The sequence below is a fragment of the Streptomyces asiaticus genome (assembly GCF_018138715.1).
GTDB lineage: Bacteria > Actinomycetota > Actinomycetes > Streptomycetales > Streptomycetaceae > Streptomyces > Streptomyces asiaticus.
Window position 1 is genome coordinate 7,197,346 of sequence record NZ_JAGSHX010000006.1, and the last position, 56,839, is coordinate 7,254,184.

The 56,839-nt window shown below is 72.3% G+C and carries 50 protein-coding genes and 3 pseudogenes (2 of these 53 running past the window's edge); 18 read left to right on the plus strand and 35 right to left on the minus strand.

Annotation, left to right across the window (positions count from 1 at the left end; all coding sequences use genetic code 11):
* The 9 genes from KHP12_RS38560 to ispH form a co-directional block, all read right to left on the minus strand.
* Positions 1–11 carry the 5' end (the start) of an FAD/NAD(P)-binding protein gene (locus KHP12_RS38560; RefSeq protein WP_086884212.1) on the minus strand. It extends 1,999 nt beyond the left edge of the window, so the window shows 11 of its 2,010 coding nt (coding positions 1–11); it begins with the start codon at positions 9–11; its stop codon lies beyond the left edge, outside the window.
* Positions 12–46: 35 nt separating this feature from the next.
* Positions 47–853, minus strand: coding sequence for a transmembrane-type terpene cyclase (locus KHP12_RS38565; protein ID WP_086884211.1), 807 nt, complete (start codon positions 851–853; stop codon positions 47–49).
* Positions 854–927: 74 nt separating this feature from the next.
* On the minus strand, positions 928–2,547 hold the full coding sequence (locus tag KHP12_RS38570; RefSeq protein ID WP_086884210.1) for a class I adenylate-forming enzyme family protein: 1,620 nt from the start codon (positions 2,545–2,547) through the stop codon (positions 928–930).
* Between the two features lie 311 nt (positions 2,548–2,858).
* Complete coding sequence (locus tag KHP12_RS38575; RefSeq protein ID WP_210609116.1) at positions 2,859–3,827, minus strand: UbiA family prenyltransferase; 969 nt, start codon at positions 3,825–3,827, stop codon at positions 2,859–2,861.
* Positions 3,824–5,032 carry a 4-hydroxybenzoate 3-monooxygenase gene (locus KHP12_RS38580; protein WP_086883772.1) on the minus strand — a complete coding sequence of 403 codons (1,209 nt, stop codon included), beginning with the start codon at positions 5,030–5,032 and terminating at the stop codon, positions 3,824–3,826. Before KHP12_RS38580 ends, KHP12_RS38575 begins: the two co-directional genes overlap by 4 nt.
* 10 nt (positions 5,033–5,042) lie before the next feature.
* Positions 5,043–6,194 carry a flavodoxin-dependent (E)-4-hydroxy-3-methylbut-2-enyl-diphosphate synthase gene (gene ispG / locus KHP12_RS38585; RefSeq protein WP_086883771.1) on the minus strand — a complete coding sequence of 384 codons (1,152 nt, stop codon included), beginning with the start codon at positions 6,192–6,194 and terminating at the stop codon, positions 5,043–5,045.
* On the minus strand, positions 6,191–8,089 hold the full coding sequence (dxs, locus tag KHP12_RS38590) for a 1-deoxy-D-xylulose-5-phosphate synthase (protein WP_086883770.1): 1,899 nt from the start codon (positions 8,087–8,089) through the stop codon (positions 6,191–6,193). Before dxs ends, ispG begins: the two co-directional genes overlap by 4 nt.
* 64 nt (positions 8,090–8,153) lie before the next feature.
* The gene (locus KHP12_RS38595; protein WP_308016984.1) at positions 8,154–9,227 is read right to left on the minus strand and encodes a polyprenyl synthetase family protein; all 1,074 of its coding nucleotides are present in this window, start codon (positions 9,225–9,227) and stop codon (positions 8,154–8,156) included.
* Complete coding sequence (gene ispH, locus KHP12_RS38600) at positions 9,224–10,285, minus strand: 4-hydroxy-3-methylbut-2-enyl diphosphate reductase (RefSeq protein WP_086881546.1); 1,062 nt, start codon at positions 10,283–10,285, stop codon at positions 9,224–9,226. Before ispH ends, KHP12_RS38595 begins: the two co-directional genes overlap by 4 nt.
* A 779-nt stretch (positions 10,286–11,064) precedes the next feature.
* Between ispH and pabB the strand changes: the two genes are divergently transcribed.
* Positions 11,065–13,197 (plus strand): aminodeoxychorismate synthase component I, encoded by a 2,133-nt coding sequence (pabB, locus tag KHP12_RS38605; protein ID WP_211834209.1) that lies wholly within the window; start codon positions 11,065–11,067, stop codon positions 13,195–13,197.
* A gap of 113 nt (positions 13,198–13,310) precedes the next feature.
* Positions 13,311–13,946 carry a TetR/AcrR family transcriptional regulator gene (locus tag KHP12_RS38610; protein ID WP_086881544.1) on the plus strand — a complete coding sequence of 212 codons (636 nt, stop codon included), beginning with the start codon at positions 13,311–13,313 and terminating at the stop codon, positions 13,944–13,946.
* Here the strand turns inward: KHP12_RS38610 and KHP12_RS38615 are convergent.
* Together KHP12_RS38615 and KHP12_RS38620 are read right to left on the minus strand one after the other, a co-directional pair.
* Complete coding sequence (locus tag KHP12_RS38615) at positions 13,937–14,398, minus strand: MaoC family dehydratase (protein WP_037950035.1); 462 nt, start codon at positions 14,396–14,398, stop codon at positions 13,937–13,939. The genes KHP12_RS38610 and KHP12_RS38615 overlap by 10 nt on opposite strands.
* A gap of 232 nt (positions 14,399–14,630) precedes the next feature.
* Entirely contained in the window at positions 14,631–15,242 is a 612-nt protein-coding gene (locus KHP12_RS38620; protein WP_086881543.1) for a hypothetical protein, read from the minus strand.
* 201 nt (positions 15,243–15,443) lie between these two features.
* Between KHP12_RS38620 and KHP12_RS38625 the strand changes: the two genes are divergently transcribed.
* The gene (locus tag KHP12_RS38625) at positions 15,444–18,278 is read left to right on the plus strand and encodes a penicillin acylase family protein (RefSeq protein WP_211834210.1); all 2,835 of its coding nucleotides are present in this window, start codon (positions 15,444–15,446) and stop codon (positions 18,276–18,278) included.
* Positions 18,279–18,327: 49 nt separating this feature from the next.
* Here the strand turns inward: KHP12_RS38625 and KHP12_RS38630 are convergent, their stop codons facing one another.
* Positions 18,328–19,650 (minus strand): serine-threonine protein kinase, encoded by a 1,323-nt coding sequence (locus KHP12_RS38630; RefSeq protein ID WP_086881541.1) that lies wholly within the window; start codon positions 19,648–19,650, stop codon positions 18,328–18,330.
* Between the two features lie 299 nt (positions 19,651–19,949).
* Here KHP12_RS38630 and KHP12_RS38635 point away from each other — a divergent pair, with 299 nt between their 5' ends.
* The 4 genes from KHP12_RS38635 to KHP12_RS38650 all read left to right on the plus strand — a co-directional run bounded on the left by KHP12_RS38635 (position 19,950) and on the right by KHP12_RS38650 (position 24,347).
* Positions 19,950–20,990: a LysR family transcriptional regulator gene (locus tag KHP12_RS38635; RefSeq protein ID WP_086881540.1), complete on the plus strand. Its 1,041-nt coding sequence runs from the start codon at positions 19,950–19,952 to the stop codon at positions 20,988–20,990.
* A 159-nt stretch (positions 20,991–21,149) separates the two neighbouring features.
* Positions 21,150–21,932, plus strand: a complete 783-nt coding sequence (locus KHP12_RS38640) for an SDR family oxidoreductase (RefSeq protein ID WP_210609115.1) — start codon at positions 21,150–21,152, stop codon at positions 21,930–21,932.
* 147 nt (positions 21,933–22,079) lie between these two features.
* Positions 22,080–23,723 carry a class I adenylate-forming enzyme family protein gene (locus KHP12_RS38645; RefSeq protein WP_086882136.1) on the plus strand — a complete coding sequence of 548 codons (1,644 nt, stop codon included), beginning with the start codon at positions 22,080–22,082 and terminating at the stop codon, positions 23,721–23,723.
* Positions 23,724–23,753: 30 nt separating this feature from the next.
* On the plus strand, positions 23,754–24,347 hold the full coding sequence (locus KHP12_RS38650) for a TetR/AcrR family transcriptional regulator (protein ID WP_037950214.1): 594 nt from the start codon (positions 23,754–23,756) through the stop codon (positions 24,345–24,347).
* A gap of 135 nt (positions 24,348–24,482) precedes the next feature.
* Here KHP12_RS38650 and KHP12_RS38655 read toward each other — a convergent pair whose 3' ends face one another.
* The 3 genes from KHP12_RS38655 to KHP12_RS38665 all read right to left on the minus strand — a co-directional run bounded on the left by KHP12_RS38655 (position 24,483) and on the right by KHP12_RS38665 (position 27,299).
* A complete protein-coding gene (locus KHP12_RS38655; RefSeq protein ID WP_164434126.1) occupies positions 24,483–25,697 on the minus strand; it encodes an acyl-CoA dehydrogenase family protein in 1,215 nt (404 codons plus the stop codon).
* Between the two features lie 7 nt (positions 25,698–25,704).
* Positions 25,705–26,727 (minus strand): phosphotransferase family protein, encoded by a 1,023-nt coding sequence (locus KHP12_RS38660; RefSeq protein WP_086883732.1) that lies wholly within the window; start codon positions 26,725–26,727, stop codon positions 25,705–25,707.
* Between the two features lie 173 nt (positions 26,728–26,900).
* The gene (locus KHP12_RS38665) at positions 26,901–27,299 is read right to left on the minus strand and encodes a winged helix-turn-helix transcriptional regulator (RefSeq protein WP_211834211.1); all 399 of its coding nucleotides are present in this window, start codon (positions 27,297–27,299) and stop codon (positions 26,901–26,903) included.
* 107 nt (positions 27,300–27,406) lie between these two features.
* Between KHP12_RS38665 and KHP12_RS38670 the strand changes: the two genes are divergently transcribed.
* Both KHP12_RS38670 and KHP12_RS38675 read left to right on the plus strand, forming a co-directional pair.
* On the plus strand, positions 27,407–28,060 hold the full coding sequence (locus KHP12_RS38670) for an NADPH-dependent F420 reductase (RefSeq protein ID WP_211834212.1): 654 nt from the start codon (positions 27,407–27,409) through the stop codon (positions 28,058–28,060).
* Positions 28,061–28,315: 255 nt separating this feature from the next.
* Positions 28,316–29,242 carry an NADP-dependent oxidoreductase gene (locus KHP12_RS38675; RefSeq protein ID WP_211834213.1) on the plus strand — a complete coding sequence of 309 codons (927 nt, stop codon included), beginning with the start codon at positions 28,316–28,318 and terminating at the stop codon, positions 29,240–29,242.
* Positions 29,243–29,848: 606 nt separating this feature from the next.
* Here the strand turns inward: KHP12_RS38675 and KHP12_RS38680 are convergent.
* The 4 genes from KHP12_RS38680 to KHP12_RS38695 all read right to left on the minus strand — a co-directional run bounded on the left by KHP12_RS38680 (position 29,849) and on the right by KHP12_RS38695 (position 32,030).
* Positions 29,849–30,187, minus strand: coding sequence for a DUF202 domain-containing protein (locus KHP12_RS38680; RefSeq protein ID WP_086885816.1), 339 nt, complete (start codon positions 30,185–30,187; stop codon positions 29,849–29,851).
* 18 nt (positions 30,188–30,205) lie between these two features.
* Complete coding sequence (locus KHP12_RS38685) at positions 30,206–30,589, minus strand: YidH family protein (RefSeq protein ID WP_244203393.1); 384 nt, start codon at positions 30,587–30,589, stop codon at positions 30,206–30,208.
* Positions 30,590–30,660: 71 nt separating this feature from the next.
* On the minus strand, positions 30,661–31,197 hold the full coding sequence (locus tag KHP12_RS38690; RefSeq protein WP_086885814.1) for an NUDIX domain-containing protein: 537 nt from the start codon (positions 31,195–31,197) through the stop codon (positions 30,661–30,663).
* A 29-nt stretch (positions 31,198–31,226) separates the two neighbouring features.
* Complete coding sequence (locus KHP12_RS38695) at positions 31,227–32,030, minus strand: hypothetical protein (RefSeq protein WP_210609111.1); 804 nt, start codon at positions 32,028–32,030, stop codon at positions 31,227–31,229.
* Between the two features lie 341 nt (positions 32,031–32,371).
* On the opposite strand from KHP12_RS38695, the gene KHP12_RS38700 reads away from it, so the two are divergent.
* The 4 genes from KHP12_RS38700 to KHP12_RS38715 all read left to right on the plus strand — a co-directional run bounded on the left by KHP12_RS38700 (position 32,372) and on the right by KHP12_RS38715 (position 36,607).
* Complete coding sequence (locus KHP12_RS38700) at positions 32,372–34,027, plus strand: FAD-binding dehydrogenase (protein ID WP_211834214.1); 1,656 nt, start codon at positions 32,372–32,374, stop codon at positions 34,025–34,027.
* Between the two features lie 127 nt (positions 34,028–34,154).
* Positions 34,155–34,889: a molybdopterin-dependent oxidoreductase gene (locus KHP12_RS38705; RefSeq protein ID WP_211834215.1), complete on the plus strand. Its 735-nt coding sequence runs from the start codon at positions 34,155–34,157 to the stop codon at positions 34,887–34,889.
* Positions 34,873–35,556 (plus strand): cytochrome b/b6 domain-containing protein, encoded by a 684-nt coding sequence (locus KHP12_RS38710; protein WP_078559101.1) that lies wholly within the window; start codon positions 34,873–34,875, stop codon positions 35,554–35,556. Before KHP12_RS38705 ends, KHP12_RS38710 begins: the two co-directional genes overlap by 17 nt.
* Before the next feature lie 124 nt (positions 35,557–35,680).
* Positions 35,681–36,607 (plus strand): glycoside hydrolase family 6 protein, encoded by a 927-nt coding sequence (locus tag KHP12_RS38715; RefSeq protein WP_241787602.1) that lies wholly within the window; start codon positions 35,681–35,683, stop codon positions 36,605–36,607.
* 176 nt (positions 36,608–36,783) lie between these two features.
* On the opposite strand, the gene KHP12_RS38720 is transcribed toward KHP12_RS38715, so the two are convergent.
* Positions 36,784–38,691, minus strand: a complete 1,908-nt coding sequence (locus KHP12_RS38720) for a glycosyltransferase family 2 protein (protein ID WP_086885377.1) — start codon at positions 38,689–38,691, stop codon at positions 36,784–36,786.
* A gap of 277 nt (positions 38,692–38,968) precedes the next feature.
* Between KHP12_RS38720 and KHP12_RS38725 the strand changes: the two genes are divergently transcribed.
* Positions 38,969–40,159: a glycosyltransferase gene (locus tag KHP12_RS38725; protein ID WP_211834216.1), complete on the plus strand. Its 1,191-nt coding sequence runs from the start codon at positions 38,969–38,971 to the stop codon at positions 40,157–40,159.
* Positions 40,160–40,335: 176 nt separating this feature from the next.
* Here KHP12_RS38725 and KHP12_RS38730 read toward each other — a convergent pair.
* Positions 40,336–41,097 (minus strand): annotated as a pseudogene (locus KHP12_RS38730) (AraC family transcriptional regulator); the annotation flags it as partial.
* Here KHP12_RS38730 and KHP12_RS38735 point away from each other — a divergent pair.
* Positions 41,066–41,545, plus strand: coding sequence for a Rossmann-fold NAD(P)-binding domain-containing protein (locus KHP12_RS38735; RefSeq protein ID WP_245010060.1), 480 nt, complete (start codon positions 41,066–41,068; stop codon positions 41,543–41,545). The pseudogene KHP12_RS38730 and the gene KHP12_RS38735 sit on opposite strands and share 32 nt — an antisense overlap.
* 82 nt (positions 41,546–41,627) lie before the next feature.
* On the opposite strand, the gene KHP12_RS53010 is transcribed toward KHP12_RS38735, so the two are convergent.
* The 8 genes from KHP12_RS53010 to ribA all read right to left on the minus strand — a co-directional run bounded on the left by KHP12_RS53010 (position 41,628) and on the right by ribA (position 49,166).
* The gene (locus tag KHP12_RS53010) at positions 41,628–41,864 is read right to left on the minus strand and encodes an ATP-binding protein (RefSeq protein ID WP_086884692.1); all 237 of its coding nucleotides are present in this window, start codon (positions 41,862–41,864) and stop codon (positions 41,628–41,630) included.
* A gap of 428 nt (positions 41,865–42,292) precedes the next feature.
* Positions 42,293–42,649, minus strand: a complete 357-nt coding sequence (locus KHP12_RS38745) for a hypothetical protein (protein WP_086884691.1) — start codon at positions 42,647–42,649, stop codon at positions 42,293–42,295.
* Between the two features lie 34 nt (positions 42,650–42,683).
* Positions 42,684–43,769 (minus strand): hypothetical protein, encoded by a 1,086-nt coding sequence (locus KHP12_RS38750; protein WP_086884690.1) that lies wholly within the window; start codon positions 43,767–43,769, stop codon positions 42,684–42,686.
* A gap of 21 nt (positions 43,770–43,790) precedes the next feature.
* The gene (locus KHP12_RS38755) at positions 43,791–44,705 is read right to left on the minus strand and encodes an NAD(P)H-binding protein (RefSeq protein WP_086884689.1); all 915 of its coding nucleotides are present in this window, start codon (positions 44,703–44,705) and stop codon (positions 43,791–43,793) included.
* A 2-nt stretch (positions 44,706–44,707) separates the two neighbouring features.
* A complete protein-coding gene (locus KHP12_RS38760) occupies positions 44,708–46,840 on the minus strand; it encodes a xanthine dehydrogenase family protein molybdopterin-binding subunit (protein ID WP_086884688.1) in 2,133 nt (710 codons plus the stop codon).
* The gene (locus KHP12_RS38765; protein WP_086884687.1) at positions 46,837–47,826 is read right to left on the minus strand and encodes an FAD binding domain-containing protein; all 990 of its coding nucleotides are present in this window, start codon (positions 47,824–47,826) and stop codon (positions 46,837–46,839) included. Before KHP12_RS38765 ends, KHP12_RS38760 begins: the two co-directional genes overlap by 4 nt.
* Positions 47,823–48,329 (minus strand): (2Fe-2S)-binding protein, encoded by a 507-nt coding sequence (locus tag KHP12_RS38770; protein ID WP_086884686.1) that lies wholly within the window; start codon positions 48,327–48,329, stop codon positions 47,823–47,825. The genes KHP12_RS38765 and KHP12_RS38770 overlap by 4 nt, the downstream gene beginning before the upstream one ends.
* Before the next feature lie 180 nt (positions 48,330–48,509).
* Complete coding sequence (gene ribA / locus KHP12_RS38775; protein WP_037950114.1) at positions 48,510–49,166, minus strand: GTP cyclohydrolase II; 657 nt, start codon at positions 49,164–49,166, stop codon at positions 48,510–48,512.
* A gap of 97 nt (positions 49,167–49,263) precedes the next feature.
* On the opposite strand from ribA, the gene KHP12_RS38780 reads away from it, so the two are divergent.
* On the plus strand, positions 49,264–50,016 hold the full coding sequence (locus tag KHP12_RS38780; protein ID WP_210609109.1) for a creatininase family protein: 753 nt from the start codon (positions 49,264–49,266) through the stop codon (positions 50,014–50,016).
* Positions 50,013–50,648: pseudogene (locus tag KHP12_RS51590) on the plus strand (RibD family protein); the annotation flags it as partial. The gene KHP12_RS38780 and the pseudogene KHP12_RS51590, both read left to right, overlap by 4 nt.
* A gap of 279 nt (positions 50,649–50,927) precedes the next feature.
* Here the strand turns inward: KHP12_RS51590 and KHP12_RS51595 are convergent.
* The 5 genes and pseudogenes from KHP12_RS51595 to KHP12_RS38805 form a co-directional block, all read right to left on the minus strand.
* Positions 50,928–51,764, minus strand: a pseudogene (locus KHP12_RS51595) (lysylphosphatidylglycerol synthase transmembrane domain-containing protein); the annotation flags it as partial.
* Complete coding sequence (locus tag KHP12_RS38790) at positions 51,761–52,597, minus strand: class I SAM-dependent methyltransferase (protein ID WP_037950125.1); 837 nt, start codon at positions 52,595–52,597, stop codon at positions 51,761–51,763. The pseudogene KHP12_RS51595 and the gene KHP12_RS38790, both read right to left, overlap by 4 nt.
* Complete coding sequence (locus KHP12_RS38795) at positions 52,594–53,700, minus strand: glycosyltransferase family 4 protein (protein ID WP_086882776.1); 1,107 nt, start codon at positions 53,698–53,700, stop codon at positions 52,594–52,596. The genes KHP12_RS38790 and KHP12_RS38795 overlap by 4 nt, the downstream gene beginning before the upstream one ends.
* Positions 53,697–54,095, minus strand: a complete 399-nt coding sequence (locus KHP12_RS38800) for a 6-pyruvoyl trahydropterin synthase family protein (RefSeq protein WP_086882777.1) — start codon at positions 54,093–54,095, stop codon at positions 53,697–53,699. The genes KHP12_RS38795 and KHP12_RS38800 overlap by 4 nt, the downstream gene beginning before the upstream one ends.
* A gap of 78 nt (positions 54,096–54,173) precedes the next feature.
* The gene (locus tag KHP12_RS38805; RefSeq protein ID WP_086882778.1) at positions 54,174–55,172 is read right to left on the minus strand and encodes a zinc-dependent alcohol dehydrogenase; all 999 of its coding nucleotides are present in this window, start codon (positions 55,170–55,172) and stop codon (positions 54,174–54,176) included.
* A gap of 118 nt (positions 55,173–55,290) precedes the next feature.
* Between KHP12_RS38805 and KHP12_RS38810 the strand changes: the two genes are divergently transcribed.
* The gene (locus KHP12_RS38810; RefSeq protein WP_372455259.1) at positions 55,291–56,049 is read left to right on the plus strand and encodes a CDP-alcohol phosphatidyltransferase family protein; all 759 of its coding nucleotides are present in this window, start codon (positions 55,291–55,293) and stop codon (positions 56,047–56,049) included.
* 124 nt (positions 56,050–56,173) lie between these two features.
* On the opposite strand, the gene KHP12_RS38815 is transcribed toward KHP12_RS38810, so the two are convergent.
* A protein-coding gene (locus KHP12_RS38815) for an SDR family oxidoreductase (RefSeq protein ID WP_086882779.1) crosses the window boundary here: on the minus strand, positions 56,174–56,839 show its 3' portion. Its footprint extends 48 nt past the window's final position; 666 of the gene's 714 nt are visible here — the last part of the coding sequence; its start codon lies off the right edge, out of view; the stop codon is at positions 56,174–56,176.

Here is a 56,839-nt window from a genome sequence, read left to right on the forward strand (position 1 = left end):
TGCGTGGTCATGGTCATTCTCCGTGGACGAAGGGCCGGGACGCGGCTCAGCCCGAGGCCGCGCCGCGGACGGCCGCCTCCCGCTCCTCGTGGTGCGGTGCGCCGGCCGGGGCGGGGCCGCCGGGGTCGTCGGGGACCTCGGCCGGGCCCCGGTTCCAGGCCCACGGCGAGCGGCCCTCCTCGCGGACCTTGCGGTACAGCAGCACGCAGTAGGCCGCGTCGATGGTCCAGACGGTCAGGAAGAGGAAGATGAACAGGTGGTGGCCCGGGTACATCACCAGCACCGTCCAGCCCGCGAAGAACGATCCGATGCCCTTGGCGAGCGCCACGTACATCGACTGCCCGAGCGAGGAGCCGCGCCGGCCCAGCATGAAGATGAAGGACAGGCTCAGGAACACGTTCAGCCCGGTGCCGGTGTAGATGCCGGTGGCGTCCTTGAGCTCATAGGTGGTCATGATGTGGAAGACCGCGGACCAGGCGATGACGCCGAAGACCATCCACCGGAAGGCCCGCCGGCTCATGCCGGGATAGTCCTTCCATCCGTAGGCCAGCGTCTGCCGGAGGATGAAGCAGTCGACCAGGAACCAGCTGAGGTTGATCGGGCGTTGCACATCGGCCTGGTCCAGGATCAGGGAGAGGGTGAACTCCCAGGCGAGGTTGACCTCGACCACGAAGACGGGAATCCCCACCCGCTTGTCCAGTTTGGCGCGGTAGATGGCGAGTCCGTACGCCACCAGCCAGCCCGATGCGCACGGGCCCATCAGGATCCAGAACAGCCAACTCGGCCGGTCCGCCTCCGGCAGCGTCACCGGGGCGACGTTCGGGAGGTCGATGAGAGCGGGCGGGAACCACACGGCTAATTACCCCTCGTTCATGGTGGATGCGGTCGTCTCGATGCGTGGTGTGGTGGTGCGATGCGCGGCGCGGGTCAGGTCCACTGGCCGGTGCCGTAGGTGTCGCTGGAGCCCAGCAGCTGTTCGCGCAGTTCCCCCCGGCGCACCTTCCAGGTGGCGGTGCGCGGCATCTCGTCCCAGGGCACGAGCCGGGGCTTGTCCATCTCGGGCAGGCCACGGCAGGCCCGGTCCCACTCCTGGGGGTCCAGGGCGTCGTCGCGCATGCACAGCACCGGGATCGGCGGCTGCCCGGGGACCCCGAGCACGATCACCTCGGAGGCCCGGTCCAGCCGGTCGAGCAGGGTGGACTCCAGCTCGATGCTGCTCATCCCGGGGATCATGTCGACCTCGCGGTCGATCAGCCGGATGCGGCCGTAGCCCGCGTACTCGCCCAGGTCGCCGGTGTTCCACCAGCGGCCCTGGTCCTTGGCGCGGTGCCGGTCGTCCTCGCCCAGATAGGTCAGACAGCGTGACTTGGTCCTGACCATCAGCAGCCCCGGCTTCCCCCGGGGCCGTTTGCGGCCGGTCTCCGGGTCCACGACCTTCACCCGGACCAGGGGCGGGAACCCGACGTTGGTGGCGTCGTGCGCCCGGGGTTTGCCCGGACGGACCATGGAGCGGGTGGCCACCCCGGCGGCGATGCCCGCGATCTCCGACTGCCCCACGCCCCAGGCCCACAGCGGCAGCCGGACCCGGGAGGCGCCGAGGAACTTGCGGACCGTCCTGGGGTGCACCGCGTCGAAGGTGCTGATGAACCGCCGTACGCCCGCGAAGAGTTCGGGCCGGGTGTCGGCCAGCTCCTCCCAGTACTGGAAGACGTTCGGACAGGCCTCCAGCGAGGTGGGCGGGTGCGCGGCCAGCATCCGCGCCACGTTCTCCAGACCCGGATCGGAAAGGATCACCATCTTCCGCGGCCCGCGGAACAGCGTCCCGTTGGTCCAGGACAGATTGCGGTTGTGGGCGAAGGAGATCCCGCTGGCCACCACGTCCTGTGGCCGGGAGGTCATCAGCGGCAGCCGGTAGGACTCGATGCGGAACGGCACGGCCGCGAGCGTGGTGGCGGGCGAGTGCACCACCAGCTTCGGCACGCCCGTGGTGCCCGAGGTGTGGGTGACCAGCATGGGCTCATGGGGGCCGCGGAACCGCACCGGCGGGCGGGCGCCGCCGCGCACATCGTCGATGCGCAGTGTTCCGCCGGGCAGCCCCGGGCGGTCCTCGCCGACGGCCACCAGCGTCATCCCCGGGTCGTCGAGCGCGACCCCGGCGGCGGTCATCCGCTCCAGCACCGTGGTGCCCATCACCAGGACCTTCGGGGAGATCCTGGTGAGCAGGGTGCGGATATGGGCCTCCGACCGGATGGGCGCGATCATCACCGGCAGCGCCCCGAGCCGGGCGGCGGCCGCGGCGAGCAGGATGAAGTCGTAGTGGTTCTCCTTGACGATGGCGAGCCGGTCGCCGTGGCGCAGCCCCGCCCCGTACAGCCAGCCCGCGGCGTCCTCCACCGTCGCCGCCAGGGCGGGTACGTCGAAGCGGGTGCCGGAGTCCGGGGCGATGTCGAAGGGCCGGTCCAGATGCATGACCGTCGGCCTGCCCTGTTCGGCGGCCCAGTGGAACAACCGGCCTACGTTGACGGGCCGTTGAGAACGCGCCGCCATGCTCATCTCCTTGGATAGGGGTGCGTACGGCTGGGACGGGGGGTACGGCTAGGGGGTGTCCGGCGGGTCGTGGCGCCTGCGGCGGGCCACGCGGCGGAGCCGCATATCGTTGCTTCCCCCTCCCCGCCCCTTCCCTCAACTGGGGCTCCGCCCCAGACCCCGCTCCTCAAGCGCCGGAGGGGCTGATTTCAGCCCGTCCGGGGTCCAGGGGCGAAGCCCCCCACGCGGCGGAGCCGCATATCGTCAGGTGTCGGGAAGGGGCGGGTAGGGGAGCAGCACGCCGCAGGCGTACGCGTACCGCCGGACACCCCCTAGGACAGGACATACAGCGCGGGCGCCAGCAGGCCCAGGAAGCCCAGGTCGTAGGCGTAGAGCCCGAGCTTGCGGGCGCTCAGCCAGCGCCCCCGCAGCGGGCCCTCGCGCAGCTGGGCCGCATGGAGGGCGGTGGCGGGCAGGAGGGTCAGCAGGGTCCACCACGGCCACCGGGTGGCCAGGCCCAGGACGCAGATCAGCGTGGCCGAGGCCAGGAAGAAGACGGCCATGGCGGTCTTGTAGACCCGCGGCCCGGTGGACGCGGCCAGCGTGCGGCGGCCCACCGAGCGGTCCCCGTCGGCGTCGTTGACGTTGGAGTAGCTGCTCACCATCACCAGCCAGAGCCCCAGCAACAGGCCCACCAGCACCGCGGGGGACGACCAGTGCCGCTCCACCGCCAGATACGGGGCCAGCAGCCCGGCCGTGGTGGCCAGGCACAGCAGCGTCTCCGCACCGCCCCGGTGGTAGCTCAGCCGCAGCCCGGCCGAGTACTGCACGCTGAGGAAGAACCCGACCCCGTAGAGGAGGTACGCCACGGCCGGGGCCCGCCAGTCCAGCGCCCAGAACGCCCCGATCCCCGCGAGCACCGCGACCGAGGCCGCGCAGGCGATGAACCGCACCGTCTCGCGCTCGGTGACCGCCCCGCTGAGCAGCGGCTTGCCGCGGATGTCGCGCTTGGTGTCGCCGGCCTTGTAGTTGCGGGCATCGCTGCCGTTGCGGAAGCCCACCAGGTCGTCGGTGGCGCAGGTGCAGGTGACGATGCCCATGGAGCCGAGCAGGAACAGCAGCATCGCGGCGGTGGTCCCCGGGCGGTCGCGCGCCTGCGGGCTCAGGATGAGCCACGCCATGCCCCAGCCGAAGTAGTTCTGGTACACGAAGATCTTCGACAGCCGGAACAGACCGCGCGCCACGTCCCCGCCGCGGCGGGGACGCGCCGTCGTCCGGCTCTCGCTCGTCAGCGACGTCACGGCCGACCTCCCCGGGCCGGGGTTCGCTCCCGCGCCAGGCCCACATAGTTCTCGGCGAAGTTCCGCGCGGCGGCGGGGGAGCGCACCACGGCCTCGAGCCGGGCGTGCTGGAGGCGTTCGTCGAACACCCGGCCCTCCGTCGGCCGGTGCAGCAGCCGCGACATCCAGTCGGAGAACTCCTGCGCCTGCCAGACCCCGGGCAGACAGGCGGCCGAATAGCCGTCCAGCGGGCCGCGGTCGCCGGTTTCGTAGAACTCCCGGAAGGCCGCGGCGAGCACCTTGATGTCCGCCACGGCGAGGTTGAGCCCCTTGGCCGCGGTCGGCGGCACGATATGCGCGGCGTCCCCGGCCAGGAACAGCCGCCCATGGCTCATCGGCTCGGTGACGAAGCCACGCAGCGCCACACAGCTCTTCTCCAGGACCGGCCCCTCGGCCAGCTCCGGGGCGCCGTCGATGTCCAGCCGGGTGTGCAGCTCCTTCCAGATCCGCTCATCGGGCCAGTTCTCCACCGACTCACCGGCCTCCACCTGGAGATAGAGCCGACTCACCGCGGGCGAGCGCATGCTGTGCAGCGCGAAGCCGCGGCCGTGCACCGCGTAGATCAGCTCCTCGGCGGCGGGCGGGGCCTGGGCCAGCACCCCGAGCCAGGCGTACGGATACGAGCGCTCGTAGGTCGTCAGCGCGCCGGGCGGCACGGACCGGCGGGAGACCCCGTGGAATCCGTCGCAGCCCGCGACGAAGTCACAGGCGATCTCCACCGGTTCGCCCGCCACCGTGCAGCGCACGGCCGGTGTGTCCGTCTCCAGGCCGCGCAGCTCGACGTCGGGGACGTCGAACCACAGCCGCGCCCCGGCCGCCGTCCGGGCCCGGGTCAGGTCCTTCACCAGCTCCTGCTGGCCGTACATATGGACGGTCCGGCCGGTCAGCTCGGTGAAGGGCATCCGGTGGGCGCGCGCACCGAACCGGAAGACGAAGCCCTCGTGGACCAGCCCCTCACGGTCCAGCCGGTCCGCCAGACCGGCCTCGCGCAGGAAGTCCACGGTGCCGCCCTCCAGCAGCCCGGCCCGCACCCGCTTCTCCACGTAAGTCCGGCTCCGCCGCTCCAGCACGATCGAGTCCACCCCGGCGAGCTGGAGCAGATGGGAGAGCAGCAGACCGCCGGGGCCCGCCCCGACGATCGCGACCCGCGTTGTCAGGCGCTTCACGGATGCCCCCTCATCCCACACTGACGGTGGGGGACTCGGGGGCGTCCTGCGGGCCGGCCTCCTCGGCCAGGCGCATGGCCTCCTCGATCAGGGTCTCCACGATCTTGCTCTCGGGGACGGTCTTGATGACCTTCCCCTTGACGAAGATCTGGCCCTTGCCATTGCCCGACGCGACACCGAGATCGGCCTCCCGCGCCTCACCGGGACCGTTGACCACACACCCCATCACCGCGACCCGCAGCGGCACTTCCATGCCCTCGAGACCGGCGGTGACCTGGTCGGCCAGCTTGTACACATCCACCTGGGCCCGGCCGCAGGAGGGGCAGGAGACGATCTCCAGCTTGCGCGGCCGCAGATTGAGCGACTGGAGGATCTGGGTGCCGACCTTCACCTCCTCCATCGGGGGCGCCGACAGCGACACCCGGATGGTGTCGCCGATGCCCTGCCGCAGCAGCGCGCCGAAGGCCACCGCGGACTTGACGGTGCCCTGGAAGGCGGGGCCCGCCTCGGTCACCCCGAGGTGCAGCGGATAGTCGCAGGACTCGGCGAGCAGCTCATAGGCGCGCACCATGACCACCGGGTCGTTGTGCTTCACCGAGATCTTCAGATCGTGGAAGCCGTGCTCGGCGAAGAGCCCCGCCTCCCACAGCGCCGACTCCACCAGCGCCTCGGGGGTGGCCTTGCCGTGCTTGGCCATCAGCCGCGCGTCCAGCGAGCCGGCGTTCACCCCGATGCGGATCGGGGTGCCGTGGTCCTTCGCGGCCCGGGCGATCTCCTTGACCTTGTCGTCGAACTTTTTGATGTTCCCCGGGTTCACCCGCACCGCCGCGCATCCCGCCTCGATGGCGGCGAACACGTACTTGGGCTGGAAGTGGATGTCGGCGATCACCGGGATCTTGGACTTGCGGGCGATCTGCGGCAGCGCGTCGGCGTCGTCCTGGCTGGGGCAGGCCACCCGGACGATGTCACAGCCGGTCGCGGTCAGCTCGGCGATCTGCTGGAGGGTGGCGTTGACATCGGCGGTGACGGTGGTCGTCATGGACTGCACGGAGACGGGGAAGTCGCTGCCGACCCCCACCGCGCCGACGCGGAGCTGACGGGTGACACGGCGCTTGCCGAGCACCGGTGGCGGCGCGGCGGGCAGGCCGAGATCGACGGTCATCGGGAATCCTCCTCAAGGCGCCGGACACCCGGCGCACGGTCGGCCGCGATCCGCAGGTGGATCGAGCGGGCCAGGTCTTCGGGGCTCAGGCCGCATTCGGCGAGGATGTCGGCGCGTTTGCCGTGGTCCAGGAAGCGCTGCGGAATCCCGAAACCGGACACCGGGGCCGGGACACCGGCGTCGCGCAACTCCTGGGCGAGCAGCGAGCCGTAGCCGCCCACGCGCAGGTTGTCCTCGACGGTCACCACGAGCCGGTACTGCTCCGCCAGCTTGATCAGGGACGGGTTGACCGGTTTGAGCCAGGCCGGGTCCACCACGGTGACGCCCAGGCCCTCCCCGGTGAGCCGGCGCGCCGCCTCGCACGCCGTCGCGGCCATGGCGCCCACGGACACCAGCAGCACGTCGTCGCCGGGGGAGCGGTGCAGCACATCGATGCCGTCGTGCTGGTCGACGGCCGGGATGTCCGGCCCCACCGGGCCCTTGGGGAACCGGATGGCGCTGGGTCCTTCGGTGATCGCCACCGCCTCGCGCAGCGCGGCGCGCAGACGGGCTCCGTCACGGGGCGCCGCGATCCGCAGACCGGGCACGATCCCGAGCACCGACAGATCCCACATGCCGTTGTGGGAGGCCCCGTCGTCACCGGTGACCCCGGCCCGGTCCAGGACGAACACCACCGGGCAGGAGTGCATCGCCACATCCATCAGCAGCTGGTCGAAGCCGCGGCCCAGGAACGTGGAGTACACGGCCACCACCGGCACCATCCCCGCCATGGCGAGCCCCGCGGCCGAGGTGACCGCGTGCTGCTCGGCGATGCCGACGTCGAAGACCCGGTCCGGGAACTCCTCCGCGTACGCCGCGAGCCCGGTGGGCCGGAGCATCGCCGCCGTCACCGCCACCACCTCGGGGCGCGCACGGCCGATCTCGACCAGCTCCGCGCCGAAGACCGACGTCCAGGACGGGCCCGGGGAGCCCAGCGGTTCGCCGGTGGCCGGGTCGCTGACACCCACCGCGTGGTGGTGGTCGCGGTCGTCGGCCTCCGCGCGCCGGTAGCCGTGGCCCTTACGGGTCAGACAGTGCACCACGACCGGCCCGCCGAACCCGGCGGCCTGCCGCAGGGCGGCCTCCACCGCCGCGATGTCATGCCCGTCGACCGGCCCGAGGTACTTCAGGCCCAGGTCGGCGAAGAGCCCCTGCGGGGCCAGCATGTCCTTCAGCCCCGTCTTGACCGCGTGCAGCGCCTCGTAGAGCTTCGGGGTGTGCCGCAGCCGCTGCTTGGACCACTCCAGGAACCGCTCGTAGTCGGGGGAGGTGCGCAGGCCCGCCAGATGGGTGGCGAGGCCGCCCGTGGTCGGCGCGTAGGAACGGCCGTTGTCGTTCACCACGATGACGACGGGACGGTCGGGGGCGCCCGAGATGTTGTTCAGCGCCTCCCAGGCCATGCCGCCGGTCAGCGCCCCGTCCCCGATGACAGCCACCACCGCGCGGTCGGTCTCGCCCCGCAGCCGGAACCCCTTGGCGAGGCCGTCGGCGTAGGACAGCACGGTGGAGGCGTGGCTGTTCTCGATGGTGTCGTGCTCGGACTCCGCCCGGCTGGGGTAGCCGGACAGGCCGCCCTTCTGCCGGAGCCGGTCGAACCCCTCCCGGCGGCCGGTCAGGATCTTGTGCACATACGCCTGGTGTCCGGTGTCCCACAGGATGCGGTCCCGGGGGGAGTCGAAGACGCGGTGCAGGGCGATGGTGAGTTCGACGGTGCCCAGGTTGGGACCCAGGTGCCCGCCGGTGCGCAGCACCTTGTCGATGAGGAAATGCCTGATCTCCGTTGCGAGGCCGGTGAGTTGGCCGGCGTCCAGGTGCTTGATGTCGGCGGGACCGTGGATGGTCTCCAGCAGTGTCATCCGGGTTCACTCCCTCCGCGTCGGTGGAGCCGGGTGCGGTCGCTGTGGGTGCCCATCGGTGGCCTCAGGCGCTCCGGTAGGCGACCTCGTGGGCCATGGCGGCCAGTTCCTCCCGCCACTCCGGCTCCAGCGGGGCCTCGGCGATGGCGCGGCAGGCCCGCTCGACGAGCCCGTCGATGTGCTTCTCGACGTCGTCGCGCACACCCGTCTCGATCAGCAGCCGCCGCAGGTGGTCGGTGCCCCGCAGCTGGGCGGGCACCAGCTCCCGGATGTGCGCGTTGCGCTGGATGGCCAGGGCCATCAGCAGCGTCATCTTGTGCTGCTCGAAGTCCAGACCGCTCGGCTTGCCGGTCACCTCGGAGTCCCCGAAGGCGTCCAGCAGGTCGTCCCGCAGCTGGAACGCCTCGCCGAGCGCGGCCCCGTACTCCTCGAAGGCCGGCGCCGCGTCGGCGCGGCCGGCCACGGCGGCGCCCAGGACCAGCGGGCGGTGGATGGTGTAGCGGCCGGACTTGGCGATGGCGATCCACCGCGAGGTCTCCGGGTCCGGCTCGAACTCCACGGACGCCGCCACGTCCATGTACTGGCCGATGATCAGCTCCGAGCGCAGCAGATGCCACTCGGCCGCCACCGCGGGCTCCACCTCGGCCATGATCTCGTCGGAGTAGACCAGGGCCAGATCGCCCGCGAGGATCGCCACGTTCTCCCCGAACCGCTCCGCCGTGCCCTGCCAGCCGCGCTCGCGGTGCAGCGCGGCCTGGCTGGTGTGCACGGTCGGCGAGCCGCGGCGCACCGCGGACTCGTCCATCACATCGTCGTGGATCAGCGCACAGGCGTGGAGCAGCTCCAGCGCGGCGGCGACGGGTATGACCCGGCCGTCCTCCGGATCCCCGCCGGCGGCCAGATAGCCGCTCAGGCAGAACGCCGGGCGCATCCGCTTGCCGCCCGCGTCGACCAGGTGGGCTATCGCATCGACGGGGACGCTGGAGCGGGGGTCGAGACTGTGCCAGCGCTCGTACTCCCCGGACAGGAAGGTGTGCAGCCGCTCCTCGACCCGGGGCAGCAGGCTCATCAGCGTCCGGCGGGCGGTGGTTGCCGGGGCCGGGGCGGGGCGGGGGGTCGCCATCGTGTGGACCGTCACTTCGTCCTCCTGGAGGTTCCGGCCGGTGCGTCCGATGGGACCTTCGACCAGGCGTCGTCGAGCCGTTCCCGGTCGTCGGACCGGATGCCGTCGGTGAGTGATAGGGGCATGGAGAAGACCACGTCCTCGACGGCCGTGGACTCGATGTCGACCTGGTCATGGCCGAACTCGGCCAGCCGGTCGAGGAGTTGGTGGACGAGGGCGTCCGGGACGCTGGCGCCGGAGCTGACGCCGACGGTGGTCACGCCCTCCAGCCAGCGGCTGTCCAGCCGGGAGACGTCCGGGACCAGCTGGGCCGGGGTTCCGGCGTCGCGGGCGACATCGACCATCCGCTGGGAGTTGCTGGAGTTCTCCGAGCCGACCACCAGCACCAGATCGGCCTGCCGGGCGAGTGACTTGATGCCGTTCTGCCGGTTCTGGCTGGCGTAGCAGATGGTGTCGGTCCCGGGGCCGGCGATGTCGTCGAACCGCTCGGTGAGGGCGCGGACGATGCCGGCGGTCTCGTCCACCGACAGGGTGGTCTGGGTCAGATAGGCCACCGGAGTGTCCCGCGGCAGGTCCAGCCGTTCGACGTCCTCGACGGTCTCCACGACCAGGGTTTCCCGCGGGGCCTCCCCGCGAGTCCCTTCCGTTTCCTCGTGTTCCGCATGTCCCACGAGCAGCAGGACCCGGCCGTCCCCGACCACCCGGCGCGCCTGCTGGTGCACCTTGGCCACCAGAGGGCAGGTGGCGTCGATGACCTGGAGATCTCTGGTGGACGCCGCGGTGCGGACGGCGGGCGCGACACCGTGTGCGGAAAAGAGGCACACGGCCCCTTCGGGAACGTCGTATTCCGATTCCACAAAGCGTGCGCCCTTGCGCTCCAGGAGGCCGACGACGTAGTGGTTGTGGACGATCTGTTTTCGAACATAAATAGGCGGGCCGTATACCTCAAGCGCCCGCTCGACCATCGCAATGGCGCGGCGGACGCCCGCGCAGAAACCGCGGGGTTCGGCGAGGATGACGCGTTTGCGGGGCGCTCTCGTATCGGGCTGGGAGGTCTTCGTGCTTAAGCGCATGACGTATTGCTCCAACGCCGGCTTGCGGCTCGGATGAGAATGGGCGCGTCGCGGTGCGGCCAGGCCGCCGTAAGGCGGGCATGGCTGTGTCCTGGCGTTTGCGGATGGCTGTCGAAGCATCGGCGGCCCAGCGGTCAGCAATTGCTCACATAGCCATGAAAGCGTGCCTGACCTGGATAAACGCCAAGATGGCCACTACCGGGAGGCAGGGTGTTAAGGACGGTCTCCGGAAGCCGGCGCTCGGAGACGATGCGATGGAAGAGACATTCACTTACCCCCGTAAGTCTCATGTGAGTTCTACGCCATCCGTTGCCGTGCCCCCATCGGATAAGCGCAGGTCGAAAACACTATAGAAGGCGAGTCTGAGTGCAAGCCTTACGCATGTGACCTTCGTCACATTCCGAAATGCCGGCGGAACTGTCGCTTACGGTTACACCCTATTGCTAAGCTCCCTGCCGCGTTGAATCGACCGTGTCGTCGGCTGCGCAACGGGGGCTCTGGGCCGGAAATTCCGGTAGTAACCGCGGGTAATCCCTTCCGAGTGATGGAGAAATTCACTCGAAGGAGTGACGGACGTATATCCATCATTTCTCTATCCGCTGGTCGCGGTTTTGCGACCGGGAGCGGATGCGTCCGTTTCCTCGGTTCCGGTCCCCCCGCGGCCGGCCCCCGGCTGAACCCCGAGCAGGCCGCCGAAACGGTCCACGCGTTCACCTCACCGCTCCGCGCGGGGTGAACCGTGCCGGTCATCCTTAAGCTCCGATAGGTTCGAGGTTTCGATGCGCACGCTGCTGGTAGACAACTACGACTCGTTCACCTACAACCTGTTCCACTACCTGGCCGAGGTGGGCGGCCAGGAGCCCGAGGTGATCCGGCACGACGACCCCGGCTGGAAGCCCGAGATGCTGCGGGACTTCGACAATGTCGTCATCTCCCCCGGACCCGGCAGCCCCGAGCGCGCGGCCGACTTCGGCGTCTGCCGCGACATCGTGCTCGAAGGCGCCCTGCCGCTGCTCGGCGTCTGCCTGGGCCACCAGGGGGTGGGCCTGCTGAGCGGTGCCCGGGTGGTGCGGGCCGTCGAGCCCCGGCACGGCCGGCTGTCCCGGGTGACCCACGACGGCACCGGCCTCTTCGCCGGACTGCCCAGCCCGTTCGACGTCGTCCGCTACCACTCGCTCACCGTCACCGACCTGCCCGAGGAGCTGCGGGCCACCGCCTGGACCGAGGACGGTGTGCTGATGGGGATCGCCCACCGCGAACGGCCCCTGTGGGGCGTGCAGTTCCACCCCGAGTCCATCTGCACCGAGCACGGCCGGCTGCTGCTGGGCAACTTCGCCGGCCTCACCCGCTCCTGGCAGACCCGCCGGGGAGTGGAACCGGCGGCGCGGCGGCGCGGCACACGCTCCTCCCTCCGCGGCGGCGCGGAACCCACCGCCGCGCCGCGCGCCACCCCGCGGTCGCTGCGGGTGCTGGTGGAGACCCTGCCCACCCGCTGGTCCGACGAGGTGGTCTTCGACCGGCTCTTCCGCGCCGACGGACACGCCTTCTGGCTGGACAGCAGCGCCACCGGGGGCGAGCGCGGACGGTTCTCGATGATGGGGGACGCCTCCGGGCCGCTGGCCCGGGTGGCCACCGCCGACACCTGGGCGGGCACCGTCACCGTCACCGCGGGCGGCTCGTGCGAGGTGCTGCACGAGGAGTTCCTGCCCTGGATCGAGCGCGACCTGCGCGCCACCCGGGTCCAACTGCCCGCGCTGCCCTTCGACTTCGCCCTCGGCTGGACCGGATACCTCGGCTACGAGCTCAAGGCCGAATGCGGCGGTGAGCGCACCCACCGCTCCTCGGAGCCCGACGCCGCGATGGTCTTCGCGGACCGCGCCGTGGTGTTCGACCACGAGACCTCGACCACCTATCTCCTCGCCCTGGCGGAGGAGGGCGAGGAGCGGGGTGGCGAGGAGCAGGCCCGGGCCTGGCTGCGCGGGACCGCCGGCCGGCTGGCGGAGCTGGCCGGGCGGGAGCCCCGCCCCACCCCGCTCACCACCGGCCCGGACGAGATACGGCTGCGCCACGACCGCGAGCACTACCTGGAGATGATCGCCACCTGCCAGGAGCTGATCACCGCGGGGGAGACCTATGAGGTGTGCCTGACCAACATGGCCGAGGCCGAAGGACCGGTGGACCCGTGGGCCGCGTACCAGTATCTGCGCCGGGTCAGCCCCGCGCCGTTCGCCGCCCTGCTCCGCTTCGGCCCGCTGTCCGTGCTGAGCACCTCGCCCGAGCGCTTTCTGCGGGTCTTCCGGGACGGCACCGTGGAGTCCCAGCCGATCAAGGGCACCCGGCCGCGCGGCGGCTCCCCGGCCGAGGACGAGCTGCTGCGGGTCGACCTCGCCACCAGCGAGAAGGACCGCTCCGAGAACCTGATGATCGTCGATCTGGTGCGCAACGACCTCGGCCGCACGGCGGAGATCGGCTCGGTGCGGGTGCCCAAGATCTTCGACGTGGAGACCTATGCGACGGTCCATCAGCTGGTCAGCACCGTACGCGCCACCTTGCGGCCGTCGAGCTCCGCGGTCGAGAGCGTACGCGCCGCCTTCCCCGGCGGATCGATGACCGGCGCGCCCAAGATCCGCACCATGCAGATCATCGACGATCTGGAGGCGGGGCCGCGCGGGGTCTACTCGGGCGCCATCGGCTACTTCTCACTGTCCGGGGCGTGCGATCTGAGCATCGTGATCCGCACCCTGGTGGTGACCCCGGACCGGATCCGGTACGGGGTGGGCGGGGCGATCGTGGCGCTGTCCGACCCGGACGAGGAGTTCGAGGAGACGGCCGTGAAGGCGACCCCGCTGCTGCGGCTGCTGGGTGCGGAGTTCCCCGGCCGGGTGGGCACCGAGACGGCGGCGGCTCGCTGAGCGCCCAGCACGGCCCCGGACATCGCCGCGGCCCCGGACACCGCCGCGGTCCCGGACGCCGCGGCCCCGGACACCCCTAAGCGCTTGCTCACTCTCCGTGTAGGGTGTGCGCCATGGACGCGGAGCCGAAGAACACCGGTGGCAAGGCCGAGCCCTGGGGCGACATCACCCCCGACGCCGCCCGGCGGCTGGTGAGCGCCGCCGTGCACGCCTTCGCGGAGCGTGGCTACCACGCCACCACCACCCGGGACATCGCCAGCCGCGCCGGAATGAGCCCGGCCGCGCTCTACATCCACTACAAGACCAAGGAAGAGCTGCTCTACCAGATCAGCAAGGTCGGCCATGAGCGGGCCCTGACGATCCTGGAGCGGGCGCGGGACAGCGAAGGCACCCCCGCCGAGCGGCTGGCCGACGCCGTCCGCTCGTTCGTCCGCTGGCACGCCGAGCACCACACGACCGCGCGCGTGGTGCAGTACGAGCTCGGCGCGCTGGCGGAGGAGCACCACGCCGAGGTCATCGCGGTCCGCAAGGCCACGGACGGGGCGGTGCGCTCGATCATCGAGGACGGGGTGAAGGCGGGCGTCTTCGACGTCCCGGACGTCCGCGGCACCTCGGTCGCGGTGCTGTCCCTGTGCATCGACGTCGCCCGCTGGTTCAACGCTCGCGGGCGCAGCACCCCCGACGAGGTCGGCGACCTCTACGCGGGTCTGGTGCTGCGCATGGTGGGGGCCCGCGTCGGTCAGCCGTAGAAGCGGACGACGGACTCCGCCACGCACGCCGGCTTGTCGCCGCCCTCCCGCTCCAGGGTCACCGTCAGCGTCATCTGGAGACCGTCCTTGACCTCGGCCGCCTCCACGATCCGGCCGGTGGCGCGCAGCCGGGAGCCGACCGGGACGGGGGAGGGGAAGCGGACCTTGTTGACCCCGTAGTTGATGCCCATGCGCACGCCCTCGACCCGCAGCAGCTGCGGGGTGAACAACGGCAGCAGGGACAGCGTCAGATAGCCGTGCGCGATCGTGGTGCCGAACGGACCGGCGGCCGCCTTCTCCGGGTCCACATGGATCCACTGGTGGTCGCCGGTCGCGTCGGCGAACAGATCGATGCGCTTCTGGTCGACCTCCAGCCAGTCGCTGGGGCCGAGTTCCTCGCCGACCGCGGACCGCAGTTCATCGGGCGAGGTGAAGATCCTGGGCTCTGCCATGCGTGCCTCCTGGGCAACCACTCACTAAGCGACTGCTCAGCATGGTGGGCTGACCAGGGGCCTGTCAACGCGGCCCGCGTCGAGGCGGCCATCGGCGTGTGTCAGCGGTCGACGGCGGGTGTCAGTGGCCATCGGTGATCGACGGCTGTCTTCAGGGGATTCCGGCGCGCTCGCCGGTCGTCCGGTGCTCAAAGGTTCCGACGAGCGCGCTCCCGGCCGGGGCGGCCGGGTGTCATACGGTGGCGTACCGGCTCATCCGGACCACCCGCCGGGCCGCCGCCAGGGCCTCGGTGGTCAGCAGCGGCAGCGGCACCACGATGCCGCAGTCCGCGCAGACCGGCCCGGCCGAGGGGTAGCGGTCCAGGTCCTCGCGCCAGACCAGGCCCGGTCGGATGCATACCGGGCAGGCCGCCCCCGGTCCCGATTCCATCGCCGCGATCAGCCGTCGCAGCACATCCGCGAGGCGGTCGTCGGGATGGGTCGAGGGGCTCTCGCAGGGAATGATGTCGCATCCGCCCCAGGTGCGCAGATGCCAGTCGTCGACAGCGCTCGGCTGCCGGATGCCGAGAAGTTTCTCCTGCCTGCGCCGGGCGGCGAAGTCCGCCTCGTACGCGAGCCACAGTGTGCGGGCCTCCTCGAGCTCCTCAAGGGCGGTGAGCAGTCGTAGGGGGTCCGGCCTGCGATCCTCCGGGGTGATCCCGGAGCGGGTGCACAGATGGTGCCAGGTCGCCCGGTGCCCGTACGGCGCGAACCGTTCCAGGCATTTGCGCAGCGATGTGCGCCGAGCGGTGATGTGTCTGCGTGGATTGCGAACCTCTCGTGCGAGTGCTCTGAAACCGGCCACTTCCTACCACCTCCGCGTGTTGCGGACCCGACTCGTTGTCGAATGGACGTAACGCAGCGCGATCCGGATCCATCGAATTCCCTGGATCTTCGCGGGCAGTCCTCATCCGTCCACACGCGGAAAGAAGTTGACGCCCGCTCATCTTCCAGGCCGCTAATACCGCCGGTAACCTCCGTCCGACGGCAATCGGGAGGAGCGCACATGCGACGACGAACCCCCAGGCCCACCAGAACCCGCAAGCTCACCAGTACCGTGCTCGCCGCGGCCGCCGCGCTCGGCCTCGGCATCGCCCTCGCGGCCCCGGTGCCCACGCCGGCCCGGGCGGAACCCGCCGCCGCGGCCGCCACCGACTACTGCCGGGGCCAGTGCTCCGACATCCTCCCGCCGGGCGCCACCGGCAACGCCACCCTGGCCGACATCCTCGCCAACCGGGTGCTGGGCACCCATCCCGAGCACAGCACCGACCAGCTCGGCCCGTACGGCAATCTGGCGAGCGGCTACCCCACGCTCACCGACGACAAGCTGAACAGCTTCTTCAACGACTCCTCCTTCGGAGTCCCCGCCGACCAGGTCGCCTCGGTGACCAAGCCGCGCGACGACGTCACGATCACCCGCGACAAGAAGACCGGCGTCCCGCACATCCAGGGCACCACCCGCGAGGGCACCGAGTACGGCGCCGGATACGCCGCCGCCCAGGACCGGCTGTGGCTGATGGACCTCTTCCGCCACGTGGGCCGCGGCGAGCTGACCCCCTTCGCCGGCGGCGCACCCGCCAACCAGGGCCTGGAGCAGGACTTCTTCCGCCAGGCGCCGTACACCGAAGAGGACTACCAGGCGCAGATCGACTACATCCTCACCCACGGCGGGGAGCGCGGCCGCCAGGCGCTGGCCGACGCCCAGGCGTATGTCGACGGCATCAACGCCTACGCCAAGAAGTCCAAGGACGGCCGGTACTTCCCCGGTGAGTACGTGCTCACCGGCCATATCGACGCGATCACCAACGCCGGTGAGATCCAGCCGTTCAAGCTCACCGACCTGATCGCCCTCGCCTCCGTCGTCGGCGCGCTCTTCGGCAACGGCGGGGGCGGCGAGGTGGAGGGCGCGCTCTCGCTGCTCGCCGCCCAGCAGAAGTACGGCCTCGCCGAGGGCACCAAGGTGTGGGAGTCCTTCCGGGAGCGCAACGACCCGGAGGCGGTGCTGACCGTGCGCGACGGCAGCTTCCCGTACGCCGGCAAGCCCGCTACGCCCAAGGGCACCGCCCTGCCCGACACCGGCTCGGTCACCCCCGAACAGCTCGTCTACGACCGCGAGGGCGGCGCCGCCACCAAGGCCCGCACCCGGGTCAAGGCCCCCAAGTCGTCCCTGGAGCCGCTGCGCGGCATCTACGACGACGGGGTGCTGCCCCGCGATCTGTTCAGCCGCAAGAAGGGCATGTCCAACGCGCTCGTGGTCTCCGGCAAGTACACCTCGAGCGGCCACCCGGTGGCCGTCTTCGGCCCCCAGACCGGCTACTTCGCCCCACAGCTGCTGATGCTCCAGGAAATCCAGGGCCCGGGGATCAGCGCCCGCGGCGCCTCCTTCGCGGGGGTCGGGATGTACGTCCAGCTCGGCCGGGGCCAGGACTACGCCTGGAGCGCCACCACCTCGGCCCAGGACATCACCGACACCTACGCGGTCGAGCTGTGCTCCCCGGACGGCTCCGCGCCGCACCTGGACTCCACGTACTACCGCTACCGCGGCGCCTGTGTGCCGATGGACAAGCTGGAGCGGCGCAACGCCTGGAAGCCCACCCTCGCCGACTCCACCGCCGCCGGCTCGTACCGGATGCAGGTCTACCGCACCAAGTACGGGCTGGTCACCCACCGGGCGACGGTCGGCGGCAAACCGGTGGCCTACACCCTGCTGCGCGCCACCTACCGCCACGAGGCCGACTCCATCATCGGCTTCCAGATGCTCAACGACCCCGGCTATGTGACCGACGCCAAGTCCTTCCAGAGCGCGGCGCAGCACATCAACTACACCTTCAACTGGTTCTACGCCGACTCCCGGCAGACCGGGTACTACAACAGCGGGCTCAATCCGGTGCGCGCCGCGGACGTCGACTCCTCGCTGCCGGTGAAGGCCGACCCCGCCTATGAGTGGCGGGACTTCGACCCGAAGGACAACACCGCGGCGGCCACCCCGCCCGCCGAACACCCCCAGTCCATCGACCAGGACTACTACATCAGCTGGAACAACAAACTGGCCAAGGACTACAGCGCGGCCGGCTTCGGCAACGGCTCGGTGCACCGCGGCAACCTCCTCGACGACCGGGTGCGCGCCCTGGTCCGCAAGGGCGGTGTCACCCGCTCCGCGCTCACCCGGGCCATGGCCGAGGCCGCCGTCACCGATCTGCGCGGCGAGGACGTGTTGCCGGAGCTGCTGAAGGTGGTGCGCTCCAAGCCCATCGACGACCCCCAGCTGGCCACGGCCGTCCAGCAGCTGGACTCCTGGCAGTCGGCGGGCTCACAGCGCCATGAGACCAGCGCCGGCTCGCACACCTACGGGCACGCCGACGCGGTACGGATCATGGACGCCTGGTGGCCGCTGCTGGTCGAGGCCGAGTTCAGATCCGGCCTGGGCGACGGGCTCTACGACGCGCTGCGCGCCAATCTGTCCGTCGACGAATCGCCCTCCGCCGGGCACGGGCCCACCGGCTCGCACGCCGGGTCGTCCTTCCAGTCCGGCTGGTGGTCCTATGTCGACAAGGACCTGCGCACGGTCCTCGGCGAGGACGTCAAGGGCCCGCTGGCCCGCCCGTACTGCGGCGGCGGACAGCTCGGCGCCTGCCGTGACGCCCTGCTGACCAGCCTGAAGACGGCCGTGGGCAAGACCGCCGCGCAGGTCTACCCGGGGGACGACAACTGCTCCGCGGGCGACCAGTGGTGTGCCGACGCCATCATCCAGCGGCCCGTCGGCGGGCTCACCCACGACAAGATCAGCTGGCAGAACCGGCCCACCTTCCAGCAGGTCGTGGAGTTCCCGGCGCACCGCTGAGCCATGAGGGGCGGGGCCCCGCACCCGGCGGGGCCCCGCCCCCGGTCCGCTACCCCGCTCCGATCCGGCCCGCGCGCAGCACCACCCGGGCCAGCTCCTCATGGCAGATGTCGCTGTGCGCCCCGGCCGGCGGCACACCGCGCCGGACGACCTCGGAGACATCGACGCTCACACAGCCCCCGGCCGGGAACGGGCCGTCCAGCGCCTCGGCCAGCTCCAGCCGCGGGCAGCCGTCCACCGCATGGACGCCGTCGTACCCGATCGCCCCCCAGCGGAGGTCGCCCGGCAGCAGCGAGGCATCGTCCCAGGACACCCGCGACGCCACCGGATACAGCAGCCCCAGCGCGGTGTCATGGCGCGAATGGCAGGACACCAGCGGCCCGCTGACCCGGCGCGGGGCGTCGTGCAGCACCCCGCCGCAGTCGGCCGCGTGCGGCAGCCGCCCGGCGAAGGCGTAGTGCGAGAACGCCCCCTGGAGCAGGGTCACCGACGCCACCGTGGCGCCCTCCTCCAGCCCGGTCAGCGCGAACGACACCAGCCGGGCGCCGAAGCTGTGGCCGACCAGATGGATCCGCGGCGCGGTCCGCAGGGCCGCGAGGGCGCCGAGCACCGGGCCGAGGCCCTCGCGCCCGACCGTGCCGGCCCGCCGCTTCATCACGTAGTACGTCCCCTGGCGCAGCAGCTCGTGCGCCCCGTCCCAGAGGCCGCCGAGCCCGCCGAGCCCGCTGTCGAAGACGGCGCGGTCCTCCGCGTCGGTCTTCCCGCGCGCCTCGGTGAGCGCGGCGGCGAGCCGCTCACAGACCTCCGTCACGTCCTGCCCGAACATCGCCGGTACGCCGTCCTCGTCCGGCTCCGCGTCCGTGTCCGCCGCGTCCCCCGCGCCGCCGGACATCCCGCGCACCCGCACCAGACCGCGCACCAGCACCGCGAACTCGTCCAGCGCCGCCAGCCGTTCCGGCCGCTCGGCCAGCAGCTCCGCGAGGCGCGCCACGATCTGCTGCCGCCCCGGGAAGACCGCGTCCAGCGCCCGGTGGGTCTCCGCGTCGAGCCCCGGCGGCTCCCCGGGCGCCTGGTCCCGGGGTAACCCCCCGAGCGACTCGTCGGCGAACCGCATCGACGGCCACACCACTCCCACATAGCCCGGCCGCGCCGGGCCCGCCTCGCCGAGCAGCCCCGGGAAGGGCGCGAAGAAGCGGTCGTACAGCCGTGTGGCCATGGTCCGGGTGTTGTTCCAGCCGTGCGAGAACACCACCAGATCGGTGAGCTCCTGCTGCGCGGCCTGTTCCAGCAGCCGGTCCCGCTGCCGGGTGTCGACGTCCCCGTCCGCGTCGAATCTCAGCTCCCAGTACGGCCTTACGCTCATCCCCGTCATCGTTCTTTCCCCTCGGATGGTCCGATGTGCGTGCATCGTCCCAACTGCCCCGACCGCTGGCCATACGACACGCGTACGGTCGCCGTCGGACAATCGGCCAGCCGTTCGACTTACCCGGAATGGGACGGGCGGAACCTGGAATGCCGGGCTCCGTCACCATCCTGCGATAGCGAATTCCCGAATATCCATCGGAAGAATATCGCAGCTGTTCTCCGGATCAGTTCATGACAAGACGCTGCACTATGCTGCGAACGGAAACGTCATTGGGGTGCCGAATACTCTTCGAGCGGAAGGCCGGAATGCCCTTAAAAGATCGATGGCAGTACCCGACGGCGCTGCTGGACACCACGATGGACCAGCTCAGGACGTTGCTCGCGGTCCATGAGGCGGGCACCGCGCTGGGTGCCGCCCGGCTGCTGGGGCGGGAGCAGTCCAGTGTGCAGAAACAACTGGACACCCTGAACCGGAACTTCGGCGCACTGTGCGGTGAGCCCTTGGTGGTCAAACGGGGACGCAGTCAGAATGTGCTCTTCACCGCGACCGGGGAGTCCCTCGCCGGACTCGCGCGCGGCACCCTGGAGGACTGGCGGGAGGGGCTGCACGACAGCCGCCGCCGGCTCGGCAGCCGGCTCGTGGTCGGCTCCACCCGTTACACCCTCGGCTTTCTGCTGAATGCCGTGGAGCTGGTCACCGAGGAATTCGACGGCCGGGGCGTCGAGCTCAAGGTCGAGCATGTGCGCACCCGGGATCTGCTCCAGCGGCTCGACGCCAAGGAGCTCGACCTGGTCTGCGGCAGCGTGCTCACCACGGCGGGCCACGACGACCGGCTCGACGGCTTCGAGGTGATGGAGTGGCGGCGCAGCGGTCTGTCCCTGGTCACCAACCTCGACGCCGAGGAGCTGCCCGGGCCCTCGGTCCCGGTGAGCGAGCTGCCCCGGCTGCCGCTGGCGGTCTCGGCCGACGGCCTCATACCCGGCTTCCTGCGCGGCTGGTTCGGCGCCCGCTACCGCCAGGAGCTGCACATCGCGGCCGAGATCGACACCGTGCAGTACGGCCTTGAGCTGCTCTCCTCGGGGGTGCTGCGCGGCTGTGTGCTGGTCACCGAGGGCATCGGCGACGCGGTGGCCGACGGACGGATCCGGGCCGGGGCCGGGCTGCGCACCCTGGAGCTGACCGACGGCATGGGGCCGGAGCTGGAAGTGCTGGTCGGGGTGTTCGTACGGGCCGGGGAGCGCACCGCGCAGGACGCCGGTCATCCGCTCAACGTGCTGTGGAGCGCGCTCGCCGGGGAGAACGCGCGGTGGCGCAGCGTCATGCGCAAGGAGCGCCCCGGCCGGTAACCCGCGCCGCCGCCGGCGGGTAACCCCCCGGCCGTCCACGGGGTGGCGGATATGCCTCTTCCGTTTACACATACCGACTGGTTAGTCTGCGGGGCGGAAGCCGGGCCGGGCAGGAGCCGAGCCGGGCGGAAGCCGATCCGAGCCGAGGAGCTGCGAATCGTGGGTACCGTGCGTGGGGCGCGTGTAGTGGTCACCGGAGCGGGCGGCGGCATCGGCGCCGCCCTCGCCCGGCGCTTCGCCGCCGAGGGCGCCCGGGTCGTGGTCAACGACCTCGACGCCGCCAAGGCCGCCTCCGTCGCCGGGGAGATCGGCGGGATCCCCGTCCCCGGTGACGCCTCCGGTGTCGTACCCGCGGCGCGCGAGGCGCTGGGCGGCTCCATCGACATCTTCTGCGCCAACGCGGGCGTCGGCCACGACGGCGGCCCCGAGGCCGACGACGCGCTGTGGCAGCACTCCTGGGACGTCAATGTGATGGCCCATGTGCGGGCCGCCCGGGAGCTGCTGCCCGAGTGGCTGGAGCGCGGCAGCGGCCGCTTCGTGGCCACCGTCTCCGCCGCCGGGCTCCTCACCATGATCGGCTCGGCGCCGTACGCCGTCTCCAAGCACGCCGCGCTCGCCTTCGCCGAATATCTCTCGGCCACCTACCGCCACCGCGGCATCGGCGTCCACGCCGTCTGCCCGCAGGGGGTGCGCACCGACATGCTCACCGCCTCCGGGACCGCCGGGGAGCTGGTGCTGGCGCCCACCGCGATCGAGCCCGAGCAGGTGGCCGACGCCGTCCTCGCGGGCATCGACGAGGAGCGCTTCCTGATCCTTCCGCACCCCGAGGTGGCCCGCCACTACGCCTCCCGCGCAGGCGACACCGACCGCTGGCTGGGCGGCATCAACAAGCTTCAGCGCAAGCTCGAAGAGCTCGAGGCGGCGTCCGGGACGTCGGGCTGACCCCGGGTCCGGCGCTCCCCTGTCTTCCGTGCCGTCCCGCCTCTTTCGCACCTTCCCGCGCCACCGCCATTCGTACCTCGCCGCCCCACCACCTTTCGTACCTCCCCGCCCCACCACCCTCACCCCCGTCGAGACAGGGCCGCACCCATGACCACGTACCAGGACCAGCCATGGCTCGCTCAGCTCAATGAGAAGCAGCGCCGGCCGATCGTCCCGCGGCCGAGTCCGCTGCACGCGTTCCGGGACGCCGTGCGCACCGCCCCCGACCATCCGGCGCTCGCCTACTTCGACGGACGGCTGACCTACCGGGAGGCCGACGAGCTCTCCGACGGCATAGCCGGCCACCTCGCCGAGCGCGGCTTCCGGCCCGGCGACCGGCTCGCGATCATGCTCCAGAACACCCCGCACTTCGTGCTCGCGCTGCTGGGCGCGTGGAAGGCGGGCGGCACGGTCGTCCCGGTCAACCCCATGTACAAGGGCGCCGAGCTCGCGCACATCCTCGGCGACGCCGAGGTGAGCGCCCTGGTCTGTTCCCGCCACGGCTGGGAGGACTACATACGCGACACGGCCGCCGCGTCCCCGGTACGCATCGCGCTCACCGCCGACGCCCGCGACCTCCAGACCCGCGACGACGAGCGGGTGCTGCGCGACCAGCCCATCCCGGTCCCCGAGGACACCGAGGACCTCCTCGCCGTCGCCCGCGCCGGGGCCCGCCCGCCGTCCGTCCCGGCTCCCGGCCCCAACGACATCGCGCTGATCAGCTACACCTCCGGGACCAGCGGCACCCCCAAGGGCGCCACCAACACCCACGGCAACATCTCCTACAACGCCGACCGGCAGCACCTCCTCCATGAGCTGCCCACCGGTTCGACGCTCTTCGCGCTGGCCCCGCTGTTCCACATCACCGGCATGGTCTGCGAGCTGTGCGCGTGCATGTCCGGAGCCGGCACCCTGGCCCTGGCCTACCGCTTCGAGACCGGCGTCGTCCTCGACGCCTTCGCCGAGCACCGCCCCGTCTACACCGTGGGCCCCTCCACCGCCTTCATGGCGCTGATGGCCCACCCCCGGGCCACCCGCGACCACTTCTCATCCTTCCGGATCATCTCCTCCGGCGGCGCCCCGCTGCCGCCCGCGCTGGTCGAGCGGTTCCAGAGCGGCTTCGGCCCGTATCTGCACAACGGCTACGGGCTCACCGAGTGCACCGCGCCCTGCGCCAGCGTCCCGCCCGGGGTCCGCGCCCCCGTCGACCCCGTCTCCGGCACCCTCGCCGTCGGCGTCCCCGGCGCCGACACCGTCGTGCGCATCGCGGACGAGGAGGGGCGGGACGTGCCGTTCGGCGAGCAGGGCGAGATCGTCGTCCGCGGCCCGATGGTGGTGCCCGGCTACTGGCGGCGCCCGGAGGCGACCGCGGCCGCCCTCCCCGACGGGGAACTGCGCACCGGCGACATCGGTTTCATGGACGAGGGCGGCTGGCTGTACGTGGTCGACCGCAAGAAGGACATGATCAACGCCTCGGGGTTCAAGGTGTGGCCGCGTGAGGTCGAGGACGTGCTCTACACTCACCCCGCCGTGCGGGAGGCGGCCGTCGTCGGCAAACCCGACACGTACCGCGGCGAGACGGTCAAGGCGTATGTGAGCCTCCGATCAGGGGCCGAGGTCACACCGGACGAGCTGTCCGCGTACTGTGCGGAGCGGCTTGCCGCGTACAAGTACCCCCGCGAGGTGGAGATCCTGCCGGAGCTTCCGAAGACGACCAGTGGCAAGATCCTCCGGCGGGAACTGCGAGGATGAGAGAGAAGAGGAAGAGAACGGGTGGCGACCATGGCCAGAGCGACGGACGGTGACGGACAGCCGGTGCCACAGCGGCTGCTGGCCGCTGCCACCCGCCTCTTCGCGGAGCGGGGCTACGACCGGACGTCCGTACAGGAGATCGTCGAGGCGGCGGGCGTCACGAAGGGCGCGCTCTACCACTACTTCGGCTCCAAGGACGATCTGCTCCACGAGATCTACGGCCGGGTGCTCCGGCTCCAGCAGGAGCGGCTGGACGCCTTCGCGGACGCGGACGCGCCGGTGGAGACGCGGCTGCGGGAGGCGGCGGCCGATGTCGTGGTCACCACCATCGAGAACCTCGACGACGCGACCATCTTCTTCCGGTCGATGCACCAACTCAGCCCGGAGAAGCACAAGCAGGTGCGCGCCGAGCGGCGCCGCTACCACGAGCGGTTCCGCGCGCTGATCGAGGAGGGGCAGCGGGCCGGGGTGTTCAGCACCCGGACCCCGGCGGACCTGGTGGTGGACTACCACTTCGGCTCCGTCCACCACCTGGGCACCTGGTACCGCCCCGGCGGCCGCTGGGCCCCCCAGGAGGTCGCCGACCACCTGGCCGATTTGCTGATGCGCGCACTGCGGCCGTAAATCCAGCCTGTCCAGGGGGCACCTCCCAGCGGTAGCTGGGGGAGTTTGAGGACCGGGGTCCGGGGCGGAGCCCCGGATGCGGGAAGGGGCGGGGTGGGGAACAAACCCCGCCCGCCCCTCCACGTACCGCTTCAGCTACACGTACCGCTTCAACTCCCGCCGCGCCAACGACCGCTGATGCACCTCATCCGGCCCATCGGCCAGCCGCAGCGTCCGCGCCGCAGCCCACAACTCGGCCAGCGGAAAGTCCTGGCTCACCCCACCCGCCCCATGCAACTGCACCGCCCGGTCCAGGATCTCCACCACCGTCCGCGGCGTCGCGATCTTGATGGCCTGGATCTCGGTGTGCGCCTCGCGGTTGCCCGCCGTGTCCATCAGCCAGGCCGTCTTCAGCACCAGCAGCCGCAGCTGCTCGACCGCCACCCGCGCGTCCGCGATCCACTCGTGCACCTGCCCCTGCTGGGCGAGCGCCTTGCCGAACGCCTGTCGGGCCACCGCCCGACGGCACATCAGCTCGATACCCCGCTCGGCCATGCCGATCAGCCGCATGCAGTGGTGGATCCGGCCGGGGCCGAGCCGGGCCTGGGCGATGGCGAAACCGCCGCCCTCCTCGCCGATGAGGTTGCTCACCGGCACCCGCGCCCGGTCGAAGACCACCTCGGCGTGGCCGCCGTGGTAATGGTCCTCGTAGCCGTACACCCGCATCGCCCGCCGCACCTCGACGCCCGGAGTGTCGCGCGGCACCAGCACCATCGACTGCTGACGGCGCACATCGGCGCCCTCCGGGTCGGTCTTGCCCATCACGATGAAGATCTTGCAGTCGGGGTTCATCGCCCCGGAGATGTACCACTTGCGCCCGGTGATGACGTACTCGTCGCCGTCGCGCTCGATCCGGGTCTCGATGTTGGTCGCGTCGGACGAGGCGACCTCGGGCTCGGTCATCGCGAAGGCCGACCGGATCTCGCCCGCGAGCAGCGGCTCCAGCCACTGCTTGCGCTGCCGCTCGTCGCCGAACTGGGCGAGCACCTCCATGTTGCCGGTGTCGGGGGCGGCGCAGTTCAGGGCGGTGGGGGCCAGCTGGGGGCTGCGGCCGGTGATCTCGGCGAGCGGGGCGTACTGGAGGTTGGTCAGCCCCGCGCCGTACTCGGCGTCGGGGAGGAAGAGGTTCCACAGCCCCTGGCGGCGCGCCTCGGCCTTGAGCTCCTCGACGATCGGCGGGGTCAGCCAGGGGGAGTCGAGGGCGGCCCGCTGCCGCTCGGCGACCGCCTCCGCGGGATGGACGTGCTCGTCCATGAAGGCGAGCAGCTTGGCGCGGAGCTCTTCGGTCCGGGCGTCGAATGCGAAGTCCATGACGGGATCAGCTCTCCTGGAGGGTGGTGAGGCCGTGGTCGATGAAGGCGGGGACGATGTCGCCGATGCGGTCGAAGCCCGTGCCGAGGGTCTGGCCGAGGGTGTAGCGGTAGTGGATGCCCTCGAGGATCACCGCCAGCTTGAAGTAGGCGAAGGCGGTGTACCAGGAGACGCCGCTGACATCGCGCCCCGAACCCTCGGCGTAGCGCTGGATCAGCTCGTCCGTGGAGGGGTGCCCGGGGGCGCCCTGGGTGGAGGAGATGGGGGAGTCGGCGAGATTCGGATGACCGCTGTACATCACGATCAGTCCGAGATCGGTCAGCGGATCGCCGAGCGTGGACATCTCCCAGTCGAGGATCGCGGTGATCCGGTCGTCGGCGTTCACCAGGACGTTGTCGAGACGGTAGTCGCCGTGCACGACCGTGGGCGCGGGGGAGGCCGGGAGCGCCTTGGCGAGCCGGGCGTGCAGCTCGTCGATCCCGGCCAGCTCACGGCTGCGCGAGGCGGTCAGCTGCTTGCCCCAGCGGCGCAGCTGCCGCTCCAGGAACCCCTCCGGGCGCCCGAAGTCACCGAGCCCGACCTCGGCCGGGTCGACGGCGTGCAGCGTCACGAGCGTGTCGACGAGGGAGAGCACGACCTCCCGGGTGCGCTCCGGGCCGATGGCCGCGAGCTGCTCGGCGGTGCGGTACGGGGTGCCCTCGACGAACTCCATGACGTAGAAGGGCGATCCGATGACCGAGTCGTCCTCGCACAGCAGCACCGGCTCCGGCACCGGCACGGCCGTCGGGTGCAGGGCGCTGATCACGCGGTGCTCCCGCGCCATGTCATGGGCGGTGGCGAGCACATGGCCCAGCGGCGGACGGCGGACCACCCAGCGGGACGTGCCGTCGGTGACCGTGTAGGTGAGGTTCGAGCGGCCGCCTTCGATCAGCTCGGCCCTCAGCGGCCCGCGTACCAGCCCCGCGCGTTCGCGGTCGAGATGGGCGCGGAGCCGTTCGAGGTCGAGCCCTGGGGGATTGCCTGCGTTCATCGAACCTCTCTCGTACTCGTATACGGGAACGGGCGGGCCGTTCGTCCCGCCTCATGATGCCGACCAGTCGGTATGTAGTCCAGTGGGTCTCGGGTGCGGGTGGGTATGACGGGGCGTGTGGCGTGGGGTATGACGTGGTGGTTCGAGGGCTACCGCCCCCGTTCCCGTCGCCGCTACCGCCCCCGCTCCCGTCGCTGCTCGGCCCGCTCCTGGGCCTCGACCACCGCGTCCCCGAACTCCACCGACCAGGCGCCGAGCGCCTTGACCGGCCCCAGCAGGGTCTCCCCGAGCGGGGTCAGCCCGTACTCGACCCGGGGCGGCGCCTCCGCGTACCGGTGGCGCTCCACCAGGCCGTCGTCCTCCAGGCGGCGCAGGGTGTCGTTGAGCACCTTCGCGCTGATGCCGCCGATGGCCTCACGCAGCTCGCCGGGGCGGCGCGGCCCCTCCCGCAGACCGAAGATCACGACGGCGGTCCAGGTGCGGGCCAGCAGATCGAAGCCCAGCCGCGCCCGGCAGTCGGCGATGAATCCGTCCGGGGCGGTGGGCCGTGCCGTCGTCGTCGGTTCGCTCACTGATGACCTCCTGGCCGCCGTCCTAGCGCATCCGTCGCACACCGTGCGGTGTGCGACGGACTTCCTAGTGTCGCTGCCCTACGACGGGCGATGACGAGGAGACCGCAATGCGGATCGGAGTGCTGGGCACGGGCAATATGGCCGACGCGCTGGGGGCCCAGTGGGCGCGGGCGGGCCATGAGCTGCTGATCGGCGGCCGCTCGCGGCCGAAGGCGGCGGCGCTGGCCGCGCGGATCGGCCACGGCGCGCGGGCGGGAAGCCTGCGCGAGGCCGCCGGATTCGGCGAGGTGACGCTGCTGGCGGTGGCGTACGAGGGCGTCGAGGCGGTCCTGGAGGCGGCGGGCGCGGCCGAGGGGACGCTGGGCGGCCGGGCGCTGATCGACTGCACCAACGCGATCGTCCCCGGCCGCTTCACCCTCGCCACGGACGGCGGACCCGGCATGGCCGAACGGATCGCGGCGCGGGCCGTCGGGGCGCGGGTCGTGAAGGGGTTCTGCCACTGCGCGGACGCGGTGTGGCGGATGACCCCGCCGGTCTTCGCCGACGGCCCGCTGGGGGTTCCGCTGTGCGGGGACGACGAGGGCGCCCTGGAGGCGGTACGGACCCTGGTCCGCGACATGGGCTGCGTACCGCTCGACGGCGGCGGTCTGGAGCGGGCCCGACTGCTGGAGTCCACGGTGGCCTTTCTGCTCGGATTCTGGTTCGGCGGGGTGGAGCCGCGCGCCGCGCTGCCGCCGCTGGCGGTGCAGGGCCCGGCGTAGCGGGCGGCGGGGGGCGGATGGGTGCGGATGGGTGTGGAGGGGTGCGGATTTGCGGTGGCGGTGGGCGAGCAGGAGCGTCGAAGGGGAGGGGCGGGCAAGAACAGGCCGGGACGGGGAACCCGCGAACGAAAGCGCGAGCCGACGAAGGAAGCCGCGAACCCGCGAAACAGACCGCGAACCCGCGAACGAACCTGCGAACGAACCCGCGAACCCGCGAACCCGCCACGAACCGCGAAGACCGCGAGGAGCGTCACCATGAAGGCCATCAGCTACCGCCGCTACGGCGGCCCCGAGATCCTGGAGTACGGGGAGCGGCCGGAGCCCAAGGTCGGCCCCGACTCCGTGCTGATCAGGGTCAAGGCCGCCGCCGTGAACCCCGTCGACTGGAAGGCGCAGGCCGGATACCTCGAACCGGTCCTGGACGCGGTCTTCCCGGTCATCCCCGGCTGGGACGTCGCGGGGGTGGTGGAGCAGCCGGGCCCGGCGGTGACGGAGTTCCAGCCCGGTGACGAGGTGATCGGGTACGTACGGGAGGACTTCCTCTCCCGGGGCACCTGCGCCGAGTACGTGGCCGCGCCCGTTCGCACCCTCGCCCGCAAACCGCGGAACCTCTCCTTCACCCAGGCCGCGGGCATCCCGCTGGCGGGCCTGACGGCGTACCAGTGCCTGGTGCGGGCGCTGAGGGTCGGCGAGGGCGACACGGTGCTGGTGCACGCGGGGGCGGGCGGCGTCGGCTCGATGGCGGTGCAGTTGGCGCGGCACATGGGGGCCCGGGTGATCGGCACGGCGGGGGAGCGCAACCACGAGTATCTGCGCGCGCTGGGCGCCGAGCCGACGGTGTACGGGGACGGGCTCGCCGACCGGGTCCGCGCCCTCGCGCCGAACGGCGTGGACGCCGTGCTCGACCTCGTCGGCGGCGACGCGCTTGCCGTCTCCTCCGAACTCCTCGCCCCCGGAGGCCGCCTGGCCTCCATCGCCGACCCCGCCGTCCTCGGCCTGGGCGGCCGCTACGTCTTCGTCCGCCCCGATCCCGACGACCTCCAGGACCTCACCGACCTCGCCGAGCGCGGCGCCCTCGGGGTCGAGGTCTCCGCGGTCTTCCCCCTGCAGAAGACGGCGGATGCGCAGCGGCTGAGCATGGAGGGGCACGTCAGGGGCAAGATCGCCATCACGGTGGACTGAGCACAGCCCGCCCGCGGCGGACCAATCCCCCACCCCGCCCCTCTCCAACAAGGGGCTCCGCCCCTTGACCCGTCGGGGTTCCGCCCTGGGCGCCGGTCCGGGGCTCAGGCGCGGGGCTCAGGTGGGGGCGTGGGGCGCCTGCGGCGGGCTGTTCCCCTCCCCGCCCCTTCCCGAAACAAGGGGCTCCGCCCCTTGACCCCGCCAGGGCTCTGCCCCGGGCCCCACTAGGGCTCCGCCGCTTGGGCCTCGCCAGGGCTCTGCCTGGGTTCTGGGCGGTGCGCGGCCCCGCCCCGGGCCCTGTCCCCGGTCCTGCACGAGTGCGGGGCGTGGCTCGCCACGGGACGTGTGCGCGCGGGGCCAGCGTGTGCGCCGGCGCGGCTGGGGGCCGGGGCGGAGCCCCGGTGGGGTCAAGGGGCGGAGCCCTTTGTATCGGGAAGGGGCGGGGTGGGGAATCGCCCGCCGCAGGCGCCCCAGGCCGCACTGGCCCCCCGGCCCGCACTCGCACCCCCGGGCCATGCCCGCACCCCCGGGCCATGCCCGCACCCCCGGGCCATGCCCGCACCCCCGGGCCATGCCCGCATCCCCGGCCCCAGCCAGCCGGGCCCCCTATCGCAGCGTCGCCGCCCCCAGCACCGCCAGCGCCACCGTGCACGTGACCGCGGCCGCGGCCGCCCGCGGGGACAGGGCGGGCGGCCGGGGCGCGTGCATGGCCCGGATGCGGTGGTGGGCCAGGGCCAGGAAGGCCAGCCAGGCCAGCACCACCAGGGCCAGGACCACGAGCGAGACCGGGTCGATTCCGCTGTGCAGCGTCTGCCGGCCCGCGAGCGAGGCGGCCACCGCGCACGCCAGCGTCGTACGGCGCCACGCCAGCCGCGTCCGCTCCGGCTGGAGGCCGGGGTCCCGGTCCCGCGTGCGGGATCCGTCGGTCCCATTCCCTTCCGGCATCGCCTCACACCTCCCGGCTCACCCGCCCCACCCGAAGGCGGCCACGATCACCATCAGCAGTGCGACCACCCCGACCGCGAGCCCCAGCGCGATCGGGAAGCGGGACACCGGCAGGTCCTCGCCGCGCCGCATGGCCCGCTCGCAGCGGACCCAGTGGCTGATGGCCCGCAGGGCGCACAGCGCGCCGGCCGCCAGCAGTATGAGCGCCAGCGCGAGCCGCAGCGGGCGGCCGGTCTCCGGGAGGAACTGGTCGACCGCGAACCCGCCGCCCACCAGCGCCATCGCGGTGCGCAGCCACGCCAGGAAGGTCCGTTCGTTGGCGAGCGAGAAGCGGTAGTCGGGGGTGTCGCCCTCCTCCCGCAGCCGCTCCGGCGCGAACCACAGCCGGATGTCCGAGACCACCGAGGTGCGGCCACCGTCACGCGGCTCGGTGTGGCGGGAAGGCTCCGAAGGCCCGGGCCCGGAAGAATCCGTCACCTTTCGACCTTCTCACGCCGCCACTCCACCAGCCGCCGGTACGCCTCCCACCCGTCCGGCACCCACTCCCACTCCGGCAGCCGCCGCGTCAGCTCCTCCTCGGTGAGAAAGGCGTGCCAGGCGACCTCCTCGGTCTGCGGATCGACCGGCAGCTCGCAGCGCACCTCGTAGACCCGGCTCCACCAGGTGTGCTCGGGCGTCTCGTAGAGGAACGAGAACAGCGGTACGGGCGCGGGCAGCCCGCGCACCCCCAGCTCCTCCTCCGCCTCGCGCAGCGCCGCCTCGTCGTAGCCCTCGCCCGCGCCGACGACCCCGCCGACGAACATGTCGTACAGCGAGGGGAAGACCAGCTTCCCGGCGGTGCGGCGGTGGACGAAGATCCGGCCCTGGGCGTCCCGCGCCTGGATGAAGACGCAGCGGTGGCGGAGCCGGTGGGCCATGGCGTCACCACGTCGGGCCTGGCCCACCACGCGATCCCGCTCGTCCACGATGTCCAGCAGTTCGTCGGCGGAAAGCGGTTCCTGATCAGGCATACCGCCATACAAGCAGATCGGGGGCGCGGTCAGCGCCGGTGGCCACCGCCGTAGCCGCCCCCGTACCCGCCGCCATAGCCCCCGCCGTGGCCGTTCCCGCCGCCATGGCCGTTGCCCCCGCCGTAGCCGCCGCCAGGGCCGTTCCCGCCGCCATAGCCGCCGCCGTAGCCGTCTCCGCCGCCGTTCCCGTTCCCGTACCCGCCGCCGTTCCCGTACCCGCCGCCGTAGCCGCCGCCCTGGCCCTGGCCCGGCCCGTACGGCCCGGAGCCGCCGTCCTGGCCGTGCTGTCTCGCCTGCCGCTCGGCCCAGCTGTCGAACGCGTCCACCGCGTCCTGCCAGTCGTCGTACTGCCCCGGTCCCCGGGACGACCACCCCGGCCAGGACGGGGTGGAGCGGCCCTTGCCGGACGACGACGCCGCGGGCTTGTCCGGTGTGGAGTCGCCCGCCGGGGCCTGAGCGGTCGGCTGGGCGGCGGCCGGAGGCTGCGGCTCGGGCTTCTCGGCGCGGGCGCCACGCAGTGGGGTCTCGCCCTTCGCCGCCTCGGCGTACGGGACGGCATGGCTCTCGGGCTCGTCGGGCGCGGCCGACGAGCTGTCGTGGCCGGAGGCGGCCGTCGCCTGACGGGCGTCCTTGCCCATGAGCATGAAGAGCGCGGTGGCCGCGCCCGTGGCCGACAGCAGAATCGCCCCGGCGGCCGCCTTGCGCCGGTTGTCCACCGGGCGGCGGCGGGCGTGCCGGGGCCCGATCACCTCGCCGCGGAGCACCTGTGCCTCGTCCGCGGGCGGCCCGGCTTCGAGGGGCTGTGGGCCGGGCGTGATGAGCGTCGGGTTCACCACACGACGTTCGACATCGGGCCTCGGCCCTGAGTGCTCAACGGAGCGGTCAGCCATGGTCGATGATGATGCCCGTTTGGCCGAACCCTGTCCAATGTCAGTGAACGAATGTGATCTTTTGTTCCACGCCCAGGTTGCGCGGAGGGAGTTGGCCGTCCGGCACCGGGGCGGCACCGGGCCGGCGGCGGCCGGAAACCGCTCCCACACCCGGGTTGACGCCGTACTAGCCGGTAGGCAGGATCGGCGGTCATGACTCCGGCGGAACGCCGTCACTCCGGCGGTACACCGTCGGCACACCGCCGGTGGCCGTCGGCGGGCTCACGAGAACGGGACACCACACCATGGCGTACGACGCGGATGTGATCGTGGTCGGCGCGGGGCTCGCGGGCCTCGCGGCCACCGCCGAACTGGCCGACGCCGGCCGTAAGGTGATCCTGCTCGACCAGGAGCCCGAGCAGTCGCTCGGCGGCCAGGCCCACTGGTCCTTCGGCGGCCTCTTCCTCGTCGACTCACCCGAGCAGCGCCGTCTGCGCATCCGCGACAGCCATGAACTCGCCTGGCAGGACTGGCTGGGCACGGCCGGGTTCGACCGCGAGGAGGACCACTGGCCACGCCGCTGGGCCGAGGCGTACGTGGACTTCGCGGCGGGCGAGAAGCGGTCCTGGCTGCACGCCCAGGGGCTGCGGCTGTTCCCGCTCGTCGGCTGGGCCGAGCGCGGCGGCTACGACGCCACCGGGCACGGCAATTCGGTGCCCCGCTTCCACATCACCTGGGGCACAGGACCCGGCATCGTCGCCCCCTTCGAGCGGCGGGTGCGGGCGGCCGTCGCCCGCGGCCTGGTCGAGTTGCGCTTCCGGCACCGGGTGACGGGGCTGGCCCGCAGCGCGGGCACGGTCGACACCGTCACCGGCGACATCCTGGAGCCCAGCCAGGCCGAGCGCGGCAGCCCCAGCGGCCGCGAGGTCACCGGCGCCTTCGAACTGCGCGCCCAGGCCGTGATCATCACCTCCGGCGGCATCGGCGGCAACCACGACCTCGTCCGCGCCAACTGGCCCGAGCGGCTCGGCTCCCCGCCCGAGCGGATGATCTCCGGGGTCCCGGCCCATGTGGACGGCCGGATGCTCGGCATCGCCGAGGAGGCCGGCGGACGGATCATCAACCGCGACCGGATGTGGCACTACACCGAGGGCATCCAGAACTGGAACCCCATCTGGCCCCGGCACGGCATCCGCATCCTGCCCGGCCCGTCCTCGCTGTGGTTCGACGCGCGCGGCAAGCGGTTGCCGGTGCCGCTGTTCCCCGGCTTCGACACCCTCGGCACGCTCGAGCACATCATGCGGACCGGCCACGACTACACGTGGTTCGTGCTCACCCGGAAGATCATCGAGAAGGAGTTCGCGCTCTCCGGCTCCGAGCAGAACCCGGACCTCACCGGCAAGAGCGTCCGCGATGTGATCGGCCGCGGGCGGGCCGGGGCGCCGGGCCCGGTCCAGGCGTTCATGGACCACGGCGCGGACTTCATCGTCGAGCGGTCGCTGCCGACGCTGGTCCGGCGGATGAACGAGCTCACCAAGGAGCCGCTCATCGACGAGGCAGAGCTGCGCCGGGAGATCGTCGCCCGGGACCGCGAGATCGCCAACCCCTACACCAAGGACCTCCAGGTCACCGCCCTGCGCGGGACTCGCAAGTACATCGCCGACCGGCTCATCCGCACCGCCGCCCCGCACCGCATCCTCGACCCGAAGGCGGGCCCGCTGATCGCCGTGCGGCTGCACATCCTGACCCGTAAGACGCTCGGCGGCCTCGAGACCGACCTCTCCTCCCGCGTCCTGACCGAGGGCGGCGAACCGCTGCCCGGCGTCTACGCGGCCGGGGAGGCGGCGGGCTTCGGCGGCGGGGGAGTGCACGGCTACCGCTCCCTGGAGGGCACGTTCCTGGGCGGCTGCCTCTTCTCGGGCCGTACGGCGGGCCGGGCGGCGGCCGAGGCGGTGGGGTAGACCGCGGTGGGGTAGACCGTAGTGGCGTGACCCCCTGGTACGCCGCCGGCTCCCGGAGTCTTACCGAAGTCTGACGAATCCCGGCAGGAGATGGCGCACCACCCCCGCCCGGTGCTCTCATCAATCCATGGACCCCAACACCGGTGCCGGACCGGACGGCGACGGCACGCCCGTCGGCCGGCGCCTCGTCCTCGGCATGCTGGGCCTCGGCGCGGGCGCGATGGCCGCGGCCCCCTGGCTCCAGGGCAGGTTGGAGACCGCCCTGGGCGCGGTGGCCGACAAGGACCCGACGGGGGTGACCGGACTCCTCCCCAACGGCGGGGGGTTCCGCTACTACTCCGTCACCTCCTCCGTGCCCCACAAGGACGCCGACAGCTACCGCCTCACCGTCGACGGACTCGTCGACAAGCCCGGCGCGTACCGCCTCGCCGATCTGCGCGCGCTGCCGCAGACCCGCCTGGTGCGCGACGTCCAGTGCGTCACCGGCTGGCGGGTGCCCGAGACCCCGTTCGAGGGGGTGCGGCTGTCGGCGCTGCTCGACGCCGCCGGAGTGCGCCGGGACGCCAAGGCGGTCCGCTTCACCTGCTTCGACGGCGCGTACAGCGAGAGCCTGACCCTGGATCAGGCGCGGCGGCCCGACGTGCTGGTCACGCTGAGGCTGCGGGACAAGCCGCTCGGCCACTCCCACGGCGGGCCGGTGCGGCTGTATGTGGCGCCGATGTACTTCTACAAGTCGGCGAAGTGGCTCTCCGGTATCACCGTCACCGATGAGGTGCGGCCCGGCTATTGGGAGGAGCGGGGCTATGACGTCGACGCCTGGGTCGGCAAGTCGAACGGACGCGACGATGACCCCACAGCCTGAGCGGACGACGGCCCCTGCGCCCCGGGCCGGGGAGCGGGACGGCGGCTCCCGGGTGCTCCGGTTCAGCCCCGCCGAGCGCTGGATCCACCGCACCACGGCGCTCCTGCTGGGCGCGTGCGTGGTCAGCGCGGCCTGCCTCTATCTGCCCGCGCTCGCCGAACTCGTCGGCCGGCGCGCGCTCGTCGTCACCGTCCATGAGTGGACCGGCATCCTGACGCCCCTCCCGGTCCTGCTCGGCCTGGTCTCCCGCGCCTTCCGCGCCGATCTCACCCGCCTCAACCGCTTCGGCCCGCACGACCGCCGCTGGCTGCGCGCGGCGCTGCGGCGCGACCACCGGCCCCAGGAGCGCCCGGCGGGGAAGTTCAACGCCGGGCAGAAGCTGTACGCGGGGTACATCGCGGGCGCGGTGCTGGTGATGGCGGGCACCGGGCTGCTGATGTGGTTCACCGGTCTGGCCCCGCTGGTGTGGCGCACCAGCGCCACCTTCGTCCACGACTGGCTGGCGCTGGCCATCGGGATCGTCCTGCTCGGCCATATCGGCAAGGCGCTCGCCGATCCGGAGGCCCGGCGCGGGATGCGCACGGGCCGGGTCGAGCGGGCGTGGGCGGCCCGGGAGCACCCTCTGTGGCGTACGGACGAGGACGCGCGGGAGCGCCGAGAGCACTGAACCCGCGACACGCGGTGCCATGATTCGTCGCATGCGAGAGAAAGGTGCAAGGGCAACCGTTATGCGGCTTTGGCTGCATGCCGCCGTTTGCCTCGCGGTGATGCTTCCGCTGAACGGATGCCGCATGTTCGAGTCCTCGATGCGGCGCGGCGGGCTCTGGGTGAACCCGGACAGCCCCGCCGCCCGGCAGGCCCATGAACGAGAACACGAGGGAAAGAACGGCGACGCCGCGCTCATCCGGCGGATCGCCCAGCAGCCGGTCGCGGAATGGTTCGGCCCCGCGCCGCCCCGGGAACGGGCCCGCTCCATCACCGAATCGGCGGCGCGGACCGGGTCCACCCCGGTTCTGGTGGCCTATCACATCCCGTACCGCGACTGCGGGCGCTACTCGGCGGGCGGCGCACGGAACCGCGCAGCCTACCGGTGGTGGATCGAGCAGTTCACGCTCGGCATCGGAGATCGCCGGGCGATCGTCGTCCTGGAGCCCGACGCGGTGGCCCAGCTGGTCGACGGCTGTGTGCCGCGCAGGCTGCGCAAGGCCCGGCTGGAGATGCTCCGTGACGCGGTCGCCCTGTTCGCCGCGCTGCCCCACGTCAAGGTGTACCTGGACGCGGGGAACCCGAGCTGGATCAAGAATCCCGCCCGGCTGGTGCGGCCGCTGCGCGAGGCCGGTATCGAGCAGGCGGACGGCTTCGCGCTGAACGTCTCCAACTTCCAGCCGACCCGCCGCACCAAGGCGTACGGCCATCGGCTCTCCACCGCCCTCGACAAGGCCCACTTCATCATCGACACCAGCCGCAACGGCAACGGCCCGCTGCGGGCCCGCGGCGCGGCCCGGCACGGCATCCGGGCGCGGGACCGCTGGTGCAACCCGCCGGGGCGGGCGCTGGGCGAGCCGCCCAGCACCCACACCGGGGACCCCCTCGTGGACGCCTATCTGTGGATCAAACGGCCCGGGGAGTCCGACGGCACCTGCAACGGCGGGCCCCCGGCGGGCCACTGGTGGACCAAGTACGCCCTCGACCTGGCCCGTAACGCCCCCCACCGCTAAGCGCTCCGCTGGAAGTGCCCTGACCTGCCGCCGATCGGCTGCGGCGCCGTCGTGGCCGGTCGCGCCCGCGTGGCGGAGCCGCATAGCGACACAGCCCCGCGCCCCTTCGGGGCGCCTCCGAACCGCAGCCGATTTCCGCCGATCCGCTCAGGGGCCCGACGGGCCCGGGCCGCCGGTCACAGCGCGCAGACCGGCGCCTTCTCCTTGTCCTTCGGTTTGTCCTTCGGTTTGTCCTTCGGTGTCGCGCAGGGGCTGGCCGCGTCGCGCGCCGTCGGCACCGTGCCGCGCGCCGGACGCTTCCGGCCGCGGCGCAGCAGCCCCACCGACCAGATCGCCACCGGTGCCAGACACAGGGCCAGGGCGAGCACCGCCCAGATCCGCATCACCGCATGGGTGTGACCGAGGAAGATCGAGCCGACCAGCGAGGAGCCGAACACCCCCGCCCACAGCAGATGGATACGGAACGTGGAGAGCCGGTCGGGGCTGGACGAGTCGCCCTTGGGCGTGACCACGAACCGGCTGGTGCGCCGCAGCACCGCGTCGCACAGCGACTTGGCGTAGATCGGGGCGGACAGCGCCGAGAGCAGCATCCCGGCCAGCCCGCCGGAGCCCTCCGGCTCGTGCGGGGAGACGTTGTGCCGCCGGTTCCAGATGTACAGCCCGACCTGGAGCATCGCCGCGTCGCTGTAGAGCATCATCCACATCTCGGCCGGGATGTGGATCCCGGCGGCGCCCAGCACCAGGAACAGCGCGCACGACAGCGCGGAGAGGAGCCAGTTGAGCGCGGTCATCGGGTAGTACGCGATCATCAGCGAGTAGTTCAGCAGCTTGCCCGGCGACAGGGTGAACGGGCCCTTCCAGAACTGCTTGAGCACGGTCTCGTAGGTGCCGCGGCTCCACCGCATCTGCTGGGTGAAGAAGTCCGTCCAGGTGCTCGGCCCCTCGCCGACCGCGAGCACATCGGGGGTGTAGACCGAGCGCCACTTCTTCCGGGTCGCCGGGTTGCGGTGGCGGTGCAGCTCGAAGCCGGTGGCCATGTCCTCGGTGATCGAGTCGTACAGCCCGCCGATCGAGCGCAGCGCGCTGATCCGCACCGCGTTGTTGGTGCCCACGAACATCGGGCCGCCGTAGGCGTTTCCGGCCCGCTGGATCAGCGCGTGGAAAAGGAACTGCTGGCTTTCGGCGGCCTTGGTGACCGGGGTGTCGTAATTCCCGTACACCTGCGGGCCGACCACGAAGGCGATATCCGGATCCCGGAAGTAACCCAGCATGCGCTCCAGGAAGTTGGGCAGCGGCACATGGTCGGTGTCCACACACGCCATGAATTCATAACCGTCGCCGTGCGCGTCCAGCCAGGCGTTGTAATTCCCGTGCTTGGTGCGCGCCCGGAAAGCGCCCTTCGGCTGGTTCCACTTCTCGATGCCCTTGCGCGAGAAGTGCCGTACGCCCAGCCGCTTGCACAGCGCCTTGACCTCGTCGTCGTCCCCCTCGTCGAGCAGCCAGACGTCCAGCGGCCCGGTGTGCCGGATCCGCACCGCCCCCTCCAGCGTGGCCCGGACCATCGCGATCGGCTCCTTGCCGGGCACGAAGCTGGTCAGGAACGCCACCCGGGTCCCAGGCGTGGCCACCACCGGCACCGGATCCCGCGCCACCAGCGTGGCATGGGCGTTGGAGACGACCGTGAACAGGCGGAACCCCTCGATCAGCGCGATCGAGACCAGCATCGCCAGATCCGCCGCCCGCTGCCACCCCGGCGCGTAGTCGCGCTCCACCCAGTGGTCGGGGTGGAGCAGCCACAGCAGCAGCACCGCCGAGCACACCGGCGCCGCGCACAGCAGCAGCGCGGCGCGGATCCGGTGCGGCTCCTGCGCCAGCAGGCTCCGGCAGCGCACCCGGTAGGGGCGGTCCGTGGGGGCCTTGGTCAGCGGGCCCGCCAGTTCGCTGTACCGCTTGTACTCGTATACCGGGGCGGGGCGGTGGTGCGGGACGCGGGAATCCGACGCGGTACGCGCGGGCGGCGGCCCGGCTACGGCGCGTGCGGTGGCTTTCCGGGGGGAATCTCTGACGGGGGTCGGTGCAGACATCTGGGCACTCCCGCGGGGCTGGCTCGAACCGAATGTCGCGCCACGATGACCCATACGGGCCATATTCTTCAGGTCATCGCGCGAGATGAGAAGGTAACAATCCCATGGGGCATGAGCGTGCACATCGGATATTCGGCGCGCCTTTGCTGACGGTCCGTAAGGCATCCACTCCGACGGCCCAGCGGCGCGCGTCTTACGTGATTTACATCCCGCCGTCTGGCAGGGTCGGCACCGATCGAAGCCCATCGGAATACGGAGGATGGGGCGCAGTCGCCCGATGAGAGTCCTGCACATCATCTCCCGCCTCGGGGCCGGAGGAGCCGAACAGCAACTGCGGCTGCTGCTGCGCCATATGCCGGTCCGCTGTGACGTCATCGCCCTCTCGGGCCCCGGCGCCACCGCGCACGGCATCCGCGCGGACGGCATCCCGGTCACCCATCTGCCCCTGGGCGGCGGGCGCGAGCGGCAGCTCACCACCGTGCCCAGGCTGGTGCGGATCATCCGGTCCGGCGGCTACGACCTGGTGCACACCCATCTGTACCGGGCGTGTGTGCTCGGCCGGATCGCCGCCCGGCTGGCCGGGGTGCGGGCGTTGATCGCCACCGAACACAGCCTGGGCGAGCGGCGGATCGACGGCCGTCCGCTCAACGTCGCCCTCCGCGCCCGCTATCTCGCCGCCGAGCGGCTGGGCTCGGCGACCGTCGCCGTCTCGGCCGCCGTGGCCGACCGGCTGCGCGACTGGGGCGTGCCCAACCGCCGGATCCATCTGGTGCCCAACGGGATCGACGCCCGTCACTTCCGCTTCGAGCCGACCGCCCGGGCGGCCGCCCGGGCCCGACTCGGCATCCCCGAGCGGGCCTTCGTGGTCGGCGGGGTGGGGCGCCTGGTGGCGGACAAGCGGTTCGACACGGCGGTGCGGGCCGTCGCCGAGGTGCCGGACGCCCGGCTGCTGCTGGTCGGCGAGGGCCCCGAGCGCCCCGCCCTGGAGGACCTGTCCGCCCGGCTCGGCGTGGCCGACCGGGTCCGGCTGCTGGGGGAGCGCGACGGCGCGGTGGCCCCGGCCGACGACCGCCCCGCGGGGCTGCCCGCGCTGCTGGCCGCCATGGACGTCCTGGTCTCGCCGTCCGCCGAGGAGGCGTTCGGTCTCGCGGCACTGGAGGGGCTGGCGGCCGGGCTGCCGGTGCTGCACACCGTCTGCCCCGCCCTCGACGAGCTGCCCGACGGCGCCGCGCCCGGCGCCCGCCGTATCGCCTCCGGCCCGGCCGCCCTCGCCGCCGCTCTGTGCGCACAGGCCGCCCAGGGCCCGCTGCGCTTCCCGGTCCCGGACGCCGTCGACCGCTACGACATCGGGCGCGGCGCCCGCCGTCTGATGGACCTCTACGACCGCACCACCACCTGCGGCCCGGACGGCTGTCTGCGGGTGCCGCCCGTCAGCCGCATGCCGCGGCGCGGCGCGCCCGCGGGCTGAGACGAGCCCATGTGACGGGGCGTCAGCCGCGTGGCGTGGCGTGGCGTCGCCGTCGCCGTCGGGGACGGTCAGGGCGAGGAAGCGGGGAGAGGCGACGCGGGGGAACATGCCTCCAGCGTCTCCGCCCCGAAGGCAAAAATCGAGTGAGCTTTTGTTGCCCGAAGCGTCAGTCGCGCTTAATGCCGATGCGCGCTCAATGCCGATGCGCGATGCGCCTGGGGGCTCAGGCCGCGCTCGCGCTTGAAGGCGGCGCTGAGGGCGAACGCGCTGCCGTAGCCGACCCGCCGGGCCACCGCCGCCAGGGTGTGCTCCGGATCCCGGAGCAGATCCGCCGCGAGCGCCAGCCGCCAGCCGGTCAGATACGCCATGGGCGGCTCGCCCACCAGCGCGGTGAATCGGCGGGCCAGCGCCGCCCGCGAGACACCCGTCTCGGCGGCGAGCCCGGCCACCGTCCACGGATGGGCCGGGTTGTTCTGGAGCAGCCGCAGGGCGCGGCCCACCACCGGGTCGCCCAGCGCCCGGTACCAGCCAGGCGCCCGGGCCTCCGGCCGGGAGAACCAGGCCCGCAGCACCGAGATCAGCAGCAGATCCAGCAGCCGGTCCAGGACCGCCTCCTGCCCGGGCTCGTCCTTGACGATCTCCTCGCCGAGCCAGGGCATCAGCGGGCAGTCCCACACCCCGCCGTCCAGCGCCAGCAGCGGGGGCAGCGCGTCCAGCAGCCGCCCGCTGATCTCGCCGTCCAGCAGATAGCTGCCGATGAGCATCGTGGCCGGGCCGTCCGGGCTGTTGCCCCAGGTGCGCACCCCCAGCGCCATCGCCTCGGCCAGGTCGTGGCCGTCCGCCGTGCGGCACACCTCACCGGGGAGGATCCACGCCTGGGGCGCGGTCGCGGGGTCGTCGGCGACCGTGTACGGATCCGGGCCGCGCGCGATCGCCAACTTCGACGAGGGCGTTCTGTGCGACGGGGTGCTCGACGGCGAGATCGTCTTCCCGGCCGGGGACGTCAAGGAGCCCTTCGTGGACGCCGACGACATCGCCGAGGTCGCGGTCGCGGCGCTGACCGGGGACGCACCCGGAGACCGGACGTACGAGATCACCGGGCCGAGGCTGCTGACGTTCGCCGAGGCGGCCGCGGAGATCGCCGGGGCGACGGGCCGCGCGGTGCGCTACGCGCCGGTCTCCGCCGAGAGTTACGGGGCCGCGCTGGTGCGCGACCACGGGCTGCCGGACGAGCTGGGGGCGTTTCTGACCGAGCTCTTCGCCACCTTGCTGGACGGGCGCAACGCGCATCTGACGGACGACGTCCGGCGCGTCCTGGGGCGCGAGCCCGGGGACTTCGCCGACTACGCGCGGCGGGCCGCGCGGGGCGGGGCCTGGGCGGGCTGAAGCGCGACGGACACCACACCGCTGCCTCACGCGGGGTGTCTGCCCTCCACGGGGCCTTACGCGGGGTGTCTTCCGCGGGGCGTCAGGGGAGTGGCTGTTCGGTCCAGATGCACTTGCCGGTGGGCGTGTAGCGGGTGCCCCAGCGGTGGGAGAGGGCCGAGACCAGCTGGAGTCCGCGCCCGCCCTCGTCCGTCTCCGAGGCATGGCGGATCCGCGGGGTGGTCAAGGAGCCGTCGGTCACCTCGCAGATCAGCCCCTCGCCGCGCAGCAGCCGCAGCTCGATCGGGTCCCTGCCGTGCCGGATCGCGTTCGCGGCCAACTCGCTGACCAGCAGCTCCGCGGTGGGGTGAGCGGAGCCAGCTCCGAGCGGGTCAGCTGGTCCCGGACGTGATCGCGCGCCTCGCCCGCGGCGATCGGCCCCCCGGACAGCGGCCGGGCGACGATGTGGTCCGGGGCGAGCGCAGGGGTGCGGGCGATGAGCAGCGCCGCGTCATCGGCGGTGAGCTGCGAGAGCGCCTGGCTCACCTGGTCGTTTGCCAGCAAGGTGCCGGTGCCGTCCCGGTTCCGGGCATGGTCCCGGGCCTGGTCCCGGCCCCGGCCCTGGTCCCGGCCCCGGTCGGGAGGGTCTTCCCGCAGCCGCGCGGCGGCCCACGCGGCCAGCGCCTCGACGGCCGCCCACCGCCGCGGTGCGGGCCGCTCGGCCGGGGCCATGAGCACCGACAGCGCGCCGGTGACCCTCCGGAGTGATCAGCGGAACCGCCAGCAGCCCGCTTCCGGCGGGCAGCGCCGGGCCCGTGCCGTCCCCGGTGCCGAGGGTCGGCGCCCACACCGGTGTGCCCTGGGCCATCGCGCGGGCCGGGGCGCCGGCGCCCCGGCCGGCTCGACCTCCGCCCAGTCCCGGGCGACCGGACGGATCAGCCCGTGCACCGCCGTGAGCTGCGGTGACCGGGCGCCGGGGCCGCGCAGATGCACCATGCCGCCGAGTCCGCCGGTCTCCGTCACGGCGTGGTCGAGCGCGAATCCGAGCAGATCGGGGCCGCTCAGCCCGTCACCCGCCTCGGTGATCACGCGTATCCGTGCGGCGATGGCCTCATCCATGCCCATGGGGAAATTTACCCCCTGGGGGTGTATGCCGGCGCTAACCCATCGGACGGCGGTCCACCGGGGTCAGCGGGGACCAGACGGGCAGCGTGGTGCGGCGCGGGCCCGACCAGGGGGCCGGGACCGCGTCGATGTCCCGCGCCAGCCGATAGGCGAGCGTCTCGTAGTTCACCCGCCAGCCGCGGAAGTGCGGCCACGCCTCCTCCGCGGTGCGCTCCATCGGATAGCCGTAGGCGCGCATCCGCTCCACCCCGCGCAGGAAGTCCTCGTAGCCGAGCCGCACCGGATCGTCCGGATGCGGGTCGGCGTCGTACGGGATGCCGCGGATATCGGCGATGTCGCGCAGACAGACGAAGCCCGCCCGCAGCGCCAGCCGGGTCTGGGCCTGTGGCTGCGAGGGGTTGAAGGCCGTCCGCAGCGCCGCCGCGTCCAGCACCGCCAGCAGGGCGATCAGCCAGTTGCGGTCGGCCTTGGGGGAGCGGAAGTGGATCAGGACCGGATAGGTGGTGTGGGTCTCGCTCACCACGGCGCACCACTGCTCCCAGCCGTGGAAGAGGTCGCCGATGTCGTCCAGCAGACCCACCTGGGCGTAGCGGGCGAGGATCTCCGGGCCCCACGGCGGGGCGCCCGCCCGGGTCTGCAACAGGGTGACCTGGGTCTCGCGGCGCTGATAGGCGTTGTACAGGGTGGGCAGATAGCCGATCTGGAGACCGACCACGATGGGGCCGGTGGCCGCCGCGCAGAAGTCGATGGCGGTCAGACTGGCCCGGCGGCTGCTGGCGAAGCCCAGGGTGAAGAGCGAGGACCCGGCCTCGTAGATCCCCTCATGGACGTCAAGACCGCTCACCGCGGCCTCCAGCAGCCCGTAGCCGATCATGAAGGAGAGCAGCCAGCCCAGCAGGGTGATCACGATGGACACCGGCGCCACCGGGGCCAGCACCCGGTCCTTCGCCTCGATGCCGCGCAGCCGGTCGGCCAGGAAGCGGAACGGCCGGCTGACCGAGCGCTGGACGAACCCGGTGAACCCGGCCGGGGTCGGCCGGGGGATGACCAGGGTGCGCAGCACCGAGGAGAAGATTCCCAGCACGATGACGGCGCCGATGATGCCCAGCAGTACTCGCACCGCGCTTCCGTTCCGCCCACGTCATGTCGTGAACATCTCGGGGTGCTCGCGGACGTACTCCCGCACCCCGGTCGCGGGCCTTCCCGTGATCGTCTCGATGTCGTCGGTCCAGCGGTCGTAGCGGTTCTCCGCGTGCAGCCGCGCCATCGTGGCGAGGTGGTCGAAGAGGTGGTCGGGCAGGTCCAGCGCCTTCAGGTCGTGGTTGACCCAGGCCTCGTAGGAGACGTCCACATAGGCGACCGGCCGGCCGAGCGCGTCGGCGAACTCCTCGGCCAAGGTGGTCATGTCGACCGAGGCCGGGCCGGTCAGATGGTAGGTCCTGCCGATGTGCGAGGAGGGGTCCACCAGGATCGCCGCCACCACCGCGGCGACGTCCCGCGCCGCGACCGGGGAGGTGCGTCCGGCGCCGAACGGCAGCCGGATCGTGCCCTCCTCCGCGATGGAGCGGTAGACGAAGACCGAGAACAGCGGATTCTCCAGGAAGACGGTGGGCCTCAGGTGGGTGACGGGCAGCCCGGACCAGTTGAGCGCCTGCTCCGCCAGCCAGTGCTCCCGCTGCTGCGTCGACTCCGAGGTGCTGGTGAGGTCCATCTGGGAGACCGTCATCTGCGACATGTTGACCAGCGCGTCCAGCCGCGCGTAGTCACGGGCGACCGCCGCCGTGGTCATCGTCGCCTCCAGGTACGTCGGCGAGACGCTCATGCCGAAGTACATCCGCCCGCAGCCGTCCAGCACCCGGACCACATCCGGGGCGCGGGTCAGATCGCCCGCCACCACCTCCGCGCCCGTGGCGCGCAGGGCCTCGGCCCGCTCGTCCTCGCGGCGGACCATGGCGCGCACGGGCAGTTCGCGGCGGCGCAACTCCTCCACCACGGTGCGGCCGACGGCCCCGATGCTGCCCGCGGCGCCGGTCACCAGGATCGGTGGCTCGGGCATGGCTAGGACACCAGCTTGTCCAGGGTGATGGGCAGTTCCCGGATCCGGACGCCGGTGGCGTGGTGCACGGCGTTGGCGATGGCCGCGGCGGTGCCCGTGATGCCCACCTCACCGAGGCCCTTGGCCCCCATGGGGTTGGTGTACGGATCGGACTCGTCCACCCAGTGGGCCTCGATCGAGTGGACATCGGCGGCGGAGGCGATGTGGTACTGGGCGAAGTCCTGGTTGACCACATGGCCGAACCGCGGGTCCAGCACGCTGTGTTCGTACAGCGCCATCGAGATCCCCTGGGTCATTCCGCCGATCAGCTGGGAGCGGGCCGTCTTGGGGTTGATGACCCGGCCCACGTCGAACATCCCCAGCAGCCGCGCCACCCGCACCTCGCCGGTGTCCTCGTCCACCCGTACCTCGGCGAACTGGGCGCCGAAGCTGTGCATCGCATAGCGCTCGGCCTCCGGATTGCCGCCGGACAGCTCCGTGGTGACCTCCAGCCCCTCCGCCGGCGCGACACCGCCGTGCTCGGCCTGGAGCCGGGCCCGCAGCCGGTCCGCCGCCTCCCAGATCGCGGTGCCCCAGCTGTTGATGCCCGCCGAGAACCCGGCGACCGACGCGGCCGGCAGCGCCGTGTCCCCGATCCGCACCTCCACCTGCCCTACGGGTGCGCTCACCGCGTCCGCGGCGATCTGGGTGAGCGCCGTCCAGGTGCCGGTGCCCAGGTCGGCGGCGGCGATCCGGACCGTGTAGTGGCCGTCCGGGGCGAGCCGGATCGTGGCCGCGTTGCCGGGGAAGCGGGGGGAGGGGTACGTCGAGGCGGCCACGCCGGTGCCCACCAGCCAGCGCCCCTCGCGGTGGGAACGGGGGACCGGGTCGCGCCGGTCCCAGCCGGCCCGGCGGGCGCCCTCGCGCAGACAGGCCGTCAGATGGCGGCTGGAGAACGGCAGCCCGGACTCCGGATGCACCTCCGGCTCGTTGCGGATCCGGAACTCCACCGGGTCGAGGCCGCAGGCGATGGCCATCTCGTCCAGCGCCGACTCCAGCGCGAACATCCCCTGCGCCTCGCCCGGCGCCCGCATGATCGTGGGCACCGGGACGTCCAGCGGGGCCAGCCGGTGAGTGGTGCGCCGGTGCGGCGCCGCGTACATCAACCGGGAGCAGCCGGCCACCTGCTCCGCGTACCCCTTGGCCTTGGCGGTCTGCTCGATCACCTCGTGGGAGAGCGCGGTCAGCCTGCCGTCCCGTCCGGCGCCCAGCCGGATCCGCTGGATCGACGCAGGGCGGTAGCCGACCAGGGCGAACATCTGCTGCCGGGTCAGCGAGAACTTGACCGGCCGCCGGACCATCCGGGCCGCCATCGCGGCCAGCACGGCGTACGAATGGGGGTAGACCTTCGAGCCGAACGCGCCCCCGACATGGGGGGAGATCACCCGCACCCGCCCCGGCTCAAGACCCAGCACCCCGGAGATCAGGGCCTGGCTCATGGAGGCGCCCTGGGTGGCGCAGCGCACGATCAGCTCACCGTCCAGCCAGGTGACCACGGCGGTGTGCGGCTCCATCGGGTTGTTGTGGTACATCGGTGTGGAGTACGTGGCGTCCACCATGGTCGGCGACGCCGCCAGCGCCGTGTCCACGTCCCCCAGCACACTGTCGGCGGGCGAGCCGTCCTGGAGCTCTCCGCCGCCCGAGCCGAAGGTGGCGGCGCCCACCGGGGAGTAGAGGTCGCCGCGGTCGGCGCGCAGCACCACATCGGGGGGCCGGCTCTCGTACTCCACGCGGACGAGCCCCGCCGCGCGGCGCGCGGTCTCCAGGCTCTCGGCCACCACCGCCCCGATGAACTGGCCGCGCCAGGCGACCTCGTCGGTCTGGAGCACCGCGAGCTCCGGATCGTCCGGGCGGGTCAGCGTGGGGGCGTTGAGGTGGCTGAGCACCGCCAGCACCCCCGGCTCCGCCTCCGCGAGCGCGCCGTCCACCCCGGTGACCCGCCCGGCGGCGATCGTGGACTGGAGCGGATACAGATAGACGGGCTGGTCGAGGGGCCATTCATAGGCGTAGGTGGCGGTCCCGGTGACCTTCTGCACACCGTCGATACGGTCCATCGGAATGCCGATGGCGCGGGGGCGTGCCGCGACGTCGCTCATCGCGCCTCCTCCAGCAGCTCCAGCAGGGTGGCGACCATCGTGTTGCGGGCGAGCGGAACCTTGAAGGCGTTGCCCGCCAGCGGCCGCGCCGCGGCCAGCTCGGCGGCGGCCGCGTCCACGGAGCTCTCCCGCGTGGCGGGCGCGCCGCGCAGCACCGCCTCGGCCGTGATGGCCCGCCAGGGCTTGTGCGCCACCCCGCCCAGCGCGATCGCTACGTCCCGTACCGCCCCGTCGGTGACCTCCAGCGCGGCGGCGACCGAGACCAGCGCGAAGGCGTACGAGGCGCGGTCGCGCACCTTGCGGTAGCGGGAGCGGGTCGCGGCGTGCGGGGGCGGCAGCTCCACCCCGGTGATCAGCTCACCGCGCTCCAGGACGGTGTCGCGGTCGGGGGTGTCCTCCGGCAGCCGGTACAGCTGGGTCAGCGGGATCCGCCGCTCGGCGGCCGGGCCGGCCACCGTCACCACCGCGTCCAGCGCGGCCAGCGCGACGGCCATGTCGGAGGGGTGGGTGGCCACACAGGCGGGGGAGGCGCCCAGGATCGCCATATCGCGCTGATAGCCCTGCACCGCCGAGCAGCCCGAACCCGGTATGCGCTTGTTGCAGGGGGTGGTGACGTTCTGGAAGTACGGGCAGCGGGTGCGCTGGAGCAGATTGCCGCCGGTGGTGGCGAGGTTGCGCAGCTGGCCCGAGGCGCCCGAGAGGAGCGCCTGGGAGAGCACCGGATAGCGCCGCCGGACCCGTAGGTCGGCGGCCAGATCGCTGTTGGGCACCGCCGCGCCGATCCGCAGCCCCCCGTCGGGCAGCTCCTCGATCCGGTCCGAGGTCAGCCGCCGGACGTCGATCAGCATCTCCGGGGTCGTCACCTCAAGACGCATCAGATCGACCAGATTGGTGCCCCCGGCCAGATAGGCCGCCTCGGGTTCCCTCACCAGGGTGGCGACGGCCGCCGGCACCTCATCGGCGCGTTCGTAGCGAAAGGGCTTCATCGGTGCGCCACCTCCGCGATCGCCGGGACGATGTTCGCGTACGCGGCGCAGCGGCACAGATTGCCGCTCATCCGCTCGGCGATCTCCTCGTCGTCGAGCACCACATCGGTGGCGCCGGGGTCCTTGCTCGCGGCGCTGGGCCAGCCCTCCCCGGCCTCCTGGAGCATCCCGGCCGCCGAGACGATCTGACCGGGTGTGCAGTAGCCGCACTGGAAGGCGTCATGGGCGATGAACGACCGCTGGAGCGGATGCAGCTCACCGTCGGTGAGCCCGGCCGCCGTGACGATGTCCGCGCCCTGGTGGGCGACGGCCAGCGCGAGGCAGCCGAGGATCCGGCGGCCGTCGAGCAGCAGGGTGCAGGCGCCGCACTGTCCGTGGTCGCAGCCCTTCTTGGGGCTGGTGTTCCCCAGCTGTTCGCGCAGGGCGTCCAGTAGCGACGTACGGGTGTCGACGGTGAGGCGGTGCTCGGTCCCGTCCACCCGGAGCTCGATCTCGAGGTCCATGGTCCCTACCCTTGATCGTCGTCCTTCGGAACGTCACGCGGCACCTCCATTCTCGGACATATGCGTACTGATCGCCCGTTCGGCGGTATGGTCACGCCGGGACTCCGCACCGATACGGGCCGCGGCCCACGCCCGGTCGACACCGGTGGACCAGGCCGCGGCCCGGGGCCAGGGCCTCCTTCAGGTGCGCTGGATCACGGCTTCCAGATGGGGCAGATAGTGGTCCATGCGATCCCGCTTGGTGAGCAGATACGGGAGGTTCTCCTTGTGCGGAGTCATCAGCAGCGGCACCTGCTCGCTGACCCGGACGCCGTGCCGCAGCAGCGCGTCCCGCTTCTGGGGGTTGTTGGACAGCAGCCGCACGGAGCGCACCTCGAGGTCGTGCAGGACGTCCGCCGCCACCTTGTAGTCGCGGGCGTCGGCCGGCAGGCCGAGGGCGAGGTTGGCCTCGACGGTGTCCAGCCCCTCGGACTGGAGCTTCATCGCCTGGAGCTTGGCGAGCAGCCCGATGCCGCGCCCCTCATGGCCCCTCAGATACACCAGAACGCCCCGGCCTTCGGCCACGATCGCCTTCAGCGCGGCGGAGAGCTGGTCGCCGCACTCGCAGTGACGGGAGCCGAACGCGTCTCCGGTGAGGCACTCGGAATGCAGCCGGGTAAGCGCTTCCTCCCCGCCGACATCGCCGTATACCAGCGCTATTTGTTCATCGCCGCGCACGAGGTCCCGATAGCCGATCGCGAGAAAGTCGCCATGCTTCGTGGCCAGCCGGACATTCACCACTCGTTCGACACCCGAGGTGCGGGTGTCGACATCGAACACACCATCACTTTCTGTCATGTCCCGATCTTATCTGGAAAACCACCGCCCTTGTACAGGAGAATGAGAAAGCCGCAGCAACAAGCTGTCCGGCCGACGTATGAAAGGTCCACGAGATATGAGCGGTTCGGGAACGCGCCCGCAGGCCGGCATGGTGTTGCCGACACGGACGACGGAGGAAGTGCGGGCCGACCGGCCTGAGGTCGCCGTTCTTCCCGTAGGCAGCTTCGAACAACACGGCGCCTTTCTCCCGCTGGTGACCGACACGGTCATCGCCTGCACGGTCGCGGCGGAGATCGCGGCCGCGTACCCGGTGCTCCAGCTGCCCCCGGTGACGGTCTCCTGCTCCCATGAACACGCCGCCTGGCCAGGGACGGTGTCGATTTCCGCGGCCACCCTCTACGCCGTCGTCCGCGATATCGCGGACTCCCTCAGGCGCTCGGGTATACGCGGTCTGATTCTGGTGAACGGACACGGCGGAAATTACGTACTGCGCAACATCGTTCAGGAATCCGCTGGCACTGACTTCCGCATGGCGCTATTCCCCGGATCGGCCGACTGGGAGGCCGCAAGGACACGTGCCGGAGTACGCACCCCGGCCAACAGCGATATGCATGCGGGCGAACTGGAGACATCGATCCTCCTGCATGCCCATCCGGAACTCGTACGGCCCGGCCATGAAACCTCCGACTGGATATCCGACGATCGGAAACATCTGCTCACCCTCGGTATGTCCGCCTATACCGAAACCGGAGTCGTCGGCCGTCCGTCCAGGGCGTCCGCGGACAAGGGAAAGGAACTCCTGGCCGGGCTCGTCGACTGCTTCGCCGAGTATCTTTCCCTGGTCGGTGCCGAGAAGGAGGCGGGATGACCTTCCTGGAGACGGAAGAGGCATGGGAGCGGCTGCGCTCCGTCCGGACCGAGTCGGACGCGGGGGCCGCCGGTCTGGTCCGGGGCCCGGACGGCCGGTGGCGGTGGAGCGAGGCCGCCTCGCCGGAGGCCCGGCTCCTGGTCGACCGCTATCTCCCGCTGTGCCTGGCCGGGCCGGGGCTGACCATCGCTCAGCTCGGCCAGAGCCTGGACGGCTTCATCGCCACCCGCACCGGCGACGCCGACTACGTCACCGGTGAGGAGGACCGCCGCCATCTCCACCGGCTGCGCGCCCTCGCCGACGCGGTGGTCGTCGGGGCCGGCACCGCCGTAGCGGACGACCCCCAGCTGACCGTGCGCGCCTGCGCGGGCGCCCACCCGGTGCGGGTCGTGCTCGATCCGCGCGGACGGGTGCCGCTCGACCGACGGGTGTTCACCGATGGCTCAGCTCCGACCCTGTGGGTGGTGGGCACCACCGGTGAGCGCCGGCCGGCGCCGCCGGACGGCGTGGACGTGCTGACGCTTGAGGACCCGGACGCCTTTGCCCCCCACCACCTGGTGCGGGCGCTTCGGCGGCGCGGGCTCGGCCGGATTCTCGTCGAGGGCGGCGGGGTCACCGTGTCGCGCTTCCTGCACGCGGGGGCGCTGCACCGGCTCTACGTCACCGTGGCCCCGGTCCTGCTCGGCGACGGCATCCCCGGACTGCGCTTCGACGGGACGACGGTCATGCGGAACGCGCTCCGCCCGCCCGTCCGCCGCGACACCCTCGGCGAGGACACCCTCTTCGAACTCGACCTGTCGGCCCCGCAGCCGGCCGTAACCCTGGACGGCCAGCACCACGACACCGGGGAGGCTCGCGGCGAAGGTGAGCACCCCGTAGACCACGGCCACGGTCAGCCCCTGGCTCGCGCCGAGGCCCGCGGCGCCGAAGGCCCAGGCGGTCACGCCCTCGCGGGGGCCCCAGCCGCCGACGTTCAGCGGCAGGGCCATGGCGATCAGGGCGAGCACCATCAGGGGCACCAGCTCGGTCAGCGGGGCGTCTGACCCCGCCACCCGCGCGGCCAGGACGAACGTCGTCAGATGCCCGGCCAGCACCACCACCGAGGAGATCACCACCCCCGGCCAGCTGCCCCGGGCCAGCAGCCCGCGGCGCGCCTCGAGGAGCGCGCCGCGGACCGCGCCCCGCCGCCGCCCGGCCACCGGCGCCGCGCGGCGGCGGCGCCGGACGGCCACCACCGCGAGGAGCGCCAGGACGCACACCGCGGCCAGTGCCCATGCCGCGGCCGGCCCGCCGATCAGCCGGCCGGTGTGCTCCAGCGCCAGGGAGGGGTGGGCCAGCAGGATCGCCACCCCCACCGCGATCAGCACCACCTGGCCCGCGACCCGCTCCAGCACCACCGCGCGCACGCCCCGGCCGACATCCCCCGCGTCCCGCCCGTGCCGCACCGCGCGGTGCACATCGCCGAGCACCCCGCCGGGCAGCGCGGCGTTGAGGAACAGCGCGCGGTAGTAGTCGGCGACGGCCGGGCCCAGCGGCAGCCGGATCCGCAGCCCCCGCGCCACCAGACACCAGCGCCAGGCGCTGAAGACCGTGGTGAGCAGGCCGAGGCCGACCGCCGCCAGCAGGGTGGGCCCGTCGATGGTGCGCAAGCCGTCCACGAAGGCCCCGGTGCCCAGCCGCCACAGCACCACCCCGAGGATGGCGACGCCCGCGGCCGCCCCGAGCCGGGCCCGCAGCGCGCCGGTCACGCGGCCGCCCCCAGCGTGCGGGGCGCGGGCAGCGCCAGCAGATCGTGGTGGTGCACCACCACCCGCAGCGCGCCCGCCGCGGCCATCGCCAGCCGGCGGCGCAGATACGCCTCGGCGTGCGCGCCGAGCTCCGGCCGGTGGTCCACGGCCGCGCCCACCCAGCCCCGCAGCCACTCGGCCGTCAGCGCGGAGTGCTCGGCGCCCAGCACCCAGGGGCTGGCATGGGTCCGTACCGTCGCGCCGTGCCGGGCGAACGCCTCGGAGGCCACCGCCATCGCGTCGGGGCCCACCAGACCGCCACGCCGCTGATGCGCGTTGAACGCCTCGGTGATCTCCGCGTCCATCGGGTCGGCCGGGGTGAGCTCGACCCGCCCCACCACGGACAGCGCCAGCAGCGCCGGGCACTCCGCCTCGGCGCAGGCCGCGGCGATCCCGTCCACCTCCTCGGGGGTGAGCACGTCCAGCAGCGCGGACGCCGTCACCAGCGAGGCGCCGTCCAGCGTGCTCGCGGTCAGCCGGGAGAGGTCGCCGCGCGCCGTCGCGACGGTGATGCGGCTGCCGTCGGTGGCCGCCCGGGGCATCCGCACCGCCGCCCGGTCCAGCAGATCGGGGTCGCGGTCGTGCAGGATCCACAGCTGCGGACCGCTCAGCCGGGGCGCCAGCCAGCGCCCCATGGAACCGGTGCCGCAGCCCAGGTCGTGGATCACCAGCGGCGGGCCGGACAGCCGGGGGCCGAGCGCCTCGAGGAGTTCGGGGGAACGGGCCGCCGCGTCGGCGCCCTCCCGCAGCTCCAGCCAGTCGGGGGTGTAACGCGGTACGTCGGTCGTCTTCACGCGGCCCTCCGCGGTTCGTCTCGGAGCTGTTCCAGCGCACCGGCCAGATTGCGGGTGGTGTTCTCCCACCCGGCCAGCGCGGTGCGCCGCTCGTGCGCGGCGGCGGTGAGCCGGCGGCGCGCACCGGGGTCGCCCAGCCAGCGGCGCAGCGCCGCCGTGAGCGCGTCGGGGTCGTCCGGGTCGACGAGGATGCCCGGCACCCTGCCGTCGGGCGCCTGCCCGACCGCCTCCGGAACCCCGCCGACGGCCGTGGCCAGCACCGGGATCCCCCGGGCGAGCGCCTCGGTCACCGCCATGCCGTAGGTCTCGGCGTACGAGGCGAGCACCATCGCGTCGGCGGAGGCGTAGCCGGCGTCCAGCTCGGCGCCGGTCCTGGGGCCGAGCAGATGCACCCGGTCGGCCACGCCCAGCTTCTCGACCAGCTCCCGGAGCCGGGCGGCGTACTCCGGGTTCTGCTCGAGCGATCCCACACAGTCGCAAGCCCAGGGCAGGTCATCGATCCGCGCGAGCGCCTCGACCAGCCGCAGTTGCCCCTTGCGCGGGGTCACCGAGGCCACGCACAGCAGCCGCGAGCCGTCGCCGCCGGAGGAGGCGAGCGGCGCGATGTCGGCGCCGGGCGCCGCCACATGGACCCGGTCCGGGACCAGCCCGTGCAGAGCCACCAGCCGCCCGGCCGCCCAGGCGCTGGTGGCCACCACCGTCCGCACCGCGCGCAGCGTCCGGCCCTCCAGCGCCTTCAGATCATCGGCCCGGCCGGGGGCCAGCCCCGTCTCGTCGCTCAGCGGCAGATGCACCAGCACCGACAGCCGCAGCCGCTGGGCCTGCGGAACGACGATGTACGGGAGCGCACAGGCCACCAGCCCGTCGAGCAGGACGAGCGTGCCGTCCGCCAGCGTGGTCAGGAGCCGGGTCAGCTCGGCGCGGGCGGCCGGGCCCGGCTGGGGCCAGTCGCCCGCGATGGCGTGCTCCTCGACCCGCCAGCCGGAGCCGGGCAGATCCCGGCAGATCCGCCGGTCGTAGACGTTGCCGCCGCTCGGCGTGGCCGGGTCGGCCACGCTGCCGGGCATCACGAAGTGCACCGTGCGCGGTGCGGCCGGGTTCATAGGCCACGCTCGTAACTCGCCCAGGCGACATGTGACTCATGCAGCGTGACGGAGATCCCGGACAGGCCCTGGGCGCCCTCGCCCAGCGCACCCGAGCCGACCCGCTCGGCGAGGCGGTCGGCGATCACCTTGGCGAGGAACTCGGTGGAGGTGTTGATCCCCTTGAAGTCGGGTTCGTCGTCGAGGTTGCGATAGCTGAGCGCGCCGCACACCTCCCCGAGCTCACGGGTGGCCAGGCCGATGTCGACGACGATGTTGTCGTCGTCCAACTCGGCACGGCGGAAGGTGGCGTCCACGAGGAACGTCGCCCCGTGCAACCGCTGCGCGGGTCCGAAGACCTCGCCGCGAAAACTGTGAGCGATCATGATGTGATCGCGAACGGTGATGCTGAACAACGGATGACCCTCCAGATACGGCGCGTCGGGCCCTCAGCCGGGGCACGCCCTCTAGTACGGCCGTCGCGTTCCCCGTGTTCAGCCGGGCGACACGGCAGATTCCGCGGCGTAGCGAACCCGGTGGCACAGCCCCGGAATCTCGCCCGAGGCGAGCCTCGGAAGCACCTCGGGAAGCTCCTCGAAACCGCATTCGCCGGTGACGAGGGCGTCGAAGGCGGGATCGGCGAGCAGTTCGAGCGCCAGCGCCATCCGGTCGCCGTAGGAGCGGCGGGCGCCCCGGGCCGGGGACACCGTCCCCACCTGGCTGCTGCGCACCGTCAGCCGCCGGGAGTGGAACGCCTCGCCCAGCGGCAGGCCGATCCGCCGGTCCCCGTACCAGCTCAGCTCCAGCACGGTGCCCTCCGGGGCGAGGAGCTCCAGCGAGCGCGCGAGCCCCTGCTCGGTGGCGCTGGCGTGCACCACCAGATCGAGGTCGCCCGCCGCCTCACCGGGGAGCGCGAAGTCCACCCCGAGCGCCCGCGCGACCTCCGCGCGCGCCGGCTCGGCGTCCACCAGTTGCACCCGTACGGCCGGGAACCGGGACAGCACCGCCGCGACGGAGGCACCCACCATCCCCGCCCCCACCACCGCGATTCGGTCGCCCAGCAGCGGCGCGGCGTCCCACGCGGCGTTCACCGCGGTCTCCACCGTCCCCGCCAGCACCGCGCGCGGCGCGGGCACGCCCTCGGGCACCGGGGTCACCGCGCTCGCCGGGACCACAAAGCGGGTCTGATGCGGATACAGACTGAAGACGGTGCGCCCCCGCAGGGACGCCGGTCCCTCCTCGACCAGACCCACATTGAGGTAGCCGTACTTCACCGGCCCCGGGAACTCGCCGTCCTGGAACGGCGCGCGCATCGCGCCGTACTGGCTCTCCGGTACGCCACCGCGGAAGACCAGGGTCTCCGTACCGCGGCTCACCCCGGAGCACAGCGTGCGCACCACCACGTCCTCGGGCCCGGGTTCGGCCAGGTCCACCTCCCGTATCTCGCCGTGTCCGGGGTAGTGGAGCCAGAAGGCACGGGCGGTGCGCGTCATACGACGTTCTCCTGAGGGGCTGAACAATCGGAGGGTGGCCCACGTACGGATGACCATGAAGCCGCGAACACGGTACGCGGCACCCATCCACTCCGCCACACAGCCCGGAGGGTGCACGGTGGCCCTGAACAATCCCTACAACACGACGCTGTTGCGCGACCAGAGCGCCGCGGGCGCGGCCGCGTTGCGCAACGAGACAGCCGTGGGCGCGGCCGCGCAGCTGCTGTTGCTCGTCCTGCTCGGCACGGCGATCGACCTGGGACCCGCGGGCTGGCTGACCGGCCTGGCCTTCGCGGTCGCCACCTGGGCGGTGCTCACCCGCGCACTCCAGCGGTCCTGGCTCGCCTCCTTCGGAGCGGCCAACCGGGTCACCCTGGCGCGGGCCACGCTCGTCGGCGGGGTGACCGCGCTGGTCGCCGACTCCTTCGAGAGCCCGACGCCGGTCACCGCCCTGGTGTCCCTCACCGCGGTCGCGCTGATCCTCGACGCGGTCGACGGACAGGTGGCGCGCCGCACCGGCACCTCGTCCTCCCTGGGCGCGCGGTTCGACATGGAGGTCGACGCCGTCCTCATCCTGGTGCTCAGCGTCTATGTGGCCACCTTCCTCGGCCCCTGGGTGCTGCTGATCGGCGCCATGCGCTACGCCTTCGTGGCCGCGGCGTGGGTGCTGCCCTGGCTGAACGGCCAGCTGCCCCCGAGCACGGCCCGCAAGACGGTGGCCGCGCTCCAGGGCGTGCTGCTGTTGGTCGTGGGCGCCGATGTGCTTCCGTACCCGGTGGCCTTCGGCGCCGCGCTGCTGGCCCTGACCCTGCTCAGCTGGTCCTTCGCCCGCGACATCAGGTGGCTGTGGCGCACCCGGGAGAGCCGGGCGCAGTGAGCGCGGCGGCGCCGGGCGAGCGCCGCCCCCCGCCAGGGGGAGGGCCCTGCTACCCATGGGAGGCCCCGCTACCGGGGGGAGGGCCCGCTACCGGGGGAGGCCCCGCTACCAGCGGAGGGCACCGCTACCAGGGGAGGGTGCCCTCGATGTCGAAGTAGCCTCCCGTCGGGCCGTCCGGGCCCACCGTCGCCATGCGGACGATGATCTCGGCGCCCTCCTCGACGGTCTGGTGACCGGTGTGCCCGTTGAGGTCCGTGGCGGTGTAGCCGGGCTCCACGGCGTTGATCCGCATCTCCGGGAACGCCTTCGCGTACTGCACGGTGACCATGTTGACCGTGGTTTTCGACGCCGGATAGGCGACCCCCGGGTAGGCGTGCATGGGGGTGTCCGGGGTGGAGACCCGCTCCAGCGAGGCCAGCCCGCTGCTGACATTGACCACGACCGGGGCGGCGGACCGCCGCAGCAGCGGCAGGAAGGCATGGGTCACCCGCACCACGCCGAAGACGTTCGTCTCGAACACCTCCTTCATCATGTCGGCAGTGACCTCCGCGGCGCCGATCACCCCGCCGTCCGGCGTGCGCGCCTCGATACCGGCGTTGTTGATCAGTACATCCAGTCCGCCGTCGGCCTCGACGGTCTTCGCGGCGGCGGCCACGGAGGCGTCATCGGTGACATCGAGGACGACCAGCCGCGCCCCCGCCCCCAGCTGCTCGGCGGCGCGGCGTCCGCGGTCGGCGTCCCGGCTGCCCAGATAGACGGTGTGACCCGCGGCGATCAGCCGGCGGGCGGT

Bases quoted from the DNA above. Each gene is read 5' to 3' on its own strand.
- KHP12_RS38675 (WP_211834213.1), top strand. From the start codon at position 28,316: ATGAAGGCCATCAGCTACCGCCGCTACGGCGGCCCCGAGATCCTGGAG.
- KHP12_RS38610 (WP_086881544.1), top strand. From the start codon at position 13,311: ATGGACGCGGAGCCGAAGAACACCGGTGGCAAGGCCGAGCCCTGGGGC.
- KHP12_RS38710 (WP_078559101.1), top strand. From the start codon at position 34,873: ATGACCCCACAGCCTGAGCGGACGACGGCCCCTGCGCCCCGGGCCGGG.
- KHP12_RS38705 (WP_211834215.1), top strand. From the start codon at position 34,155: ATGGACCCCAACACCGGTGCCGGACCGGACGGCGACGGCACGCCCGTC.
- KHP12_RS38630 (WP_086881541.1), bottom strand. From the start codon at position 19,650: ATGACGGGGATGAGCGTAAGGCCGTACTGGGAGCTGAGATTCGACGCG.
- KHP12_RS38780 (WP_210609109.1), top strand. From the start codon at position 49,264: ATGAGCGGTTCGGGAACGCGCCCGCAGGCCGGCATGGTGTTGCCGACA.
- KHP12_RS38760 (WP_086884688.1), bottom strand. From the start codon at position 46,840: ATGAGCGACGTCGCGGCACGCCCCCGCGCCATCGGCATTCCGATGGAC.
- KHP12_RS38635 (WP_086881540.1), top strand. From the start codon at position 19,950: ATGCCCTTAAAAGATCGATGGCAGTACCCGACGGCGCTGCTGGACACC.
- KHP12_RS38715 (WP_241787602.1), top strand. From the start codon at position 35,681: ATGTTCGAGTCCTCGATGCGGCGCGGCGGGCTCTGGGTGAACCCGGAC.
- KHP12_RS38805 (WP_086882778.1), bottom strand. From the start codon at position 55,172: ATGACGCGCACCGCCCGTGCCTTCTGGCTCCACTACCCCGGACACGGC.
- KHP12_RS38755 (WP_086884689.1), bottom strand. From the start codon at position 44,705: ATGCCCGAGCCACCGATCCTGGTGACCGGCGCCGCGGGCAGCATCGGG.
- KHP12_RS38645 (WP_086882136.1), top strand. From the start codon at position 22,080: ATGACCACGTACCAGGACCAGCCATGGCTCGCTCAGCTCAATGAGAAG.
- KHP12_RS38680 (WP_086885816.1), bottom strand. From the start codon at position 30,187: ATGCCGGAAGGGAATGGGACCGACGGATCCCGCACGCGGGACCGGGAC.
- KHP12_RS38655 (WP_164434126.1), bottom strand. From the start codon at position 25,697: ATGGACTTCGCATTCGACGCCCGGACCGAAGAGCTCCGCGCCAAGCTG.
- ispH (WP_086881546.1), bottom strand. From the start codon at position 10,285: ATGCGCTTAAGCACGAAGACCTCCCAGCCCGATACGAGAGCGCCCCGC.
- KHP12_RS38690 (WP_086885814.1), bottom strand. From the start codon at position 31,197: ATGCCTGATCAGGAACCGCTTTCCGCCGACGAACTGCTGGACATCGTG.
- KHP12_RS38670 (WP_211834212.1), top strand. From the start codon at position 27,407: ATGCGGATCGGAGTGCTGGGCACGGGCAATATGGCCGACGCGCTGGGG.
- KHP12_RS38720 (WP_086885377.1), bottom strand. From the start codon at position 38,691: ATGTCTGCACCGACCCCCGTCAGAGATTCCCCCCGGAAAGCCACCGCA.
- KHP12_RS38650 (WP_037950214.1), top strand. From the start codon at position 23,754: ATGGCCAGAGCGACGGACGGTGACGGACAGCCGGTGCCACAGCGGCTG.
- KHP12_RS38660 (WP_086883732.1), bottom strand. From the start codon at position 26,727: ATGAACGCAGGCAATCCCCCAGGGCTCGACCTCGAACGGCTCCGCGCC.
- pabB (WP_211834209.1), top strand. From the start codon at position 11,065: ATGCGCACGCTGCTGGTAGACAACTACGACTCGTTCACCTACAACCTG.
- KHP12_RS38725 (WP_211834216.1), top strand. From the start codon at position 38,969: ATGAGAGTCCTGCACATCATCTCCCGCCTCGGGGCCGGAGGAGCCGAA.
- dxs (WP_086883770.1), bottom strand. From the start codon at position 8,089: ATGACACTGCTGGAGACCATCCACGGTCCCGCCGACATCAAGCACCTG.
- KHP12_RS38615 (WP_037950035.1), bottom strand. From the start codon at position 14,398: ATGGCAGAGCCCAGGATCTTCACCTCGCCCGATGAACTGCGGTCCGCG.
- KHP12_RS38765 (WP_086884687.1), bottom strand. From the start codon at position 47,826: ATGAAGCCCTTTCGCTACGAACGCGCCGATGAGGTGCCGGCGGCCGTC.
- ispG (WP_086883771.1), bottom strand. From the start codon at position 6,194: ATGACCGTCGATCTCGGCCTGCCCGCCGCGCCGCCACCGGTGCTCGGC.
- KHP12_RS38570 (WP_086884210.1), bottom strand. From the start codon at position 2,547: ATGGCGGCGCGTTCTCAACGGCCCGTCAACGTAGGCCGGTTGTTCCAC.
- ribA (WP_037950114.1), bottom strand. From the start codon at position 49,166: ATGACAGAAAGTGATGGTGTGTTCGATGTCGACACCCGCACCTCGGGT.
- KHP12_RS38700 (WP_211834214.1), top strand. From the start codon at position 32,372: ATGGCGTACGACGCGGATGTGATCGTGGTCGGCGCGGGGCTCGCGGGC.
- KHP12_RS38770 (WP_086884686.1), bottom strand. From the start codon at position 48,329: ATGGACCTCGAGATCGAGCTCCGGGTGGACGGGACCGAGCACCGCCTC.
- KHP12_RS38745 (WP_086884691.1), bottom strand. From the start codon at position 42,649: ATGGGCATGGATGAGGCCATCGCCGCACGGATACGCGTGATCACCGAG.
- KHP12_RS38795 (WP_086882776.1), bottom strand. From the start codon at position 53,700: ATGAACCCGGCCGCACCGCGCACGGTGCACTTCGTGATGCCCGGCAGC.
- KHP12_RS38625 (WP_211834210.1), top strand. From the start codon at position 15,444: ATGCGACGACGAACCCCCAGGCCCACCAGAACCCGCAAGCTCACCAGT.